Origin of the sequence: Rhodococcus sp. NPDC058505, from assembly GCF_042720095.1 — a bacterium.
Classification (GTDB): Bacteria; Actinomycetota; Actinomycetes; order Mycobacteriales; family Mycobacteriaceae; genus Rhodococcus_G.
This window is the reverse complement of the sequence record NZ_JBHXNB010000006.1, coordinates 22390-78625: the sequence shown is the minus strand read 5'-3', so window position 1 is coordinate 78625 and position 56236 is coordinate 22390. Positions and strand designations below refer to the sequence as shown.

Sequence of the window (56236 nt, the reverse complement as noted above, 5' to 3'; positions counted from 1 at the left end):
CGCGAGCGCGCCGGCGACGGCGTTGATCTTCGCGATCAGCGTCCGGTAGTCGGTTTCCTCGCCGGTGGCGCCGTCGATCAGCGCGACCCGGCCCAGGTCCTGTTCGGTGATCGACCCGAACAGGAAGTCGTAGAGACCGAGGTTCGGGATGTCCACATCGGGGTACGGGCTGGTGAAGCTCACGGAGGCACTCCTCGTCCGGGCGGCGAAACTAAGCGCTCGCTCATGTTCCCCGAACCTACCCCGACGCACCCCGGTCCGCGACGCCAGGCGTGCCCGCACCGGGCCATGGCGCGCCGCCGCCCTCGACGCCGCCACCCTCGACGAGGTGCCGGAACGGCTCCAGATTCTTCAGCGACTCCCCGCGCGAGACCCGCCACTCCCATTCCCGCCGAATCGAACTCGCGAACCCGTGCTCGAGCAGGATGTTGAAGTCGCCATCCGCCGCCTCAAGCACCTGCCCGAGCACCCGATCGAGCTCATCGCCGGTGACCGCGTGGGTGCTGATCCGGCCGACGAGATAGATGTCCCCGATCTTGTCGATCGTGTAGTGCACCCCGTACAGGCGGCGGTTGCGGCGCAGCAGGTACTTGTAGACCCCCTCGAAATTCTCGTCCGGCTTGCGGCACACGAACGCCTCGACCCGCACCCCGTGGTTGCCGACGGTGAGCAGGCAGCTCGTCTTGAGCTTGTGCTCCCCCGGCAGCTCGACGACGAACTGGTGGGGCGCGGGCCGCGAAAACTCGAGGTCGCGGTCGGTCAGGGCCGCCTCGATCAGGGTCGCCGTCTCGTTCACCGCAGTGCTCATGCGCGTACTCCTCCCCGCCGGCGCAGTTTCCACAGGCCGCGGCCGCGCCGCTGGGTGAGGTCGCCGCTGCGCCGATAACCGGCGACCGCCCGGTGATAGCTGTCGAGCAGTCCGTCCGCGGTGTGCTCCCACGAGAAGTTCGCCGCGTGCACCGGCGCGTTCCGCGCGAACGACGCCCGCAGCGCGTCGTCGACCAGCACGGTCCGCAGCGCGTCCGCCCAGTCCCCGGTGTCGTGGCCGGGCACCAGCAGCCCGCTGTGGCCGCTGCGCACGGCGACGCCGAGCCCGCCGACATCGGCCGCGACGACCGGCGTCCCGCTGGCCTGCGCCTCGAGCGCGACCAGGCCGAACGACTCGGAGTAGCTCGGGACCGCGACGACGTCCGACGCCCGGTACACCTGCACCAGGCGGTCCGGCGGCTGCGGCGGCAGGAACGTGACCCGCGCGGAAATGCCGAGCTCGGCGGCCAGGTCGATCAGCGAGTCCGGGCGCTCGAGTCCACTGCCGGACGGCCCACCGACCACCAGCACCCGCACCGGAAGGCCGGGCTCACGCCGGTGCAGTTCCGCTGCGGCCCGCAGCAGCACGTCCGGCGCCTTCAGCGGCTGGATGCGGCCGACGAACGTGACGATCAGCTCGGCGGGGTCGAGGCCGAGTTCGGTGCGGGCGGCGGCGCGGTCCCCCGGCCGGTACCGGCCGAGGTCGGCGCCCGGCGCGACGACGTCGATGCGGTCGCGCTCGGCGCCGTAGATGTCGACGAGCTGCCCCGCCTCCTCGGCGGTGTTGGTGATCAGCCGGTCCGCCTCCGCGACCACCTGCTGCTCACCGATCTGCCGGGCCGCCGGTTCCGGGGTGTCGCCGTCCGCGAGGGACGCGTTCTTCACCGCAGCGAGGGTGTGGGCGGTGTGCACCTGCGGCACCCCCCAGCGGTCCCTGGCCAGCCAGCCGACCTGCCCGGACAGCCAGTAGTGGGAATGGATCAGGTCGTAGTACCCGGGTTCGTGGTGCGCCTCCTCGCGCAGCACGCCAGCGGTGAACGCGCACAGCTGGGTCGGCAGGTCGTGCTTGTCGAGACCCTCGAACGGCCCGGCGACGACATTGCGGACCAGCACGCCGGGCGCCGCCTCCACGACCGGCGCGTCCGCCGACGACGTGGCCCTGGTGAAGATCTCCACCTCGATGCCGCGGCGCGCGAGTTGCAGCGCGCTCTGCAGCACGTAGACGTTCATGCCGCCCGCGTCCCCGGTGCCCGGCTGCGCCAACGGCGAGGTGTGCACCGACAGGACGGCCACCCGTCGAAGTCGATGATTCTGTGCTGGCGTCACGACTCCATCTTGCCCTGTCCCCGCCGACGCCCCGCATCGCACCGCGCGAAGGCTCATCCCCCACGGGTGAAGCACCGTCCCCTTTCCGGTGCCACTGTCGGGTCACGAGGCATCGGCCGTCCAGGCGGTGCCCGGTGTCGCCAAGTAGACCGATCGCTCCGTCCGGTGCAGTCCGCGACGAGCCCGGTCCCGTGGAAGGAGAGCCATGACGGATACCGTGTCGGCAAGCGTGAAGGCCCAGCACGACGACGCACAGCAGCGGTTGCCGTTCGGCGACGAGCAGGACTTCGAGGACGCGAGACGCGGCTTCATTGCGGCGCTCGACCCGGGCGTGGTGAAGAACGACGCCGGCAAGGTTGTCTGGGACAGCGACGCCTTCGGCTTCCTGAACGAGCAGTGCCCGGACACGGTGCACCCGAGCCTGTGGCGGCAGTCGAAACTGTGCGCCATGCAGGGCCTGTTCGAGGTGACCAACGGGATCTATCAGATCCGCGGCCTCGACCTGTCGAACATGACCCTCGTCGAGGGCGACACCGGCGTGATCGTGATCGACCCGTTGATCTCCGCGGAAACCGCCGCCGCCGGGTTGGCGCTGTACCGCGAGCATCGCGGCGATCGACCGGTCACCGGGGTCATCTACACGCACTGCCACATCGACCACTTCGGCGGCGTCAAGGGGGTTACCACCCAGGAGGACGTCGATGCGGGCCGTTGCCCCGTGCTTGCGCCCGCGGGCTTCGTCGAGCACGCGGTCGCCGAGAACGTGTACGCGGGCGCCGCGATGGCGCGCCGATCGGCCTACATGTACGGGGCCGCGCTGCCGCGCGGGCCGCATGGCGCGGTCGGGGCAGGACTCGGACCCACCAACTCGACGGGTACCCCGACGCTGATCGCCCCGACCCTCGACATCACGCACACCGGTCAGACCGAGACCGTCGACGGTGTCCGCATCGAGTTCCAGATGACGCCGGGCACCGAGGCGCCTTCGGAGATGAACTTCCACTTTCCGGATCATCGGGCGCTGTGCATGGCGGAGAACGCCACCCACACGCTGCACAACCTGCTGACGCTGCGCGGCGCGCTGGTGCGTGATCCGCACATTTGGTCGAAGTACCTGACCGAGTCGATCAACAAGTACGCGGCCCGCACCGACGTGGTCTTCGCGTCGCATCACTGGCCGACGTGGGGCACCGAGCGGCTGACCGAGTTCCTTTCCGTGCAGCGCGACCTCTACGGCTATCTGCACGACCAGACGCTGCGTGCAATCAACAAGGGCTCCACGGGGATCGAGTTCGCCGAGGATATCCAGCTGCCGCCCGCGATCGAGCAGTCCTGGCATACGCACGGCTACTACGGGTCGGTCAGCCACAACGTCAAGGCGATCTACCAGCGCTACATGGGTTGGTTCGAGGGCAACCCGGCGACCCTCTGGGAGCACCCCCCGGTCGAGTCCGCGAAGCGCCACGTCGAGTTCATGGGCGGCGCGCAGACGGTCCTGGAGAAGGCACGACAGTCGTTCGCCGAGGGCGACTTCCGCTGGGTCGCGCAGGTGCTCAACTACGTGATCTTCGCCGACCCGACCAACGCCGAGGCCACCGCCCTGCAGGCAGACACCCTTGAGCAGCTCGGCTTCGGCTCGGAAAACGGGACCTGGCGCAACTTCTTCCTGATGGGCGCCTACGAGCTCCGCAACGGCGGAATCGGAACCCCACTCGCCACGAACTCCCCGGACATCGCGGGCGCGCTGACCGTCGAGCAGCTGTTCGACGCCATCGCGCTCCGGCTCGACGGTCCGCGATCCTGGGATGCCGACATCACGATCGACTGGCGGGTCACGGACGCCGACCTCGTGCACCGCAGCCGGCTGCGCAACGGGGTGTTGGTGCACTTCGACGTCGACGGCGAGGTGCCCGCGCCCGACGCCACGTTCACCATCAGCAATGCGGACCTGCATCGCCTCCTGCTCGGCGGGGCGGACCTGAGCGAGCAAATCGCAAGCGGCAGCGTGGCGGTCGAGGGAGACGCCGCGAAGCTGGCCACGTTGGTCGGCTACCTCGACGGACCCGACCCCGATTTCGCCATCGTCACACCGTAATCGCCCGGACCAACTCGGTGAGGCCCTCCCGAAGGAAGGGCCTCACCGCTCGGTCCTGATCGGTTTGCTCACGACGGGAGTGCCTCACATGCGTGTCCTCGTTCTCGGCGGTGACGGGTTCTGCGGCTGGCCGAGTGCCCTGCACCTGTCCGCGCACGGCCACCACGTCACGATCGTCGACAGCGGGGTGCGGCGCCGGATCGATGATGAGCTCGGGGTGCAGTCACTGACCCCGATCCGTCCGCTCGCCGAACGGGTTCGGGCCTGGCACGAGGTCACCGGCAACACCATCGGCACCGTCGCCCTCGATCTGGCCCGCGACTACGACGAGCTGGTCGACCTGCTGACGACCGAACGTCCCGACGCCGTCGTCCATTTCGCCGAGCAGCGGGCCGCCCCGTACTCGATGAAGTCGCCCAGCCACAAGCGGTACACGATCGACAACAATCTGAACGGGACGCACAACCTGCTCGCGGCGGTGGTGCAGACCGGACTCGACGCGCATGTGGTGCACCTGGGCACGATGGGCGTGTACGGCTACGAATCGGTGCCCGTCGACCTGCCGGAGGGCTATTTGACGGTGACCTATCCGGACCGCAACGGCGATCCGCACACCAGGGACATCCTCTATCCCACCCAGCCGGGCAGCGTCTACCACCTGACCAAGTCGTTGGACCAGTTGCTGTTTCAGTTCTATGCCCGCAACGACGGCGTCCGGATCACCGACCTGCACCAGGGCATCGTCTGGGGAACCCAGACCGACGACACCGCCCGCGACGGACGCCTGATCAACCGGTTCGACTACGACGGCGACTACGGCACCGTCCTCAACCGGTTCCTGGTGCAGGCCGCGGTCGGGCATCCGTTGACCGTGCACGGGACCGGCGGCCAGACGCGGGCGTTCATCAACATCCGGGACACCGTCCGCTGCATCCGGTTGGCCGTCGAGTCCGGCTCCGAGGTGTCCGCGTCGCGGGTCCGGGTGATGAACCAGGTCACCGAGACCCATCGGGTAGCGGACCTGGCCGAGCTGGTCGCGGCGACAACCGGGGCGACCGTCGCGTACCTGCCGAATCCGCGGGCGGAGGCCGACGAGAACGACCTCGACGCCCGCAACGATCAGCTGCTCGGCCTTGGCCTGACCCCGACCCGGCTCGCGACCGGACTGCTCACCGAGTCGGTGGACATCGCGCAGAAGTACGCCACCCGGGTCGACACGTCCCGCATCCCGTGCACCTCCGCGTGGAACGACACTCGCAGGGCCGCAACGGGAGAACCCAGCATCGGGCGACGATGACCACCGAGCCTGGCGACGGATCGACGCTGCGGCGGGAAGGACGACGATGAGCAACGACGGCGAGGACACCGGCGGATCGGGCACGTCAGACCACGACAGCAGCGACCGGGACCGGCCGGGCGGGGCGAGCCCCGACGACACCGGACGCTACTTCAAGGGCGAAAAGGGGCGCACCGTCCCGAGATCAGCGTGGTGGGTGCTCGGTGTCGCCCTGGTCCTGCTGGCCGGCTTCATCGTGGTGCGGCCGTCGTGGTTCACCAAGGACGTCGACGACACCAGTCTCGAGGTTCCACCCGAACGCCACTTCGCGAAGACCCTCGCCGGCTCCGGTCACGCCGACGGGGTCTGGCTGACCGACGACTCCCCGTCGACGAGCTATCTGGTGACCCTGCCCGCGGATTCGGGGCGCGACGAGACCCGGCTGCACCTGACCGGGTCCACGCAGGTCGCCGCCGACAGCACCGTCTTCCTGGTGGTGAGCATGGACGGCCAGCAGGTGTCCAAGACGCAACTCGCCACCGGCGACAACCCCCTCGACACCTTCGTCGACGTCCCCGACCAGGCGGCGGGCGACGGCCGGGTCCGCGTTCAGGTGCGGGCCGAGGGCACCCGCCACGACGAGACCTGCACCCCCGATCATTCGGCGGGGATGCAGGTCCACCTCGACCCGGCCAGCGTGCTCGAGGCGGCGCTGGACCAGCCGATCCACACGGTCCGCGATACGGTCGCCTCGTGGGACCGGGCCCTCACCGTCGTCCTCACCGACCGCGGCGATCAATGGCGCACCACGGCAGCATATCTCGGCATGGCATTGACCCGAGCGGGCCACGACGTCAGCTACACGGACAGCCCGCCGGACGGCGACCTGCGCAACACCATCCTGCTCGGCCCGGCCGCCACCCTCACCGAGGCCACCGGATGGCGGCCCGTCGACGGCGACGCGGCCGCCGTCACCGTCGGCCGGATCGACGGCGCACCGGTGCTCGGGCTCGTCGAGCCGCGCGGGGATCTGCTGTCCACCTTCCTCACCGAGCCGACCGTCGCGACGGCCGACTCCGACACCGCCGATCCCCGCGCCGTCACCCCGGCGACGCCCGGCGGCGACCAGGTGCCGCTCGCGTCGCTCGGCGCGGACATGTCGCGGGGCCAGATCACCGAGACCCGGCGCTGGCGGGTCGGATACTCCCTCGCCGACCTCCCCGGTGGCAGGGCGCCGGCATCCGTGCGGGTCGCGGTGCAGCTGCCCGACTCCCCCGACGACCTGACCTGGCTGTTGAATACCGACCTCAACGGCCGCTTCCTCGGCAGTCAGCGGCTCAACGCGACCGGCGGGGTCGCCACGATCGACCTGCCGCCCGCCGACCAACTGCTCGACAACACGCTGACGCTGACCGTGCAGCGCGACCGCGACCTCGGCGGCTGCAACGTGCGGGTGACGAGTTACCCGATCCAGCTGCGCGGCGAATCGGCGCTGCAGTTGGGCGACGATCCGGGTGCCGGGTTCACCGCGCTGCCGCGCCAGTTGGCGCCGGGGTTCGCGGTCTCTCTCCCCGACGCGACCGAGGCGAACGCCGTCGAGCAGCTCAACGCGGTCACTCCCGTCCTCACCGATTTCGTTCCCGCCCAGTACGATCCGGAGTTCCGGTGGGGCGGCCAGCCGGCGCCGGGGCAGCCGTTCATCCTGGTCGGGGACAGTCCCGACGTGGCGCCGCCGGTGCGCCTGGCGGACGGCCGCATCGTCGCGGGCCCGGACCCGACGCCGCTGGACATTTCGGCGTTCGACACCGGCCTGGTCGTCGAGACCGCGACCGGCACCGGCGGCGCCCCCGGACTGGTGGTCCAGTACGCGGGCGACGCCGGGGCCGTCCGGCTGCCCGACTTCGGCCGCGAGTCCGCGCAGATCGTGACCTCGCAGGGCGCCATCGTGGTCAACCCGGACGGCACGATCGCCCCGACCACCCCGGTCCGCCGCGACGCTCCACGATGACCGGGGTGGCACGCCCCAAGGGCGGGGCGATCACCGACCACTTCCGGTCCGTCGACAGCGCCCCGAAGGGCTACGCCGTCGACCGGCCCGCCAGCGCGGCCAACGGATTCCTGATCACGTTCGCGGCGCTCGGCATCCTCGTCATGTGCCTGCGGACCCTGCTGGTCCACACCGTCGACCGGGACCTGCCGCGTGATCTCATCTTCTTCGCGGGCGCCGGGGGGGACGTGGTGTTCCCGCTGCGCATGTTCCTGGTCGTCTTCTTCGTCACCTACGCGGCGTTCGCCTACTCGAACCGCTGGCGGCGGTTGTTCATCGGCGCCGCGCTGCTGGGGAAGTTCGCGGTGTTCTGCACCGTCGTCGACGTCGGCGCCTGGGTGCTGCACGGTTCCGGGATCGTGTCGATCTCCGCGTTCGCGCTGCAGATGCTGTCCGGTCTGGCGGCGCTGGCCCTGTTCCCGCACACCATTCTTCGGCAGGCGCACCTCCCCGATCCGGGTCCGGTGCCGACCAGCCCCGGCACGCCGCGACGGGCGTTCGCGGTGTGGTTCGGCTGCCTGGCGGCGTCGATTCTGGTGACCGCGGTCGCGCTGCACTTCCTGTCCGCGGTCGTGGACGCGTTGAAGGCGTGGGCGATCCTCGGTGGCATCGGCGCAGGCGTCTTCCTGGTCCAGCAGTTGTTCGCGGCCTCGACCGCGTGGTTCGGGGTCCGCGCCCTCGACCGGTCCCGCCGGGCGGGCGCGGGCCATGTCCCACCGGCGGCGATCCTGGTCCCCGCCCACAACGAGGCGCATAGCATCGGCGCCACCATCGCGTCCGTCGACGCGGCCGCCGCGACCTACCCCGGCCGAATCCATCTCTGCGTGGTGAACAACGCCTCCTCCGACGACACCCATGCGGTCGCCCAGCTGGCGATCGACGGATGCGTCAACATCACCGGCGAGGTGCTCGAATGCCCGACCCCCGGCAAGGCGATCGCGCTGAACATGGGCATCGCGCACCTCACCGAGGAGTTCATCGTCCGCATCGACGCCGACACCGTGATCGGCCCTGGCTGCCTGCAGACCGCGATGACCCACTTCGCCGACCCGAATGTCGGGTCCGTCGGCGGCATTCCGATGCCCGCGGAGGAGCGGACGTGGATCGACAAGGTCCGTCTGGTCGAGGTGTACATGCGGCACGGGTTCTTCCAGGTGTCGCTCGACGGCTATCAGGGGGTCCTCGGCGTCCCCGGCATGTTCACCGTGTACCGGCGCAGCACCCTGGTCGAGGTCGGCGGCATGGTCCAGGGGATGAACGGCGAGGACACCGACATCTGCATGCGGTTGACCGCCGCCGGCTATCACAGCATCTCCGACCCGGTTGCGGTGTACCACAGTGAAACTCCGGCGTCGTACGCCCACCTGCGCGAGCAGCGCACCCGCTGGTTCCGCAGCATCTACCACCTCACCGCACGGAATCGCGCGATCCTGTTCGACCGTCGCTCGATGACCGGCACATTCGTCCTGCCGTTTCAGCTGGTGAACGCGGCCCGCCGGGCGATGCTCGGTCCGCTGCTGCTGTTCGCGGTGATCGCGGAGGTCTTCTTCCGCGCGACGTTCACCACGATGCAGTGGCAGCCGGTGGTGGCAACGCTGCTCGGCATGTCGCTGTTCGTGACGCTCGGGGTGTGCCTGTACTGGCAGCCGCGGGCGGTCAAATACATCCCGGGCTACCTGTGCTTCCGGGTGCTGCGCAGCTACTTCACGCTGCTCGCGGCCCTCACCCTCGTCTACCCCCCGATGCGTCCGCGGCTGCCCCGCCTGCCCCGCTCCGGGCGCCGTCCGGCCCGGTAACGGTCCTGGCGCCAACGATTGTGGCGCAGTTCACTGTCACGTCTTCCGCCCGAGCGGTGTCCCAGGTATGAGGATCACTCGAGTCGAGGGAGGACGTGGTGGAGATGAACGGCACGAGGCGGGTCGTGGTCGTCGGGGCGGGGTACGCCGGCGTGATGGCCGCCAACCGGATCGCGGCGGGACGCCCGGAGGCGACCGTGACGGTGGTCAACCCGCGGGACGAGTTCGTCGAGCGGGTGCGACTGCACCAGTACGCCGCCGATTCCGGTGACGCCACCGTGCCGCTGGCGGGGGTGCTGCACCCCGACGTCGTGCTGCGGGTGGGCACGGCTGACCGGATCGAGGATCGCCAATTGCTGCTGACCGACGGCGAGGTGATCGATTTCGACCACCTGATCTACGCGGTCGGCAGCAGCACCGGCGGCGGACCCGACGGCGCCGAGCACGCGTTCGCGGTCGGCGACCTGGAGGACGCGGAGCGGCTGCGCACCCGGCTGCGGGATCTCGACGTGGGGGCGTCGGTGGTGGTGATCGGCGGCGGCCTGACCGGCGTCGAGACGGCGGCGGAGATCGCCGAGCAGCGCCCGGACCTGCGGGTGCGGCTGGTGTCGTCCGGCCCGGTCGCGGCGAGCCTGGCGCCGCGGGGTCGCCGCGCCGTCACCCGCGCCCTGGCCCGGCTCGGGGTCCGGATTGGGGAGGGAGCGCGCGCGACCCGGATCGAGGCCGACCGGGTGCTCCTGGACGACGGCACCGAGTGCGCTTCCGCTGTCGCGGTGTGGGCAGGCGAGTTCCGGGTCCCGGACCTGGCGCGGCGCAGCGGGCTCCCGGTCGACACGCAGGGCCGACTGCGCACCGACGGGGCCCTGGTGGTCCCGGGCCACCCGACGATCGTCGGGGTCGGCGACGCGGTCGCACCGCCGGACAGCGTCGCCGGGCACATCCGGATGAGCTGCCAGGCCGCGATCCCGCTCGGCGCGCACGGCGCCGACACCGTGCTCGCCCTCCTCGACGGCCGCGACCCGGAACCGCTGTCGATGGGCTTTCTGCTGCAATGCGTCAGCCTGGGGCGGCGCGCCGGCGTCGTGCAGTTCGTCCGCACCGACGACAGCCCGCGGCGCTGGGCGCTGCGCGGCCGGACCGGCGCGCGCGTGAAGGAGCAGGTCTGCCGGACCACGCTGCGGTGGATCGGACCCGGCGCGGGCGGGTACCGCTGGCTGCGCGGTCCGCGGCGGGCGCGCGCAGAACAGGGGGCGATGGTGTGAGCGCCGTCGACACGTTCACCGAGTACCGGCCGCTGCTGTTCACGGTCGCGTACGAGATCCTCGGCAGCGCGACCGACGCCGACGACGTGCTGCAGGACAGCTACCTGCGCTGGGCGGAGGTGGACCCGGCGACGGTCGGGAATCCGCGCTCCTACCTCGCGCAGATCGTGACCCGGCAGGCGCTGAACCATCTGCGCACCACCGGGCGCCGCCGGGAGGACTATGTCGGGAGTTGGCTTCCGGAGCCGATCCGCACCGAACCCGATGCGACAGAAGACATTCTGCTCGCCGAGTCGGTGTCGATGGCGATGCTGCTGGTACTCGAGACGCTGAGCCCGGACGAGCGGGCGGTGTTCGTGCTGCGCGAGGTGTTCGGCTTCAGCCACGCCGAGGTCGCGGCGGCGGTGGGCCGCTCCGAGACGGCGGTCCGGCAGACCGCGCACCGCGCCCGGGGTCACGTGCAGGCCCGCCGCCGCCGGTTCGCGCCCACGTCGGCGGACGCGCAGGAGGTGGCCGGGAGGTTCCTCGGCGCAGCGATGTCCGGCGACATTCAGGCGTTGATGGACCTGATGTCGCCGGACGTCGTGGAGATTTCGGACGGCGGCGGCAAGGTCAACGCCGCGCGCAGGCCGGTGCTGGGCCGCGAGCGGGTGGCGCAGTTCATGACCGGGCTCGGCCGGATCGGTGTCCCCGGCATCCGCTTCGAGGCCGGGGTGGTCAACTCGGTGCCGTCGGTGCTGATCTACTCCGGCGACGTGCTCGACACCGTCGCGATGATCGAGGTGTCCGACGGGCTGGTGTCCGCGGTGTACCTGGTGCGCAACCCGGACAAGCTCACCTCGGTGGCACGGTCCCGGGCCCTGTCCCGCTGAGCCGAGGCACCGCGTCGGGTCAGAGCGCGTCGATGAACGCGCTCACCTCGGCGACGAACCGGTCCGGGTCCTCGACGAACGGGCCGTGGTTGCATCCCTCCCAGTAGGAGGCAGTGGCGTTCGGGATCAACTCGGCGGCGTGCCTGCCCGCGGCGACGTCGACGACGGTGTCGTCGGTGCCGTGCAGGATCAGCGCCGGGACGTCGAGCCCCGCGAGCAGGTCGTCGTGGCCGATCTCCCGCCCGAACAGCGCCGCCCGCACCCGCGGCGGGGTGGCGAGGCTGGCCCCGAACAGCGCCTGGGAGGCGACGCCGTGCTCCCCCGGGCCGGTGAGTGCGGTCCCGAAACTGCCGAGCGCCCGGATCGCATCCCGGGGTTCCTCGGACAGTGCCGCGGGCAGCGCGGCGCGCATCGCGGGGCCGACGTGGCCACCCCTCTGGCCCCGTCCGATGCTGGTGATCGCGCCGACCAGGATGATGCCGTCGACGGCGCCGGTGCCGTGCTCGGCGAGGTAGTCGGCGATCACCAGGCCGCCGTAGGACCAGCCGAGGAGAACCGTGTTTCTCTCGATCCCCTCGGCTGCGAGGACGGCGGCGACGTCACCCGCCCAGTTCTTCGGGTCGTCGTACCCGGTGTCGGGGGCACCGGAGTAGCCGTGCCCGCGCAGATCCACCGCGATCACCCGGTACTGCTGTTCCAGCGCGGCCAGCACCGCCGGGCCCCAGCAGGTCATCGACTGCGCCCACCCGTGCAGCAGCACCAGCGGTCGGGCCCCGTCCGGTCCGGTCACCCGATAGGCGAGGGTGGTGCCGTCGATGCCGGTAGCTTCGCGAAGTGCCATGGACGCCATTGTGCGCGAACCCGGCCGGACCGGGTTCGCGCACGTCGGTCAGACCCGGTCCAGCACCCTTGCCGGTGCCCGCTCGGGCAGCGGATCGACGTCCGCGACGACCGGGTTGATCGAGGGGTCCTCGCCGTCGGCGAACGCCTCCTCGTCGAAGGGACGGCGGCCGCCCAGCACCTCGCGGACCTGCCCGCGGTCAACCGTTTTCGTCCAGGTGCCGATCAGCAGGGTGGCGACGGCGTTGCCGGAGAAGTTCGTCACCGCGCGGGCCTCGGACATGAACCGGTCGATGCCGACGATCAGCCCGACGCCGTCGACCAGGTCCGGTCGGTGGCTCTGCAGGCCGCCCGCGAGGGTGGCGAGCCCGGCGCCGGTGACACCGGCGGCGCCCTTCGACGCGACGATCATGAACACCAGCAGCGACAACTGCTCGGTCAGCGCGAGCGGCTGGTTCAACGCGTCGGCGATGAAGATCGCGGCCATGGTCAGGTAGATCGCGGTGCCGTCCAGGTTGAAGGAGTAGCCGGTGGGCACCACCACACCGACGGTGGTCTTCTGCACACCGAGATGCTCCATCTTCGCGATCAGCCGCGGCAGCGCGGACTCCGACGACGACGTCGCGAAGATCAGCAGGTACTCGCGGGCCAGGTAGCGGACGAGCTTGAAGATCGACACGCCGGCGACCGCGCGCAGGACGCTGCCGAGCACACCGAACACGAACACCAGGCAGGTGAGGTAGAAGCCGAGCATCAGCGCGCCCAGTTGGACGACGGCGCCGAGACCGGTCCGGCCGACGACGTTCGCGATCGCACCGAACGCGCCGATCGGCGCGAGCCACAGGATCATCGACAGGACCTTGAACACCAGCTTCTGCACGTGCCCGATGCCGCGCAGGATCGGCTCACCGGCCGCGCCCATCCCCTGCAGGCCGAAGCCGACGAGCAGCGCGATGAACAGTGCCTGCAGCACGCTGCCGTCGGTCAGCGCGGACAGCATCGACGTCGGGATGATCGAGGCGATGAATCCGGCGGTACCGCCCGCGTCGTGCGCCTTGTCCGCGAGCGCCGCGCCGCTGCCCGCCATGTCGGGGGTCAGGCTCAGACCGGAGCCGGGGTCGAGGAGGTTGCCGACGACCAGGCCGATGCCGAGCGCGACCGTCGACATCCCGATGAAGTAGACCAGCGCGAGGCCCCCGATCCGGCCGACGCTCGCCGCCGCCCGCACCGACCCGATGCCCAGCACGATGGTGCAGAAGATGACCGGACCGATCATCATCTTGATCAGGTCGACGAAGGTGGTGCCGAGGATGCCGAGGGACGTGCCCACCTCCGGCGCCTGCCAGCCGACGAGAACCCCGGCGACGACGGCGACGATGACGCCGATGTACAGCCAGTGGGTGCGGTCCCGGCGTGGCGATGCGGTGGAACTGCTCATGGTGGTTGCCTCACTGTGAGTGCGAATCGGAGGAAACCGACGATCCGCGCCCCGCGCGTGTCCGGTGTCACCTCAGCTTCCGACGAACATCCTGGTGCGGGGGCCGCCGCGGGTGAAGGTTGCGTAACTTGTGTTCAGTCGTGAACGTGCTCACCGCCCCGTCCGCACGCGACAATCGACGGGTGGGGCGACGACGTCGGGAACCGATGAGTGTGGCGCGGCAGCTGCTGATCGTGCAGACGGTGGCGCTCGCCGTCGTCGTCCTCGTCGCGGGCGGGCTGTTCGCGGTCGAGGAGCGACGCGACGCGGATGCCGCGACCCGCCTTGCGGTGACGGACGTGGCCGCGACGACCGCACAGATCCCCGCGGTGGCGGCGGACATCGTCGGACCCGACCCGGTCGGAGCGCTGCAGCCGGTCGCCTCCGCGATCCGCGCGGCGACCGGGGTCGACTTCGTCGTCGTGATGGGCCTCGACGAGATCCGGCTCACCCATCCGCGCCCCGACCGGATCGGGCTGCCGTACACGGGGCACACCGAACCGGCGCGGCAGGGCCGGACGTTCACCGAGACGTACACCGGCAGCCTCGGGCCGTCGATCCGGGCGGTCGCGCCGGTGTACGAGGACACCGGCGCCCTCGTCGGGTTCGTGTCGGTGGGGGTGACCCGGCAGAAGAGCTGGGAGCAGTTCCAGAGCAGCCTGCCCGGCCTCCTCGGCATCGTCGCGATCGGCCTCGCCGTGTCGACGGCGGGCGCCGTCCTGGTCAGCAGGCGCTTGCGGACGCAGACCCTCGGGCTGTCCCCCGATCAGCTGCGCCGACTGTACGAGCAGCACGACGCGGTGCTCCGGGCGATCGGCGAGGGCCTGCTGGTGTTCGGCACCTCCGGGGGTGACGGTCCCCGCGTCGACGTGATCAACGACGAGGCCCGGCGGCTGCTCGGCCTGCCCGCGGACGGCCCGGTGTCGATGGACTCGCTGCCGGAGACGGTGCGGGCGCTGGCGGAGGATGGGGACGATGCCCGCGACGAGGTGCATCTGACCGCGGACCGGGTGCTGGTCGTGGGGCGGGACGCGGTGCGCTGGGACGGTCGACGGATCGGGACGGTGGTGACGCTGCGCGATCACACCGAATTGCGGTCCGTGCTCGGCGAACTGGATTCGGTGCGCGGGCTGGCGGAGTCGTTGCAGGCGCAGGCGCACGAGTCGGCGAACCGCCTGCACACCATCATCACGATGGTCGAGCTCGGCAGGCCCGATGAGGCGGTCGCGTTCGCGACCGAGGAGCTCCGGCTCTCCCAGCAGCTGGTGGACCGGGTGACGGCCACCGTCGCCGATCCCGCCCTCGCAGCCCTGCTGATCGGGAAGGTCGATGCCGCGGCCGAGCGCGGTGTCGAGTTGACCGTCACCGACGACACCGCGCTGGCCGCGGTGCCGCTGCGGTCCCGGGACCTGGTGACGGTGGTCGGGAACCTCGTCGACAACGCGATCGACGCGGTGAGCGGGACCGAGGACGCGTGGGTGGAGGTGACGGTGCGGCAGGAGCGGTCGACGGTGGTGATCGAGGTCGCGGACAGCGGACCGGGCATGGATCCGGACACGTTGGCGCGGTCCATGACCCGCGGCTATTCCACCAAATCCGACCACCACGGGTTGGGTCTGGCGCTGGTGGCGCAGACGATCACCCGACGCGGCGGCACCCTCCGCACCGAGCCGTCGCTGGGGTCGCTGGTGGTCGCGGAAATCCCGTTCGGGGGCGCGCCGTGATCCGGGTGCTGATCGTCGAGGACGAACCGCTGATCGCGCAGGCGCACCGCGAGTACCTCGACCGGCTGCCCGGGTTCACGGTGCACGACGTGGTGCACACCGGGAACGCCGCGGTCCGGGTCGCGCAGGCAGCGGCGCGGTCCGCGGAACCGGTGGACCTGGTGCTGCTCGACATCGGGCTGCCCGACGCCAGCGGGCTCGACGTCGCGGCCGCGCTCGGTCTGCTGCGCCCGAACCCCGACATCATCGCCGTCACCTCGGCCCGCGAACTCGATGTGGTGCGGACGGCGGTCGCGCGCGGGGTGGTGCTGTACCTGCTCAAGCCGTTCACGTTCGCCGCGCTGCGCGACAAGCTCGACCACTACGCCGCCTACCGGGCGGCGATCACCGACGCGCGGGGTCCGCTGACCGCGGCGGGCCAACACGACATCGACCGGGCGATGGCCGCACTGCGCGGCACCCCGGCCCCGGTCACCAGCCCGAAAGGCGTTGCGCCCCGGACATTGGACGCGGTCGCGCGGTGTGTCCGCGAGGGCGACGCGCCGCGGACCGCGGCGGAGGTCGGTGCCGCGGTCGGGGTGTCGCGGGTGACGGCCTGGCGCTACCTCGAACGCCTCGCCGATGACGGGGTCCTGGCCCGGCACACCGAGTACGGCCGCACCGGCAGGCCGCAGGTCCGGTATGCGCTCCGCGCCCGCAGCTGACGCCGGATCCGCACAGTCGGGAAGGGTCTGCCCCGCATTGCGGGGCAGATCCTTCCCGACAACGACGCACGGCGGGGCTCAGACCGTCGGCCTGCCGAACCACCTGGCCAGGTGGGCGTCCGCGTCGGCCTGCGCGTTCCCGACCCACGCCACATGACCGTCGGGACGCAGCAGCGCCGCCGGAACGTCCAGTTCGGCGCTGGTGTCGACGACGTGGTCGACCCGGTCGCTCCACCCGGCGACCGACAGTGCGCCGGTCTGGTCGAGCAGCAGTCCTCGACCGGTGCGCATCCGGTCGTAGAGGGGGCCGCCGGACAGCGCGATGTCGCGCAGCCGCCTGCCGAGCAGGTCGTGGCCCGCGCCGAGGTCGTAGCGGACCGAGATGGCGGTGATCTTCTCGATCAGGTGGCGGTTCACATCGTCGAACGCCATCAGCTCGGTGAGCAGGCGGCGCACCGCCTGCGGCCCCGCCTCGGTGGACAGCAACTCGGCCTGGGCCCGCGTGTTGTCCAGCACGTCCGCGGCCACCGGGCGCCGTTCGGATTCGTAGCTGTCGAGCAGGTCGGGCGGCGCCCAGCCGTTGATCGCGGCAGCGAGCTTCCATCCGAGGTTGAACGCATCCTGGACACCGAGGTTCAGACCCTGCCCACCCATCGGTGGATGGATGTGTGCGGCGTCGCCAGCGAGGAACACCCGGCCGCGGCGGTACGCCTCGGCCAGCCGGGTGGCGTCGCCGAAGCGGGACAGCCACCGCGGCGAGTGCACACCGAAGTCGGTGCCCGCGACGGCCCGCAGCCGCGCCTTGATGTCGTCCAGCGTCGGCGGAGCCGTGCGGGCGTCGGCAACCTCGGCCGCCGGCACCACAACGCGGTACGCGCCGGTCCCGGACGGCCCGATGCCGAATCGCTTCTGGGTCTCCCGGATCTCGGCGACCCTGGCGGACAGGTCCTCCTCCGGCATGGTCACCTCCACCTCGCCGATCAGCGTGTCGGACGTCGACGGCTCGCCGGGGAACCCGACGTCGATCAGCTTCCGGACGGTGCTGCGGCCGCCGTCACATCCGACGAGATAACGCGCGTGCAGTGCTGTCCCGTCGGCCAATTCGGCGGTGACCCCGTCGGTGTCCTGGCGCACCGCGACGACGCGGCGACCACGCCGAAGGTCGGCCCCCAGCTCGGTGGCGTGATCGGCGAGGATGCCGTCGATCTCCGGCTGCGGAATGCCGAGCACGTAGCCGTGTGCGGTGTCCAGATGCGCCGGTGCCGGTGCGGCGATGCCCGCGAAGAAGCCGCCGAGCGGATACCTCGTGCCGCGCGCCAGGAAGCGGTCGAGCAGCCCGCGCTGCGCCATGATCTCGATCGTCCGCACGTGGATGCCGAGGGCCCGAACGAACGGGGTCGGTTCCCGCTCCCTGTCCAGCGCCACGACGTCGACGCCCCGGAGTCGGAGCTCACCCGCAAGCATCAACCCCGTCGGTCCGGCACCGACAACGATGACATCGGTCATGCGATCCCCTCCTCCGGCAAGGCGTCCGCTTGCCCGCAGCAGGCGAGTCTGCAGCACCACCGGGGCCTTGCCGCAAGCCCCGGGGTCGGCGATATGGTGAAGGGGGCGGAGCGGAGGCGACGCCTCCATCACCACCTTCGTGCGGGGATCCGCGGCTACCATCCGAGCATGGATCTGGATCAGCTGACCGCGTCGATGCCATTCGCCGTCCACACCGGGGTGACCCTGACCGCGGCCGCTCCCGAGGAAACCGTCGGCACCCTCGACTGGGACTCCCACCGCACCACCGCGGGCGCCGGAATGCACGGCGGCGCCGTGATGACCCTCGCGGACAGCGTCGGTGCGGTGTGCGCGTTCCTGAACCTGCCGCCGGGGGCGGCGACGTCGACGACGAGCTCGAACACCGTCTTCACCCGCGGGGTCCGCAAGGGCACCGTCACCGCGACCGCGCGACCGCTGCACGTCGGGCGATCCACCATCGCCGTCGCGGTCGAGGTGCGCGACGACGAGGGTCGGCTGGTGGCGCAGGTGACGCAGTCGCAGGCCGTGCTCACCGCCTGATCCGGGTCAGCCCGCGGCGGACAGCACCACCGCGCCGTCGCGGCGGAGGCGCTGCGCCACCGGGTCGGGTACCGGGACCGCGTCCAGCAGGCCGCGGGTGTACGCGTCGCGCGGGTTGCCGAACACCTCTGCGGTGCCACCGATCTCGACCAGTTCGCCGTGCCGCAGCACCGCAACCCGGTCCGCGACCCGGTGCACGACGGCGAGGTCGTGACTGATGAACAGGCAGGCGAAGCGGTACTCCTGCCGAAGGTCCTCGAACAGCGCCAGCATCTCGGCCTGCACCGACACGTCGAGCGCGCTGGTCGGCTCGTCCGCGACGAGCAGTCGCGGCGCCAACGCGAGGGCCCTCGCCAATGCGACCCGCTGCCGCTGTCCACCGGACAGTTCGGCCGGGCGCCTGCCCGCGAAATCACGCGGCAGGCGCACCGCGTCGAGCAGGTCCGCCACTCGCGCCCGGAGCAGGGCGCCCGACGCCGCACGGTGCACCACGAGCGGCTCGGCAATCGAATCGCCAACGCTCCGACGCGGATCCAGCGACGCCGCCGGGTCCTGGTGCACGAGGGCCAATCCCCTGCGCAGACCGCGGAGTTCGCGCGGCGTCGCCGAACCCAGGTCCGTCCCGTCCAGGGTCACCGCACCCGCGCTCGGCCGCACCGCACCGACGGCCGTGCGGCCGAGGGTGGTCTTGCCGGACCCGGACTCGCCGACGAGGCCGAGCACCTGCCCGGCCGACACCTCGAGGCTCACCCCGCGCAGCGCGTGGAACGCGGTGTTCCCGTGCCGGGCAGGGTAGACGACGTCGAGGTCGCGGATCCGCAGCACCGGAGCACCCGACGCGACGTCCGCGACCGGGGTGCCGTCACCGGGCTCGGGCAGTCGCGGCACCGCGGCCAACAACTGGGTGGTGTACCGCTCCCGTGGCGCCGAGAACAGGTCATGGACACCGCGTTCCTCAACGAGGACACCGCGCCGCAACACCGCAACCCGATCGGCGATGTCCGCAACGACACCCATGTTGTGCGTGATCACCAGGATCGCGGTCCCCCGCTCGTCGCGCAGCGACCGCAGCAACGCCAGGATCTCGGCCTGCACCGTCACGTCGAGCGCGGTGGTCGGCTCGTCCGCGATCAGCAGATCGGGTCCGCCGGACAGCGCGAGGGCGATCACCACCCGCTGCTTCTGCCCGCCGGACAGCTGATGCGGGAACCAGTCGACGCGCACCTCCGGTTCGGGGATCTCGACCTGCCGCAGCAGGTCGATCGCGCGGGTCCGGGCCGCGGCGCGGGAGATCCTGCCGCGCGCCCGCAGCGCCTGGGCGATCTGCCAGCCGACGGTGCGGACCGGGTTCAGCGCCGTCTGCGGTTCCTGGAACACCATCGCGGCGCGGGTCCCGCGCAGCCGCGTCAGCGCCTCCTCCGGCGCGGCGACGACCTGCTCGCCGCCGAGCCGGATCGAGCCGTCGACCGCCGCGCCGTCCGGCAGCAGACCGAGCACCGCCCGCGCCGTCATGGACTTGCCCGAGCCGGATTCGCCTACCAGCGCAACGATTTCGCCCGCGCGGACAGTGAGGTCGAGATCCGACACGACGGGCCGGTCGTGTGGTCCGAACCGGATGGACAGCTGTGCGATGTCGAGGATCGGGTCGGTCATCGTCGTCTACTCCTACTGCTCTGCCCCGCTCTGCCCTCCCCCGCCGAGCCCTCCCCCGCCCTGCCCTCCCCGCCCTGCCCTCCCCCGCCCTGCCCTCCCTCGCCCTGCCCTCCCCCGCCGACCGAATGTGGGATTCGGTCACTCTGAGTGACCGAATCCCACATTCGCTCAGGGCGGGGTGGGGCGGGTGGGGCGGGTAGGGCGAGTGAGATGGGTGGGACAGGTCGGACGGGTGGGACGGGCGGGGTGGGTGGGATGGGTGGGTGCGGGGTGGGGCGGGTGGGTGCGGGGTGGGGTGGGAGGGGTGGGGGGTGGGTCAGGACCGGCGGGCGGAGCCGAGGGCCTGGGCGATCAGCAGGAATCCGAGCACCAGCGCCGCGACGACGGCCAGCGGACCGACCACGAACGCCGGGTTCGCGTCGAGATTCGGGACGGCATCGGCGACGATCGAGCCCAGCGACGGTGCCGGTGGCCGGACGCCGATCCCGATGAAGCTCATCCCGGATTCGACGAACACCGCCACCGACATCGCCAGCGCCAGTTCGACGGCCAACGGCTCGGCGGCGTTCGGCAGTACGTGCGTGCGCAACGTCCACCAGCGGGACGCCCCGATCACCTCGGACGCCTCGACGAACGGCAGTTCCCGGATCCGGAGTACCTGGGTCCGCACGGTCCTACCGAACGCGGGGATCTCGGCGACCACGATCACGATCCCGACGGTGACCGCGCCGGGGCCGACGATCGCGGCAAGGGCGATCGCGAGGATGAGCGCGGGGAACGCGAGCACGACGTCGAACACCCGCTGCGCGACGACGTCCGCCGCCGGGTGCAGCGTCGAGACGAGGCCGAGCAGCGAACCCAGTACCGCGCCGATCGGCACGGCAATCAGGATGATCTGCAGGTTGATCCGGATTCCGTGCAGCACACGGGAGTACACGTCCCGGTTCACCTCGTCCGTGCCGAACCAGTGCGTCCCGTTCGGCCCAAGCAGGTTGGCCCCGGTGATCTGCTCGGTCGGGTCGAACGGTGCGATCCAGTGCGCCAGCAGGCCCGCCGCCGACACCGCCAGCACTAGGAGCACGCCGGCCAGCCCCTGCCCGCGGGTGAGGGCGGCGAGCGCCGAACCGCGTCGGGCCGGTGCGGCGGGTGGCGTGCGGTCCGCGACCGCGGGGCTCTCGATCTCGGACACGCTCATGACGCTCCCCCGATCCGGACCCGCGGATCCAGGTAGGCGTGCACAACATCGGTAACGAGCTGAACGATCACGAAGACCGACACCGCGATCAGCAGCAGCACCTGCACCACCGGATAGTCGCGGCGGCTGATGCCCTGTTCGATCAACTGTCCGATGCCGGGCCACGCGAAGATCGCCTCGACGAGCACCGCGCCGCCGAGCAGCTGCCCGGTCTGCAGCCCGAGCACGGTCAGCATCGTCGGTAGGGCGTTGCGCAATGCGCTGCGGGTGACCAGGTTCCAGCGCGAGACCCCAAGCGCGCGGGCGGTCAGCACGTACGGCTGCCGCATCTCGGTGCGCAGAGCCTCGGTGAGGAAACGGGTCAGCGCGGCGGCGACGGGCAGACCGAGGCAGATCGTCGGCAGCGCGAGGTACTGCAGCGAGATGTCGGGGCGGGCCAGGAACCCGTCCGGGGGGACGCCGCCCGCCGGCAGCACGGGAGCCAGCACCGCGAAGGCCAGCACCAGCAGGACGCCGGTCACGAAGGTGGGAAGGGCGACGGCGAGGGTGTTGACGCCAGCGACCAACCCGGTGAGCCAGCGCGTCGGCCACACGACGACGGCAACGGACAACGCGAGGCTCACCACCACCGCGAGCAGCAGGGCGGCGACCGCCAGCACGACGGTGTTGACGAGCGCGGCACCGACAAGGTCGGCGATCGGACCGCCGAGAACGAACGAGCTGCCGAGGTCGAAGGTCGCAACGCCCCCGATCCAGGACAGGTACTGCGCGGGAATCGACCGATCCAGGCCGAGCGCATTCTGGACCGCGGCAATGGTTTCCGGTGTCGCATCCGGGCCGGCGAGGGTGCTGGCCGGATCACCGGGGACGAGTCGAAGCACGAAGAAGATCAGCAGCGAGGCCACCACGAGGACCACCACAGCCGAGGGCACCCGACGCGCGAGGTAGCGCATCATGGCAGGCTCCTTTCTCAGGCGAGGTAGGTGTCGGTCAGCTGGAGCTCGGACCGTTTGGTCCACGAGATGCCCTGCACCGCTTCGGCCGCCGCAATCTGGTTGAGGATCACGCCGATCTCGATCAGGAACAGGTTGTCGAGCAGTTCGTCGCTCACCGCCCCGTATGCGGCGATGGCCTCGGCGCTGGCGCCGTCCGGCACCTGCCAGGCCGCGTCGGCGGCCGCGACATACTCGGGACTGTCGAAGCGGGATGCGTTCTTGCGGGCGTTGAACGGGTAGGCGCTGACCGTCAGCGTGGACGGCACGTACTGCGCCCACGAATGGAAGGTGACCCACAACCCGGGGAAGCGTGCACCGATCAGATTCTTGACAAAGGTTGCGTACTCCTGCGGGTCGAGCGTGGTCGCGATACCGATATCGGCGAGGTTCGCCTGCACGATCTGCGCGGTCGCCTCGTAGAACGGATTGCCCGCCCCGTAGGACAGGGTCAGGTTCGGCACGGCACCACCGGATTCCGTCAGCAGGTCCCTCGCCGCGGCGAGGTCACGGGGATAGGTGGAGTTGCGGGCCTCGTCGTATGCGGGCGACGACTTCGGCCACGGCAGGTTCACCGGGTAGCCCGATCCGCGGAACACCTCGGTGACGATCCGGTCGCGGTCCAGCGCATGGGCGATGGCCTTGCGCACCCGGAGATCGGCGAGCGCCGGGTGCGTCACATTGGTGCCGACGTACACCTGGAGTTCGGCCCCCTCCAGCGGGATCGCCTGGTAGCCGGCGGTGCTGCCCAGCGTTTCGACGTCCCGGTAGTTCAGTCCGTTGACCAGCTGCACCTGACCGGAGCGGAGCGAGCTGAGCAACGCCTGCGCGTCCTGAATCACCGACACCTCGACCCGGTCGAGGTAGGGCCGCTCCGGGATCCAGTAGTTCTCGTTGCGTTCGAACGTCAGCGCGGTGTTCGGGGTGCGCGCGGTGAGCCGGAACGGTCCGGTCCCGATGAAGGCCTCGCCTGCGGCGAGCCTGTCGATGGACTCCCGGTCGAGGATCGGGACCGTGTCCAGCAGATCGAAGATGTTGCCAAGAGGGTGCGCGAAGGCGAGCACCAGCCGGTGCGGATCGGAGGTGTCGAAGGCCGTGATCGCGGCGGCCGTGCCGCGCAGCTGCGCCGTCCATTTCGGGTCCGCGTACGTGCGGATCGAGAACTCCGCATCCGCCGACGTGAAGGGGCGACCGCTGTGGAAGGTCACGTCGTCGCGCAGGTCGAGAGACAGCGAGAGCCCGTCCGCGGCGAGCTGCCACCCGGTCGCGAGCCGCGGTCGTGGCTCGACCCGGTCGTGCGGGTAGCTGATCAGGCTGTCGTAGGCCAGCCCGATCACGACGGTCGACCCGGCGGTGTTGGTCAGGAAGGTCGCGGGCAGCACGTCCTCGGAGATCCCCGCCTTGAGGGTTCCGCCGCGGACCGGTTCGGCGGCGCCCGCGGCACCGGCCTGCTGTTCCTCGACGGCCGACGCGCAGGCGCCGAGCAGTCCGGTACCGAAGATCGCGGCGGCGGCGATCCCGGCGCCGCGGAAGAAGGTGCGCCGATCGAGATGTGTTCCGAGAGGTGAAGTGCTCACTGGTGGTTCGTCCTTCTGATGGAGGTGAGGGGGTCTGCGTACAGGGAGCTCAGCGAGACGACGCCCGCCGCAAACTCCTGAACCCGGTTGCCGAAGCCGGTGATCCGAATGTCCGTGCGGGACAGGGTCGATGTCCGCGCAAAGGCCTCGGCGACGTGCGGAACTCCCGCGGGGTGCTCGGTGAAGGCCTGCCCGCCGAGGATCACCCGGTCGGGGTTGAACAGATCGCGCAGCATCGCGACCGTCCGGCCGAGGATCCGGGCCCGCTCGACCAATAGCTCCTGCGCGGCACGGGATCCGGACGCGGCCGCTCGATACACCGCGCCGATGCTCGCGTCGGCGGCGGCGATGCCGGGCACCCCGGCGTCGGCGGCGGCGGTGATCGTCGCGCGGTCGCCCACCGTTGCCTCGAGGCACCCGCGCGCGCCGCACGGGCACGGCGTCGACGAGCCGGTCGGCAGGTGCGCGATCGATCCGGGTCCGTTCGTCGGGGTGTGCACCCGACCGTCGATTGTCACTGCGACTCCCACGGTTTCGCGCGCATAGAAGTACAGTCCGGTGCCGACCGCGGCGTCGTCACCGGGGCGATGCGGCGCAAGCAGCAGCTCGGACGCCGCCATCGCCTCGACGTGCGGCGCCACCGACACCGGGAGGCCCAGTCCCCCGCCGATGGCCGGCCCGACCGGCGCCCCGGACCACCCGAGCCGCGGATGATCGACGAGGCCGGTCACCGGATCGACCCGGCCACCGAGTGCGACGCCAACCCACAGCGGCCGACGCCGATGCCAGCGGCCGACGAACGCCCGCGCGCTGTTGGCGATTCGCGCCAGCGCCAGGTCCTGCGGCCCGGTCGGGGTGGGAACCTCGACACCGCCGAGGATCCGACCCCGGAGGTCGATCGCGACGATCCCGGTGACGACCGCCCCGATGTGCACGCCGACGGTCAGGTAGGGCTCGTGGTCAACCTCGAACGGCACCCGCGGTCTGCCGACCGCACCCGATATGGCGAGGTCGGCGCGCTCCCTGAGCAGGCCGGCGTCGATTAGCGCGGCCACCTGGCGGTTCACGGTCGCGGTACTCAGCCCGGTGGCCCGCGCCGCGGTGTCGCGGGACACCGGCCCCCGCGCGCGGGCGACCCGGAACACGGCAGCGGCAGGCGAATCTCCCACCCGCAGGTCGGGTCGAACGATCGGGGCGGGTGCTGCGGGGCGACGGACGGGGCGGACGGGGCGGCGGACGAACTGGGGCGAGCGGGCAGCGGACGGCAGGGTCGAAGTGGACACACGAGTTCCTTGCGCTTCGTCCTGAACAGAACAGGACACGGCCAACGGTCGGAGCGCGCTGCCGACGGAACCGGCCGCGTCCCTGGGGGTCCCGGGAACGGCCGGTCACGCCCGACGAGTGCGGGCGGTGTCGCAGAGGAAGGCGGCGGCGCGGGGCTAGCGAGAAATACCGCTGGGGGAACAACACAGTTCCCGCGCATGAGGCAGGCGGGAACCCAGAGCGGCGGTCACGTAGGTGACCCGCATCGGGGTACGGCTGCCGGAAGTCATGGGCGAGAACGTAACACCCACCGAATTCTCCTGCAAGCGAGGGGAAATACCCGTGTCGGCCCGCGGTTGGGATCACGGTGACCGGAACCCTTGGCCGCGGCCACCCGCCCCGGTTCCATGGGAACCACGAACCGCCCTTCCGCTCAGCGACGACGAAAGGTCCCTCATGTCCCTCGATTTCGCTTCCCGCCCGGCCAGGCCCGCCACCCCGTCCGTCACCCGACTCGGCGCCCGCATCGGTGCCCGCATCGACGGCATCACCCTCGGCGGCGACCTCGATCCGACCACGATCGACCTGATCCGCACCGCCCTGCTCGAGCACAAGGTGATCTTCTTCCGCGGCCAACAGCATCTCGACGAGAACGGCCAGTACGAGTTCGCTCGGCTGCTCGGCGAGCCGACCACCGCGCACCCGACCGTCACCTCCCGAGGAGAGCGCATCCTGCCGATCGACTCCGAATACGGCCGCGCCAACAGCTGGCACACCGACGTCACGTTCGTCGATCGGATCCCCAAGGCGTCGATCCTGCGTGCCGAGGTGCTGCCGCCGTACGGCGGCTCAACGACCTGGGCATCAACCACCGCCTCCTACGAGGCCCTCCCCGACCCGCTCAAGGCGCTGGTCGAGCATCTGTGGGCGACCCACACCAACGTCTACGACTACGCCGCGAGCACCGCAGAGGACGTGAACGCGACCACCTCCGACTACCTCGACGAGTTCCAGTCCACCTACTACGAGGCCCGGCACCCGGTGGTCCGGGTGCACCCCGAGACCGGCGAACGCTCCCTCCTCCTCGGCCACTTCGTCAAGAGCTTCGTCGGCCTCGGCACCACCGAGTCGCAGGCGCTGTTCCAGCTGCTGCAGGCGCGGATCACCAAGCTGGAGAACACCACCCGGTGGAATTGGGAGGCAGGCGACGTCGCGATCTGGGACAACCGGGCCACCCAGCACTACGCGATCGACGACTACGACGGCCAGCGTCGGCGCCTCACCCGGATCACCCTCGCGGGCGATGTCCCGGTCGACGTGCACGGCGAGCGCAGCCGGATCGTCTCCGGCGACGCCTCGCACTACTCGCCCATCGACGCCCCGGTGCGGGCCGCGGGCTGATGACCGTCCCCCCGCACGCCCGAGGCTACGAGGGCTTCACCGGCCGGATCGGCCGCACCGTCGACGACTCGACCCCCGCATGGCCGGATGCACCGGCGGCAGCGTCGGGGTCCCCGAACATCGTCGTCGTGCTGGTCGACGACATGGGGTTCAGCGACATCGGCCCGTTCGGCTCCGAGATCGACACCCCCCACCTCGACCGGCTCGCCGCCTCGGGTGTGCGGCTGACGAACTACCACACCACCCCGCTGTGCTCGCCGTCCCGGGCGGCGCTGCTGACCGGCCTGAACCCGCACCGCGCCGGCTACGGCTTCGTCGCGAACGCGGACCCCGGATTCCCCGGGCTGCGACTGGAGCTGTCCGACGACACCCAGACCCTGCCGGAGATCCTCCGGGCCGGCGGGTACGCGACCTACGCGGTCGGCAAGTGGCACCTGGTCCGGGACGCAAACCTCCGCCCCGGCGCGACCCGGGACTCGTGGCCAACGCAGCGCGGGTTCGACCGCTACTACGGTTCGCTGGAGGGACTCAACTCGTTCTTCCACCCGAACCAGCTGGTGTCGGACAATTCGGCCGTCGACATCGAGGAGTACCCGGAGGGCTACTACCTGACCGACGACCTAACCGACAAGGCGGTGTCGTACCTCAGGGACCTGCGCGCCCATGACGCGGACAAGCCGTTCTTCCTGTACTTCGCCCACGTCGCGATGCACGGACCGTTGCAGGCCAAGGACTCCGATATCGCCAAGTTTCGGGGCCGGTACGCGCGGGGCTGGGACGCGGTGCGGCAGAGCCGCTTCGCCTCGCAACTCGCGCAGGGCCTGTTCCCGGCGGGGACCGAGCAGGTTCCCCGGAACGTCGAGCCCGGATTCGATGTGCCCGAATGGGATTCCCTCGACGCCAACCGGCGGGCCCGGTTTGCCCGGTACATGGAGGTGTACGCGGCGATGGTCGACTCGGTCGACCAATCCGTCGGGCGGATCCTGGACACCATCGAGGACTTCGGCGAGCTCGACAACACCATCGTCGTGTTCACCTCCGACAACGGCGGCACCGCCGAGGGCGGCACGGAGGGGACGCGCAGCTACTTCGCCGAGTTCGCGCGCGTCCCCGACCCGGAGTGGGCGGGCGACGTCCCCCACGACGAGGCGCTGATCGGGTCGGCGCGGCTGGGCGTGCACTATCCGCGGGGGTGGGGGCAGGCGTCGAACACCCCGTTCCGGTTCTACAAGGGGCAGTCGTTCGCGGGCGGGGTCCGGGTGCCGTTCGTGCTGTCCTGGCCGGCGGGTCTGCGGAAGGGGCACGGGGACAACGGCGTCCGGGACCAGTTCGTGTACGTCACCGACCTCACCCCCACCCTGCTCTCGCTCGCGGGTGTCGGCGTCCCCGGCCACCGGAAGGGGGTGCAGGTCAAGGCGTTCGACGGTGTCGACGCATCGGCGATGCTGCACGACCGGGCAGCGTCGAGCACCCACACCGAGCAGTACACCGAGATGGTCGGGAACCGTGGGTTCTACCGTGATGGCTGGAAGCTGCTGGCCCTGCGGCCGGATGGCGACGTCGACGCCCCGCGGTGGCAGCTGTTCGACGTGCGGGCCGACCCCACCGAGATCCACGACGTCGCGGACCGGTATCCGGAGACGGTGGCCGAGCTGGCCGCCGCGTGGGACGAGTCGGCATGGGCGAACACGGTCTTCCCGCTGCTCACCCCGGCGGGGTTGGCCACCCGCCGTCCTGCCGAGCTGACGCTGGCCCGTCCGGTTCGCATCGTGCCGGGGACACCGACCCTGGAGCGGTACCGGTCGTCTCAGTTGATCGCCTTCCGGGACTTCGATATTCGGGTGGATCTGGCGGCGTACGCAGCCGGCGACGAGGGCGTGCTGGTCGCCCACGGCGACGTGCAGGGCGGGTACCTGCTCTATGTCGAGGACGGTCACCTGGTGTTCGGCGTCAACAGTTACGGTCGCTACGCCTGCGTCGACGCCGGGCCGTTGCCGCCGGGCACCCGGCGGATCGAGGTGTCCGCCGTGGTGGCCCGACGGCTGCGGTGGGACTTCACGATCCGCGTCGACGGCGAGGACGTCGCTCGTCTGCTCGGGCAGGTCCAGCTCGTCGGGATGGCGCCGTGGACCGGCATCTCGGTCGGTGTCGACGCCCGCGGGCCGGTGTCGTGGGAACTGCGAGAACGCCGAGGACCGTTCCGGTACACCGGGAAGCTGACCGCGGTGACGTACTCCCCCGGACCGGTCGGCGTCCCACCCGCCGCGGTGCGGGAGATCGAACGCGAGGCCGAGTACGCGGCCGACTAGAGGCGCCTACGCTGAGGGCCATGACCATTTCGCCGCAGGATCAAGTCGCCGTCGTCACCGGAGCGAGCTCCGGTATCGGGGAGGCCACCGCCCGCACGCTGGCGGCGCAGGGCTTCCACGTGGTGGTCGGGGCCCGTCGCGTTGACCGGCTCGAACGGCTCGCCGAGGACATCGGCGGCACCGCACTCGAACTGGATGTCACCGACGACGACTCGGTGGACGCGTTTGCCGCGGTCGTGCCGCGGGTGGACGTGCTCGTCAACAATGCGGGCGGCGCGAAGGGCCTTGCCGCGGTGACCGACGCCGACCTCGACGACTGGCGCTGGATGTGGGAGACGAACGTCCTCGGCACCCTGCGGATGACGAAGGCGCTGCTGCCGAAGCTGATCGCGTCGGGCGACGGCCTGATCGTCACGATCACCTCGGTTGCCGCGTTCGAGGCGTACGACAACGGGTCCGGCTACACGTCGGCGAAGCATGCGCAGGCGGTCCTGCACCGGACCCTGCGCGGCGAACTGCTCGGTCAGCCGGTGCGGCTGACCGAGATCGCGCCCGGCGCCGTCGAAACCGAGTTCTCCCTGGTGCGGTTCGACGGCGACGAGGAGCGGGCCGCGAAGGTGTACGAGGGCATCACGCCCCTGGTGGCCGCGGACGTCGCCGAGGTGGTCGGGTTCGTCGCGTCCCGGCCCTCGCACGTGAACCTGGACCAGATCATCATGAAGCCGCGGGACCAGGCCGCCCCCGGCCGGTTCGCCAGGAAGTAGCGCGGGTCAGCCTGCCGGCGCCGCGACCGGGGTCGCGGCGGCGGGCAGCGCGGACATCGACTGCCAGGTCGGCCAGTCGATCGCCCAGTCGTAGATGTCGCCGTCGGCGGCCGACAGGTCGATGCGGGTGCCGGTCACCTCGACGGGGTCGCCGTACCGCGCGGTCCCGAAGTACTCGGCCGCGTCGGACATCGACAGGTTGATGCAGCCGTTGGTGACGTTCGCTGCGCCCTGCACCCCGGTGGTCAGCGGGTTCGCGTGGATGAATTCGCCGTTGTTCGAGATCCGCACCGCCCAGCGTTCGCGGACGTTCTCGTAGTACGGCGGGTTCGACATCAGGAAGTCCTCGTACTTCTCGGTGACCACGTGGATTCCGCTGCGGGTGACGTTCCGGTCCTCGTTGCCCTCGCCGTAGCTGACCGGGATGTCCATGATGGTCTCGCCCTCGCGGACGACCTGCATGCGGTGGCTGGTGGCGTCCGCCTTGACGATCTGGCCGCGGCCGATCGTGAAGTCGAGGGTGAAGTCGGATTCGCCGTACGCGCCGTCGCCGTAGTCGACTCCGTACAGGTTCCCGGCGACGTGCACGGCGGTGCCGGGCGTCCAGTACTCGCGGGGGCGCCAGTGCACCCGCGAGCCGCCGTCGTCGGGAAGCCACGCCCACGATCCGATGGTGGGCGGGGTGGTGGTGATCGTCAGCGCCTTCTCGACGGCGGCCTTGTCGGCGACCGGGGCGTCGAACTTGAGGATGACCGGGGCGGCGATGCCGACCTCCTGCCCGTCCGCGATGTAGGTGGTCAGGGAGGTCACCGAGCGCGGGGCGACGGTCGTGAACGCGCCGCGTACGGGCGCCGAGTCGCCGTCGGTGCCGACGGCGGTGCCGGACCAGGTGTAGGTGGCGTCGTAGCCGAGGGGTTCGGTGACCGTGTAGGTCCGCTGGTCCGCCGACAGCGCACCCTGCACGATCTTGCCGGACGGGCTGGTCAGCGCGACCCCCTGCAGGGTGCCGTCGGTGACGCTCAGGGTCACCGGTGCGGTCGGGCTCACCCCGTCCGCGCCGTCGGCCGGCGTCTGGGTGACGACGGCGGCCGGGTCCTTCGCGGGCTGCGCCGAGGGGTCGACGGCACCCGAGGCGCACCCGGCGATCAGCGCGACCACCGCCGTCAGCAGTGCGAGCACCGTCAACCGGCGTGTCCGTTTCGTCCGAATACCCTGTTCAGCCACGCAATCCACGGTACCGACGATCACCGCCGGTACCGGTGCCTACCTGGTCACACCGTGAACCCGACCGTGACCGGCTCCGGTTCCAGGCGTACCCCGAAGGCGTCCTCTACCCCGGCGCGGACGTCCCGCGCCAACCCGAGCAGATCCGCCGCGGACGCCGTGCCGCGGTTCGTCAGCGCGAGGGTGTGCTTCGTCGACAGCCGGGCCGGCGCGTCCGGGCCCGGGTACCCCTTCCCGAATCCGGCCCGCTCGATCAGCCAGCCCGCCGACAGTTTCGTGCCACCGGCGCCGGGGTAGCGGGGCACCGCGACGTCGCCGAGGCGGGAGCGGATCGCGGCAAGGACGCCGGGCAGGTGATCGTCGGCCACGACCGGATTGGTGAAGAAGGAACCGGCGCTCCAGGTGTCGTTGTCGCCGTCGTCAAGGACCATGCCCTTGCCGGACCGCAGCCGCAGGACCGCCTCGCGCACCGTCGCAACCGGCCGCCGTTCGCCCTCCTCCGCCCCGAGCGAGGTCGCCAGTTCCCGGTACCGCAGCGGCGCGCTGAGACCGTCGGCGGCGGCGTCGAACTCGACCGCCAAGACGACCGCGGCGTCGGTGTGCTTGAGAATGCTGGTGCGGTATCCGAGTCCCAGGTCGGCGGGCTCGACCCAGCGCACCTCCCCTGACGTGCGGTCGAGAAGTCGGACCCGACGCAGCAGGGAGCCGACCTCGACGCCGTACGCGCCGACGTTCTGCACCGGGGTCGCGCCCGCGGAGCCGGGGATCCCGGACAGGCACTCGAGCCCGCCGAGACCCGCGGCGACCGCTGCCGCGACCACGTCGTCCCAGCCTGCCCCCGCCTCCGCGGCCACCACCCGGGCATCGAGCCGGATCCCGTCGTTCGCGACGCGGACGACGACGGCGTCGACGCCGGCATCGGAGACAAGGAGGTTCGAGCCCCCGCCGAGGATCAGCACCGGGACCCCGGCCGTGTCCAGCGCCCGCACCACCCCGGCGACGGCCTCGGCGGTGCGGCAGGTGAGCATCGCGCGGGCGGGGCCGCCGACCCGCAACGTCGTCAGCCGCGACATCGGCACGTTCACATCCAGTTCGGCGCCGAACTCGGCCGCCACGTCCTCCGCTACCCGCACGACTGCACACGGTAGCGTGCCCGGCATGGCCCGCCGCATTCCGCATTCGTCCAGTTATCCCCAGCCGGTGGCGCGGGTCCACGCCGCCCTGACCAGCGAGGGGTACTGGCGGGACCGGATCGCCGAGGCGGGCGGGGAGCATGCGCGGGTGGATCGTGTCGACGTCGGCGAGGCCACGATCGCCGTCGAGATGACGCAGACGATTCCCGCCGAACAGCTGCCGTCGATCGTGACGAAGATCCGTCCGGGCGACCTCGAGATCAGCCGCACCGAGGACTGGGGGCCGCTCGCCGGTGACCGCGCGACCGGCACGTTCACGGCGCGGGTCGCGGGGCTGCCCGGCGAGCTGACCGGCACCCTGACACTGGACGGCGACGCCACCGGGGCGACGGTGACCCTGGATGGCCGGGTGCAGGTGTCGCTGCCGCTAATCGGCGGCAAAGTCGAGGCGGTGATTGCGGACCGGATCGAGGAACTGCTCCGGCACGAGGACGAGTTCACGGCCGCCTGGCTGAGTGGAAACAAGTAGTTCGAAGGGCATGTAATCTGCCCGACTATGTCACGCCGAATCGAACTGACCCTGACCTACAACGCGCCCGCAGCGGCCGTCCACCACGCACTGACCAGCCGCGACTTCTGGCTCCCCCGCGTCGAGAAGAACGCCGAGAACGGCGTCACCCTGGACCACCTCAAGGACGGCCCGGGCACGGTCGACTGCCAGATCAGCCAGGTCCTCGACAAGGACTCGCTGCCGTCGCTGGTGTCCAAGGCCGTCAAGGGTGACCTGGTCCTGACCCGCGGCGAGGCCTGGGGCCCGTTCGAGAACGGCCAGGCCAACGGCAAGTTCACCGTCACCACCACCGGGCTGCCGATCACCGCCTCCGGCACCGCCGTCCTCACCGACGCAGGCGCGCAGTCGACGATGACCCTCGAGGGTGACGTCGAGGTCGCGATCAAGCTGATCGGTGGCGCCGTCGAGGGCATGGTCGCCGACCAGGTCGTCGAGATCCTCGGCCGCGACCAGGCCGCCGTCGAGGAATGGGTCGCCGCGAACGCCTGATCCCGCCATCGGACCGGTGTGGTCGATGCGTGCCGAGCCGGTAACCTGCCGGTCATGGCTCGCCGCATCGACTACTCCGCCCGGTACACCCACTCGCCAGAGAAGGTGTACGCCGCGCTGACCGACCGGGACTACTGGGAGGCGCGGATGATCGAACTGCGGAAGTTCTCGGACAACGACGTGGAGTCCTTCGAGGTCACCGACTCCGGCGTCGACCTGGTCTTCCATCACGTGATTCCCCGCAGCTCCCTGCCCGACATCGCGCAGACGGTGATGAAGAAGGACATGATCATCACCCGCAAGGAGCACTACAGCGCGTTCGGGGACCCGGTCACCGGCACCTACGAGGCATCCATCCCGGCGGGACCGGGCAGCCTGTCCGGCACGATGTCGCTGTTCGGCACCGACACCGGGTCGACCCTGCGGACGTCGTCGGAGGCGAAGGTGTTCATCCCGTTCGTCGGCGGCAAGCTCGAGCAGCTGATGCTGGTCAACCTCGTCGACCTGTTCCGGACCGAGGCCCAGGTCACCGCCGACTGGCTCGCCAAGCAGTAGCCGCGGCCCACCATGAACCGCGCCGCCAAACCGGACGGCGTCATCACCCGCGGCACCACCGGCATCAACCGGTTACGGCGCAGCGACCGCTGGCTGATGCACCGCCCCCGCATCGCGGACCTGCTCCGGTCCGCCCCCGACCCGCTGGTCGTCGACCTCGGGTACGGCGCCCGTCCCGACACCACCTTCGAGCTTGCCGCCCGGCTGCGGACCGTCCGGCCGGACCTGCGAGTGGTCGGCCTGGAGATCGATCCGGCGCGGGTGGTGCCCGGCCGGGACGGGGTCAGCTTCGCCCGCGGCGGCTTCGAACTCGCGGGCCTGCGGCCGGTGCTGGTTCGGGCGTTCAACGTGCTCCGGCAGTACCCGGAGGACGCCGTCGCCGGTGCGTGGACGCGGATCCGGTCGTCGTTGGCCCCCGGCGGGCTGCTCGTCGACGGCACCTGCGACGAACTGGGGCGACGCTGCGCGTGGGTGCTGGTTGCCGAGGACGGCCCGGTGTCGCTGACGTTGGCGTGGGATCCGTTCGACGTCACCCGACCCGGTGACGTGGCGGAGCGGCTGCCGAAGGCGTTGATTCACCGCAATGTCCCCGGCGAGGGGGTGCACGAGTTGCTGCGCGCCGCCGATCGCGCGTGGGCGGCGGCGGCCCCGAACGCCCCGTTCGGGCCACGGGTCCGGTGGCGCGCCACCCTGGACATGCTGCGCGCGGAGGGCATACCGGTGGAGGTTCCGCGCAGGCGCCTGCGGGACAACGTGCTCACGGTGCCGTGGTCGGTCGTCGCGCCGTCGGGCAGCTGACCCGCTTGCCCGCGGTCACGCCCACGCCGACAGCGCCCGCCGCACCCGCTGACGCACCCGGGTGGTCCCCACGTCGGAGCCTGCCTCCAGTTCGTCGCGGTCGAGTCGGCCGATCGCGAGGGCGTCGCCGACCACCTCGTCGAGCACCCACTGCGACACCCCGCCGTCCGCGAGGTCGAGCACCGTCCGCAGCGGTGTCGTGATCCGGAAGGCGCCGGTGTGCTCGGTGTCGCCGAGGGCCAGCTCGCTGTGGTGCACCGCGACCCGTTCCAGACGCGGATGCCCGTCGTCGGCCGCGGTCACGTGCAGGAAGCTGGGATGCAGATGGCCGAGCCCGTGCAGCTCGGCGGCGCTCTGGTGGGAGACGACGGCGCCGTCGAGCCGGACGCAGCACCGCGCGACGTCGTCGAGGTCACCGGACCGCCACGGCATCAGCCGGAACACTCCCGGGTCGGGTTGCGACCACACCCCGGCGACCACCGCGTCGGCCATCTCCTCCGCCGAATACCCGCAGGCCCTGGCCTGCGCCGGGGTGAAGTAGCCGTCCTGCGCGCCTGCCCGCTCCCGCAGGATGCCGTCGCGTTCATCCCTTACCGGGGTCTCGTCCATAGTCGACAGACTACGGCCATATTGTGGTGTGCGTCACATCGACGCGCGTGGGTGATTCCACACGAAATCGTCCCGTGTGTTCTCAGAACGGACTCAGGAATCTACGGAAGAATCCGTGCAATGGCTTCCACGACGCAGGCCCCCACCGCGAGCACGCGGACCAAGCGCACCCGGGCGCTGACGATCGCGCTGGTCGTCATCGTCGCTCTCGTCGCCGTCCTGATCGGCGGGGAGTTGTACCTCAGGAACAACGTCAAGCAGTGCCTGGCATCGCAGTTCGAGAGCCAGCTCGGCTCCCAGGTGGATCTCGGGCTCAGTCCCAAGCCGGTGCTGCTGCAGGCGATCGACAAGAAGGTCCCGTACGTCACGATCGCCAGCGACGACTCCAGCTTCGGCCCGGCGAAGGACATGCACGTCGAGGCCAGGGTCAACGACCTCGACCTGACCACCTCCGCCACCTCCGGCGGCACGGTCGGCAGTTCAACCGCGGACATCGACTGGTCCACCGAGGGCATCGCCGCCACCATTCAGGGCGAGTCGTTCGGTTCGCTCGTCAGCGCCGTCACCTCGGACGCGGCCGCGGGCACCCTGCAGTTCCAGGTTCTCGGCAACCTCGCGCAGCTGACCGTCCGGCCGACGGTGTCCGGCGGCGTCGTCCAGGTGGAGACCGTCGGCGCGGAGATCCTCGGCCTCGGACTGCCGACCGACCTGGTCAGCGGCATCGTCGACATGCTGACCAGCAGCCTGCAGTCCTTCCCGCTGGGGATGACCGCGCAGTCCCTCACCGTCACCGACAGCGGCCTGCAGTTGTCGCTCGCGGGTGGCGCGTACACGATGCCCGCGCCGCAGCCCGGCGCGCAGACCCAGGCGGTGCCGGATAGCTGCTCGATCCTGATGTGACTAGGGCGGGAACCCGTCCAGCACGGCACGGGTCCCCGACAGGCCGAGCCGGGTTGCGCCGGCCTCGATCATCGCGCGGGCGGCGTCCGCGGTCCGGATGCCGCCGCTGGCCTTGACCCCGAGCCGGTCACTGACCGTCGCCGCCATCAGGCGCACGGCGTCGACGGTCGCGCCGCCCGCCGGATGGAAGCCGGTGGACGTCTTGACGAAGTCGGCGCCCGCCCGCTCCGCGGCCAGGCAGCATTCGACGATCGCCGCGTCGGGCAGTGCCGCGGTCTCGAGGATGACCTTGAGAATCGTGACATCGGCGATGCCCTCGCGGACGGTGAGGATGTCGGCGAGCACCGCGTTGTAGTCGCCGGCGACGGCGGCGCCGATGTCGATGACCATGTCCACCTCGTCGGCCCCCTGCTCGACCGCGAGCCGGGCCTCCGCTCCCTTGACGAGGGAGTGATGCTTCCCGGACGGGAACCCGACGACCACCGCCACCTTCGGGCCGTCGGCACGCACCGGCAGCATCGAGGGTGACACGCACACCGCGTACGCGCCGAGCTCGCCCGCCTCCGCGACGAGGGACGCGACGTCGACTGCGGTGGCCTCCGGCTTGAGCAGGGTGTGGTCAACCATCGCGGCGACCCGGGCGCGGGTGAGGTTCTCGGTCACCGGACGAGCTTCGCATGCGGCGCGCCGGGATCGGGGCAGCCCCGTCGTCAGGGTCGCAGCGCGTCGAGCATGCGCCGCAGCAGCGGCCACGCCTGCTCGATTCCCTCGGTGGCGCTGCCGAGGGACGCCGCCCACAACGCCGCCTCGTTCATCGCACCGGACAGCAACGCTTGGCAGGCCTGCACGTTCCCGACCTCGATCAGGCCCGCGGCCTCGAGGTCGGCGAGCACCCCGGCAAGCAGCCGACCGGAGTGGCGCAGGTCCTGCTCGCGCCAGTCGTTCCAGCCGAGCACCGCGGGCGCGTCGACGAGCAGGATCCGCCGGACGTCGTCGCGAACCGAGGCCTCGAGGAACGCGCGGCACCCCGTCCCCAGCGCCTCCCACGGGTCGGTCATCCCGTCGGTTGCCTCCGTGATCGCGGCCGCGACCTGCGCCTGGGCGTCGGAATGGACGGCGAGGAAGACTCCCCGCTTGCTGCCGAAATGGTGGTAGACCGCACCGCGGGTGACGCCCGCGCCCGCGGCGATCTCGTCGAGTCCGACGTCGGCGACCCCGCGCCGACCGAACTGGTCGCGGGCCGCGTCGAGGATCGCCGCGGCCGTCGCCTCACTCTGCTGCCTGCTGGCGCGCGCCATGCCGTCACCCCTTTCCTGCTTGCCCAGTTTACATACAGCGTGTATGTATGGATTTATACATACACACTGTATGTAAACCTCCGAGAGGAACCCCGCCATGTCCGTGACCAGCGTGTACCCCGTCCTGATGACCCGCGACGTCGAGTCCACCGCCCGGTTCTACCGGGAGCACTTCGGCTTCCTCCCGGCGTTCGAGGCCGACTGGTACGTCAGCCTGATCCGCGACGGCCACGAACTCGCCGTCCTCGACGCCGATCACGAGACGGTTCCCGCCGCGCTGCGCGGCACCTGCACCAGCGGCCTGATCCTCAACATCGAGGTCGACGACGTCGACGACGTGCATCGCCGACTGGTGACGAACGGCGACCTCGAGGCGGTGCTGCCGCTCCGCTCGGAGGCCTTCGGGCAGCGGCACTTCATCGTCGCCGGCCCCGGCGGGGTGTTGATCGACGTGATCACGCCGATCGCGCCGGACGCCTCGTTCGCCGCCGGGTTCACCGACGCGGCCACCGACGCGGCCACCGACGCCCTGTCCTGAGGGCCAGCCGCGCCCGAAATTCCGTTGCGGCCCGCGCCTCGAGAGGCCAGACTCGACCGGTGCTGATCCGCCGTGAACGAGCAACCGATATCGACGCCATCGCCGCCGTGCACCGCTCGGCGTTCGCCAACGAAACCCCGCCGGGCGCCACCGAACCGGTCGAGGTCGCCCTGGTGGCCGCGCTGCGGGCGTCGGATGCCTGGATTCCCGCCCTGTCGCTGGTGGCCGAGGGCGCCGACGGACGCGTGGTCGGGCACGTCTGCCTGACCCGCGGCACCGTCGGCGAACGCCCGGCGCTCGCGCTCGGGCCGATCGGGGTCGCGGCGGACACGCAGGGTGGCGGTGTCGGATCAGCGCTGATGCACGCCGGACTCGGCGGCGCCGACGCACTCGGTGAGCCCCTCGTCGCACTGCTCGGCCACCTCGACTACTATCCGCGATTCGGTTTCGTGCCCGCCGCCGACCTGTCGATCGATCCCGGGGTTCCGGACTGGGTGAGCCACTTCCAGGTGCGGGCCCTCGACGCGTGGACGCCCGAGCTGCGCGGCGAGTTCCGTTATCCGCGAGCGTTCTACGCTCTCTGACGGTTCTGCCCGCGAGGGCCGAGGACTACCGTGACTGCATGGGTGCCGACGATCTCACCGCCGTGCGCAATGCGGGCGCGACCGAGTTCAGCAGGCTGACACCGACGGTGTGGGGTCCGGCGGGTGCGGCCCTGGCATTCCAGTTGCGGCTGCGGCCCGGCGAGTCGGTGCTCGACGTGTGCTGCGGCGCAGGCGCCGCCGCGCTGCCCGCCGCGGCCGCGGTCGGACCGACGGGGCTGGTGCACGCGGTCGACCGGGCCGACGACCTGCTCGAGCTGGGGCGCCTCGCCGCCTCCGACCGGGCACTGCACAACATCGATTTCGTGCGGGCCGACGCCGCCGCGTGGGAGCCACCGAGCAGCGTGCCGCGCGGTCGCTACGACGTGCTCTCCTGTTCGCACGGCGTCCACCTCCTGCCCCATCCGACGGCGGCCGTCGCCCGGCTGGTGCGGCTGCTGCGTCCGGTCGCGAAGGTCGGGGTCACGGTGTGGCGGCGGGGCGCGCTCGACCAGGTCGGCTCCGCGTTCGCGGACGCGCTGGCCCGGCTGGCGCCGGGGTCCCGGCCGCCGGACCCCCCGACGGCGTCGGCGCGGCTCGACACCCCGGACGCTCTTCGCTCCTGGCTGACCGCCTATGGCGCGGGATCCGTCGAGGTCACCGAGCTATCGAATCTTCTGCCCACAACCCCGGAGCTGGCGTGGGATCTGGTGCTCGGGACCGCGTTGCGGGCACCGCTGCTCGCCCTGGCCGCCGACACCGTTGCTGCGGTTCGGGTCGAGTTCCTCGCGCTGCTGACCGAGCGTGATGTCGAGGTCGTCGACGCGGGGACACTCGTCGCGACCGCGGTGGTGGTGCACTGACGGCGATCGCCGGGTTGGGGGCCGGACCGGTCAGACACCTGCCAGACTGTGCGCATGAGTAGGCCCTCCGAAACCGACGACCGCCGCTACGTCCTGACCCTCGGCACCCCCGACCGGACCGGCATCGTCGCCCGCATCTCCACGTTCCTCGCCGACGTCGGCGGGTCGATCGTCGAGGCCGCGTATCACGCCGACCCGGACTCCGGCTGGTTCTTCACCCGGCAGGCCGTTCGCGCGTCGTCGATCGCGCTCGGACTGGACGAGCTGCGGGAACGGTTCGCGGCGGTGGCCACCGAGCTGGGTCCGGACACCGAGTGGACCCTGCACGATTCGGGTCAGCGCAAGCGGATCGTGCTGCTGGTCAGCAAGGAGGGCCACTGCCTGCACGATCTGCTCGGCCGCGCCGCGGGCGGCGAGCTCCCCGCCGACATCGCCGCGGTGATCGGCAACCATCCGGACCTCGAGGAGGTCACCCGCAGGCACGGCATCGACTTCCACTACGTGTCGTTCCCGAAGGACCCGGCCGACCGGGGCCCGGCGTTCGAGCAGGTCCGCAAGCTCGTCGACGTCCACGCCCCGGACGCCGTCGTCCTTGCCCGGTTCATGCAGGTGCTGCCCGCCGAGCTATGCGAGCACTGGGCCGGCCGCGCGATCAACATCCACCACAGCTTCCTGCCGTCGTTCGTCGGCGCCCGCCCCTATCACCAGGCCTTCACGCGGGGCGTGAAGCTGATCGGCGCCACCTGCCACTACGTCACCGCGGAGTTGGATGCAGGCCCAATCATCGAGCAGGACGTGATCCGGGTGGACCATTCCGACGAGGTCCGCGACATGGTCCGACAGGGACGCGACATCGAGAAGCTGGTGCTCGCCCGCGGACTGCGCTGGCACCTCGAGGACCGGGTACTGGTGCACGGCCGCCGGACCGTCGTCTTCAGCTGACGCGGCTCCGCCGCCCGTGCGTGATTTTCACCCCGGTCGGGGTGAAAATCACGCACAGTTGCGGGGTGCCGCGGCGCTCTCACAATTGCCGCAGGCGGCGAATCTCCGCATTCACCTCGGCAGGTGCCTCGACGGTGCTCATGTGCCCGATGCCGGGCAATCGGATCAGCCGGGACAGGTGCTCGTCGGCGTCGAGGCGTTCGCTCATCCGCACCGAGTGGATCTGCGGGGTGAGCCGGTCCGCGGTCCCGACGAGGACGGTGGTGGGCACCGTCAGGTGATCGAGTGACGCGCCGATGTCCAGCGTGCTCAACGCGCGTCCCCAGCCGCCGCGGGTGGCCGGGCTGCACTCGCGGACGATCCGCACGCAGAAGTCCACCTCCTGCCGGGTCGACCCGGGCGCGAGCGCGACGTACTGGACCCCCTTGCGGGTGAGCGGGCTCGCGATGAGCGGCGCCTTGGAGCCGAGGATCGCGGTGCCGACCGGGACCGGGATCGCCGGGCCGCGCTTCGGCCGCGGAATGATCGTCGTCTCGGCGACCAGGTGATCGGATCCGGTGCTCGCCAGCATCACCGCGGACGCCATGGCCTCGACGTGGTCGGGGTACTTCAGCGCCCACGACATGATCGACATGCCACCCATGCTGTGGCCGACGACGACCGCCTTCCGCCCGTCGGTGACGGTGGCGGCGAGGACGGCGTCGAGGTCATCCCCGAGCAGTTCCGGGGTCAGCGGCGTCGGCCCGATGCCCGTCCTGCCGTGGCCCCGCTGGTCGTAGACGACGACGCGGTAGTCGTCGGCGAGCGCGTTGATCTGCGGGTGCCAGAAGGTGGTCGAGCAGGTCCAGCCGTGGGAGAGCACGATCGCGGGGGCGCTCGGGTCGCCGTAGGCGAGCACGTGGATCGGATGCCCGTCCGCGGAGACCACCGGCACCGTCTCCGGATGCAGGATCGGGTCGGACAGTGCCGGGTTCGGCGCGTCGGTCGGTGCGGACGCGGCGCCCCGCCGCGAGCGGACGGCAGCGCCGACTCCGGCGACCGCGGCGAGGGCGGCGGCTCCGACGAACCATCGTCGCGCCGAGGCGCGTGAACTGACCGACACTGGAACTCCTTCACGGCGAGTTGCTGCCGGAAGGGCTTCCGGCAGCAGGTTTCTTGCGGGACTCAGAGGATGTGGGCGCGGCGCATCAGCAGGGTCGACGGACCGCCGATCAGCCCGATCTCGTCGAGGAACTCGATCGTCTTCGCGCTGCCGGAACGAATCCTGTCCTGGTAGTGCGTGTTCGACCGGGCCGCCGCGCGGGCCCGCGCCGGGTCAAGGCCCGCGGCCTCGTAGACCTTCGGATTCACCAGGCTGGTCACCACGAAGTAGGCGGTGACGCCGAGCATGAACCGGATCCGGGCGCGGGTGAATCGGGAGAGGCCGACGACGCGACGCGCGGCCTCCTCGCGGGCGAACTTGATGTGCCGGGCCTCCTCGAGGACGTGGATCCTGCTGACCGTGCGGGTGATCGGCTGGACCCGGTCGTCCTTCATGAAGTCCCGCTGCATCATGTCGAGGATCTCCTCGGCGAACAGCGTTCCACCGTAGGCGAGCGAGCCGCTTGCGGTGGCCTTGAACGGGCGAGCGGACTGCCGGATCCAGGCCCGCGGCTGGTACGACGGAACCCCGAATCGGGTGGCGGCCTTCGCGAACATCGTCGAGTGCCGGCATTCGTCGGCGATCTCGGTGAGCGCGAACTGGAAATGCGGCGTCGCGGGGTCGTGCGAGTAGACGTCCCGGAGCAGCATCTGCATCAGGATCATCTCGAACCAGATGCCGGTGCCCGCGATGCTCGCCGCCTCGTGCTTGGTCAGGGTGACGCGCTGCTCCTCGGTCATCGACTCCCACAGGTCGGTGCCATAGAGGCTGCACCACTCCGGTGTCATGCCGTACAGGTCGTCGGGGATGGGCGCATCCCAGTCGATCTCGACGAGCGGGTCGAACGATTTGCGGGCGGCCGACGCGAGCAACCGCGACGCGGTCTCCTGGCGGTTGCCCACCCGCATCGCGGTGGAGGGACTGTCGTGGACGATCGGCATGGCGACCTCCTCGTCGAGTGCCTCGGCCGACTGTGCCAGCCGCCGTCGGCGCCTTCCCGGTACGCCGACCTACACCTCAACCATGCGTCGTCGAGATACCCGTTGTCAACGGTATCTGTGACTTACATTCTCAGAAAGTTGGTCACCAGCGGGGGCCGCGCTGAACCTCGTCGACCCGCGGCCGCACATCGACCAGATAGACGCAGATCGCGACGACCGCGACGAGCCCGAACAGGGACACGACACCGAACAGGAACACCATGAGCATGGCGGCGGCGAGAATGCCGATCCAGATGGGCTTGCTGAGCTTGTCGACCGCGGTGAACGCGTCCGTGCGCTGCCGGACGGCATGAAACAGCGCGAAGGCACCCGCACCCAGGGCGAGGAGTCGGAGAGCGATCATGATCAGCGCGGTCAGGTTGTAGGCCGTGGTCACGAATCCATCCTAGTCGGCGACGGCTCCCCCGCCGCGGGTGCAGCGAGGGAGCCGTGCGTTCGTCCGTCGAGACGGGTCAGGCGTCGGTCGCCTTCGGCGCGGCCTTCTTGGCGGGCGCCTTGGTCGCGGTCGGCTTGGCGGCGGTCTTCGCCGGTGCCGGCTTGGCTGCGGTCTTCGCCGGGGCGGGCTTCGCGGCCGCGGTCTTGGGCTGCGCGGCCTTCGCCGGGGTCGCCTTGGCCGGGGCAGGCTTGGCCGCGGGAGCCGGGGCGGGCTTCGCGGCCTGCTTCGGTGCGGCGGAGGCCACCTTGCTGGCGGCCGACTCCGTGGTCGCCTCGGCCTTCTCGCCCGCCCCGACGAACCGGCTGGCCACCTGCTCGCCCGCGTCGGCGACGGCATCGGACACCTCGTCGGCCACGTCGCTGATCTTCTCCGCGGCGCGGCCCGCGAGCTTCGCGGCCTGCTCACCAACGGCACGGGTCTGCCGAGCCACGGTGCCCAGCGCCTCCTCGGTCAGCGTCGCGGCATCTTCGAACGCCGATTCCGCGCGCTCGAGCCCCTCCTCGACGGCCGCCTGCTTGCGCAGCCGCTCGACCGTTTCCTCACCGCGCTCGGCCAGCGAGGTGTAGATGTCCGATGCCACCTTGAGGTAGGCCTCGGCGACCTTGCGCAGCTCGTCGGCGGTGAACTTCTCGCGCAGCTCGGCGAGCTCCTCGGGCAGCTCGGACGGCAGCCCGGCGAGCCGCTCCCGCAGCGATTCGACGCCCTCGGTCAGGTCGCCGGTCAGCTTGTCGAAACGCTCCTTGGCGCCGTCGACGGTGAGGTCGTCACCGGCGGTGGCGGCGCGTTCGCGGACCTGCGCGACGACGTCGGCGACGGCCTGCACGACGACGTCGCCCGCGCCGACCGCGGCGTAGAGCGGGGTGATCACGGTGTCGAGACCCTTGATGTCAGTCATCTTCGTTCTCCTGTTGATCGGGCTGGGTTTCCGTTCGCGGCTCGTTCTCACGCCGGAACGATTCGTAGATTTCGAGGAGCACCTGCTTCTGCCGCTCGGTGATGGAGATGTCGGACAGCAGTGCGTCCCGCACCGGACTGGCTGGGCGTTGCTCGAGCAGTCCAGCCCGCATATACAGCACCTCGGACGACATCCGAAGGCCCTTCGCGATCTGGCCGAGGACCTCGGCGGACGGCTTGCGCAGCCCGCGCTCGATCTGGCTCAGATACGGATTGCTGACCCCCGCCAACTGCGACAGTTGGCGCAGCGACACCTGCGCGGCTTCGCGTTGCGACCTGATGAAGCCGCCGATGTCCTGCGCTGCAGAGCTGACCACCCGGGCCGCGACGTCGCCGGCACTGTCACCGGTCGATCGGGTGTCGTCGGTCATGCTCTGCCTCCCTCCCCTGTGTGCGCCGTCCACGGTACGGGAGGGTGCTAGCTCTTGCAAGCACTCGTGCTAGCAGGCGCGCTCACGTCACCCGAACAGCAGCTGCGACACCGTGTAGATCGCGAGACCCGCGAGCGCACCGACCACGGTGCCGTTGATCCGAATGAACTGCAGATCCCGCCCCACCTGCAGTTCGATCTTCCGGCTCGCCTCCTCGGCGTCCCATCGGGCGACGGTGTCGGTGATGATCGCGGTGATCTCGGTGGTGTAGTTCGCGGCGACGTAGCGCACGGCGGTGTCCAGCCAGCCGTCCACCTTCGCCCGCAGTTCCGGCTCGTCCCGCAGCCGCTCACCGAGACGGATCACCGTGTCCCTGGTCTTCCCGCGCAGCGCACTGTCGGGATCGTCGACCGATTCGAGGATCATCCGCTTGGCCACCTTCCACGCGGCCTCGGCCGCCCCGGTGACCTCCTTGCGGCCCATCAGTTCGGTCTTGATCTTCTCCGCCTTCGCCATCGTCGCGGGATCGTGCTGCAGGTCCTGCGCGAAATCGATCAGGAACCGGTTCGCGGCCACCCGCACCTCGTGGTCCGGGTTTGATCGCACCTTCCAGGTGAACTCGACGAGCTCGCGGTGGATCTTCTCGCCGAGCAGCAGGTCGACGAACTTCGGCGACCACGACGGGCTGTCGCGGTCGATGATCCGGTCGATCGTCGGCTGGCTGGCAAGGGCCCACTGGTGGGCCCGCTCCGCGAGCATGTCCAGCAGCGGCAGCTGCCGGTTGTCGGCGAGCAACTCCTCGAGGACCTTCCCGATCGGCGGTCCCCACGCGGGCTCCGCGATCCGGCGCACGATGGTGCTGTCGATGATCTGCTGCACGTCCTCGTCGCGCAGCACCCCGACGAAGGCGCGCAGCAGCGTCGCGGTCTCGGCAGCCACCCGCTCGGCATGGGTCGGCTCGGCCAGCCACGTGCCGACCCGCAACGGCACCTCCGCCGACCGCACCTTCTGCGACACCACGTCGGGCGCGAGGAAGTTCTCGCCGACGAAACTGCCGAGGCTCGACCCCAGCTGGTCCTTCTTCTTCTTGATGATCGCGGTGTGCGGGATCCGCAATCCGAGCGGATGCCGGAACAGCGCGGTCACCGCGAACCAATCCGCGAGCGCACCGACCATGCCCGCCTCGGACGCGGCCCGCACGTACCCCACCCACTCCCCCGCGCCCCGGGACTCCTGCCACCGGCAGAACAGGTACACCACGGTCGCGAACAGGAGAAAGCCCGTCGCCACCGCCTTCATTCGCCGCAGATCACGCCGCTTGGCCGCGTCGTCGACGCTCAACAACTGCATCACCTCGACAATTGTGCCGAAATTCGGCGAGTCACCGGGGAGGACCGGCTCCGCGCGGGGCGTGCGCCGTAAGCTGAACCGAAGATCGATCTGAACGGATGTGGCATACACCAGTGTCGAACAAGACAGCCCCCGACGCCGCCGAGGCCGCCGGCTCCGCACCCGAGGCGAAGGCGGAGAAGCCCGACGGGCGCAAGCGCCGCTGGCGCGAGCACAAGATCGCGCGCCGGGAGGAGCTGGTCGACGGCACCCTCGCCGCGATCCGGGCCCGTGGCCGCGAGGTCGGGATGGACGAGATCGCCTCTGAGATCGGCGTCTCGAAGACCGTCCTCTACCGCTACTTCAACGACAAGAACGATCTCACCAGCGCGACGATGACCCGCTGGGTGGAGACGGTCCTCGCCCCCCGCATGTACGCGGCGATCGGCGCCGACATGGACGAGTACGCGCTCGTCCGGGTCGCGATCACCGCCTACGTGGAGACGGTCGCCGAGGACACCGAGGTGTACCTCTACGTGATGGCGAACAGTTCCGGAGCCAGCCGTGACGTGGTCGCCGAGTCGGAGCGGATGATCGCCGAGGCGCTGTCCGCCGTCCTCGGGCTGAAGCTGCGGCAGATGGAGATGGATTCCGGTGGCGCGCTGCCGTGGGCGTACGGCATCGTCGGCGCCGTCCAGCTGGCCACCCACTGGTGGATCTCGAACCGGTCGATGACCGCGGAGGATCTGATCGACTACCTGGCGATGATGACGTGGGGTGGGGTGACCGGGATCGCCGCGGTCGCCGGCTCGCCGGCACGCTTCAAGTCCGTTCCGCACCCGCTGCTCGAGGAGCGGGACGGCCTCTAGATCCGCGCCGTTCCCGCCGAATGCGCGCGCCGAATGGCAGAGTCGCGGCATGGGCACGAGCGAGGGCTGGCAGGTTCCGGCAACCGAGGCGCTGCGCGTCACGTCCGACACCCGGGTCGCCGACCTGGACACGAACGGCATGCCCGGCTTCGCGGGCAACAAGACGCTGGGTGAGCGTCTCCTCGAGGAGCGTGGGGCCGTCCTGTCCGGCCTGCAGGAGAAGCTCTTCGCGAACGGCCGCAGCTCCGACGAGCACCGGTCGGTGCTGCTGATCCTGCAGGGCATGGACACCGCGGGCAAGGGCGGGATGATGCGCCACGTGATCGGGCACGTGGACCCGCAGGGCGTCGATCACGCCTCGTTCGGGGTACCGACCGCCGAGGAGAAGCGGCACCACTACCTGTGGCGGGTCAGGAAGGAACTGCCCCGCAGGGGGCAGATCGGCGTCTTCGACCGCTCCCACTACGAGGACGTGCTGGTGGTGCGGGTCCACGACCTGGTTCCGCCGGGCGAGTGGGAGCCCCGCTACGACGAGATCAATCAGTTCGAACGGGACCTGGTCGAGTCCGGAACCACGCTGGTGAAGGTCGCGATGTTCGTCTCGCTCGACGAGCAGAAGAAGCGGCTCTCCGAGCGGCTGGAACGTCCGGACAAGCACTGGAAGTACAACCCGGGCGACGTCACCGAACGCGGCTTCTGGCCCGAGTACCGGGAGGCGTACCAGGCGATGCTGGACCGCACCTCGACCGAGCATGCCCCGTGGTACGCGGTGCCGTGCGACCGGAAGTGGTACAGCCGCCTCGCCGTCACCGAACTGTTGATCGACGCGCTGGAACGGCTGGACCTCGACTGGCCCGCCGCCAACTTCGACGTCGAGACCGAGAAGCGTCGCCTGGCGCGGTCCTGACCTGCGCCCGGCAGACCGGTCAGGGGAAGTGCGGCACGTCCAGGCCCAGCTTGCGGTCGTGCCGGACGGTCCCGCCGACGACGGTGACCGCAGTCGCGACCGTGAGCAGGAATACCCCGCCCGCGAGCGCCGCCCAGCCGCCGTACCCGCTGCCCGCCGCGACGAGGAACGTCCCCATCGAGATGACGGCCAACAGGGCGCACGCGAACCCCACCCAGCCAGCAACGATGTTCAGGCTCATACGGATCACTCCTTGACCGGCCACGCGGTTCCGCCCGGCAGCGGGAACCGCGGCGTATGCCGACGCTGTCTGTGGTCGTGGCGCACCGCGCCTCCGACCAGTCCGAGGCCGACCGCGACGGCGATCATGAACACCACCGCGGCGATCACCGCCCAGCCGGCGTAGCCCGATGCCGCCGCGACGACGGCCATCGCGAGGCTGATGACGGCGATGAGTCCGAGCGCGTAGCCAGCCCATTCGGAGAACAGATGCAGCTTCATCGTTCCTACCTCCTCGTCGCGAGGTTCGGCTGGTGTGACCGACGCTACGCCCGGTTGCCCGCCCGCGACAGGGCCCGCCGCCGCGGGCGGAACCTCACGCCCGGCCGATGAGCTCGGGGTGCTGGGTGAACTTGCCGACCAGCGCGTTGCAGAAGCAGCCGAGGTCGAGCAGGCCGCGGCTGGTGACCAGGTTCCGGTCGACGACGACCTTCTCGTTCACGTGCGTGCCCCCCGCGTTGACGATGTCGGTGCGCAGGCTGGGCCAGCTGGTGAGGGTCCGGCCGTCGACGACCCTCGCTTCGATGAGCAGCCAGGGTCCGTGCCCGATCGCGGCGACCGGTTTGCCGATGTGCATGAAGTGCCGCACGAACGCCACCGCGTGGTCGTCGGTGCGCAGTCGGTCCGGACCGAGCGTTCCGCCCGGCAGGATCAGCGCGTCGTAGTCGTCGACGTCGGCCCGGCCGACGAGCAGATCCACCGGGAACCGGTCGCCGAGCATCACGTCGGCGCGGTACGCCTGGATCTCGCCCGGCGCGATCGAGAGCAGCGCGGTGCGGCCGCCCGCCTCCTCGACTGCGCGGCGGGTCTCGGTCAGTTCGTCCTGTTCGACCCCGTCCGCGGCAAGCACCGCCACCCGGCGTCCGTGAAGTTGCTGGCCCATCGCCCCGACCCTTCATGCTGTGACCTACATCACGAGTATGACCCCTCGGCGGGCGATGCGGCTACGCCGCCCGTGCGCGATTCTCACCCCAATAGGGGTACGAATCACGCACGGTTCGCCCGGGTCAGAACGTCGCCGCGTCGATGACGAAGCGGTAGCGGACGTCGCTGCGCAGCACCCGGTCGTACGCCTCGTTGATCCGGTCCGCGGCGATGACCTCGATCTCTGCGGCGATGCCGTGCTCGGCGCAGAAGTCCAGCATCTCCTGGGTCTCGCGGATGCCGCCGACGTTGGAGCCTGCGAGGCTGCGCCGGTTGCCGGCGAGGGAGAAGCCGCGCAGGGTCAGTGGCTGCTCGGGCAGCCCGAGCATGACGAGGGTGCCGTCGAGCGCGAGCGTCCCGAGGTAGGCGTCGAGGTCGAGGTTGACCGACACGGTGTTGAGAATCAGGTCGAAGCTGGCGCGCAACTCCTTGAAGACCGCCGGGTCGGCGGTCGCGCGGTAGTGATCGGCGCCGAACCGCAGCCCGTCCTCCCGCTTCGACAGCGACTGACTGAGCACGGTGACCTCGGCGCCCATCGCGTGCGCGATCTTGACACCGACGTGCCCGAGCCCGCCCATCCCGACGATCGCGACCCGCGTGCCGGGCCCGGCGTTCCAGTGCCGCAACGGCGAATACAGGGTGATCCCGGCGCACAGCAGCGGCGCCGCGACATCGAGGGCGAGACCGTCCGGCACGGACACCACGAAACGTTCGGTGACGACGATGTGCGTCGAGTAGCCGCCCTGCGTGACCAGCCCGTCCTCCCGGCCGACGGAGTTATAGGTCGCGGTGACCCGGTTGGCGCAGTACTGCTCCTCGCCCGCCGCGCAGGGCGCGCAGGTGCCGCACGAGTCCACGAAACAGCCGACCCCGACGCGGTCGCCGACCCGGTGCCGGGTCACGTCGACGCCGACGCCCGTGACGATCCCGGTGATCTCGTGTCCCGGCACGACGGGATAGCGGGTGCCGCCCCACTCGTTGCGGGCGGTGTGGATATCGGAGTGGCAGATGCCCGCGTACTTGATCTCGATGAGGACGTCGAGCGGACCGAGGTCGCGGCGCTCGATGGAGGTCTTCTCGAGCGGGGCGTCGGGGGCGGTCGCGGCGAATGCGGAGACGGTGAGCATGCCCCTATGTCTATCCCCGCACCGGAGCCGTGCGCAACGCGGACCCCATGGGTGATTCGTCCGATTTCCCAACGAAACGCCGCCGCGGTGAGTAGCCTCGCCTGAACTGAACGAACGTCCAACTACAGAGTCGGGTCAAGGAGTCTGATGCGCAGGCCATCCTCCCTCGGGGCAGCGGCGATCGCGGTCGCGGCGCTGTTCACCACCACCGCCCCCGCGACCGCAGCGGAGCCACCCCCGCCCTCCACCCGGATCCACGTCGAGGGTCGCGACTTCGTCGACGAGTTCGGGCGGACCATGCTGCTGCACGGCGTCAACAACGTCGACAAGGATCCGCCGTACGTGATCCCCGGCGACGGCCTCACCCTCACCGCGGCGGACGCGGACCTGCTGGCCGGGTACGGCTTCAACACCGTGCGACTCGGCGTCGAGTTCGAGGCGCTGATGCCCGAGCGGGGGGTGCTCGACACCGACTACCTCGATCGCCTGGTCGGCGTCGCGGATGTGCTCGCCGAGCGCGGCCTGCACGTGCTGTTCGACAACCACCAGGACTCGCTCGGAAAACCATGGGGCGGGAACGGCTTTCCCGCCTGGTCGATCGAGTCCCGGCCGCGACCCGGCGAACCGAACCCCGGATTCCCGATGAACTACCTGATGCCGAGCATGCTGGCCGGGTGGGACGAGGTGTGGAACAACCGGGGCGGCGTCCTCGACCATCTGGGCACCGCGCTGGCGGCGCTCGCCGACCGGGTCGACGGCAAGCCCGGCGTGCTCGGGATCGAGGTGCTGAACGAGCCGTGGCCGGGCACCCCCTTCCTGACCTGCTTCCCTCGCGGCTGCCCCGACTTCGACCGCAAGTACCAGGCGGCCATGCAGCGGGTCACCGACCACATCCGCGCGGTCAGCCCGACGATCCCGGTGTTCTGGGAGCCGAACGTGACCTGGAACCAGGCGATGCCGAGCTTCCTCGGCGACCCCCCGATCGCGGACCCGAACATCGCGATGTCGGTGCACGACTACTGCATCCCCAGTCAACTGAGCATCTACGGCGGCGTGCTCGGCGGCGCGACGGCGGCCTGCCCGGTCCAGTACGACACGACCTGGCGGAACATCGATGCGCTGCGCGACCGGACCGACCGGCCGCTGCTGGTGACCGAGTTCGGGGACGTGGATCCGGAAATGTTGTCGGCAACGACATCCCGCGCCGACGATCGCTTCGTCGGGTGGCACTACTGGCACTACTCGTCCCGGTTCGGTCCCACCCCGAGGCCCGACCCGTTCACCGGTGAGACCGGACGGCAACTGGTGCGCACCTATCCTCGTGCGACGGCGGGAACCCCAGGCAGGCTTCAGTTCAACCCCGACGGCGGCGACTTCCGGTACACCTATACCGCGGCGGCGTCCGCGGCCCCCACCGAGATCTACACCTCCCCCCTGCACTACCCCGACGGGTACCTGGCGACCGTCGAGGGCGGCGAAATCACCTCCGCACCCGACGCCCGCCTCGTCACGGTGCGGGCGACTCCCGGTGCAACGGTGACGGTGTCGATCCACCGGCCGGACTCCGACGGCACCGATCTGCCCGGCACGACGAGCAGCACCGACGGTCTGTTCGCAGGCAGCCTGTCGGGATCCGCGGGCAGCTGACCGGTCTCGACACAGAAAGGCCCCGAACCGACATCGGTTCGGGGCCTTTCCATCCCAGACGACGGTGCAGTCTGGGCCCCTCGAAGCGCTCCGTCCGTGGCCGCGACCACTCACGGGCCACGGACGGCAGCGCACGACTTGTCGCGGCGTCACCCCTGCTCGGCCGCCCGGCGCCGCAATCGGCGCGCCGCGGCGACGAGGTTCCGCAGGGACGGCTCGAGCTGCCAGTAGTGGCGGGTCTTGAGGCCACCGTCCGGGTTCGCCCACAACCGGTCCAGGTCCACCGACTCCGCGGCCTCGGTGAGCAGGTCATCGAGTTCGTCGATGTCCGGGATGCGGGCGGAACGGGACTCGTACACGCCCGGGCCGACGCCGTGGGTCAGCTTGCGCTCCTTGATCGCGTCGAGCACCCACCCGATCGACCGGGTCGCCACGATCGCGGTGACGTCGCAGTCCATCCGCTCGATCGCGTCCACCACCTCGGCGCGGCTGGTGTACGTCAGGTGCGTGTGGATCTGCGTCTCCGGCTTCGCACCACCGGTCGCGAGTCGGAACGCGTCGACCGCCCACCCGAGGTATTCGGATCGGCCACCGGCCCGCAGCGGCAACAGTTCCCGGACCGCGGGCTCGTCGACCTGGATGATTGCGATGCCCGCCGCCTCCAGGTCGGCGACCTCGTCGCGGATCGCCAACGCCAGCTGGTCGGCGGTCTCGTGCAGCGGCTGATCCTGCCGAACGAACGAGCGCGCCAGCATCGTCACCGGACCGGTCAGCATGCCCTTGACCGGGCGATCGGTCAGCGACTGCGCGTACCCGATCCACTCGACCGTCATCGGCCCGCGACGCCGGACGTCGCCGTAGAGGATCGGCGGACGCACACAGCGCGACCCGTACGCCTGCACCCAGCCGTTGTGGGTGAACGCAAAGCCGTCCATCAGCTCCGCGAAGTACTGGATCATGTCGTTGCGCTCGTGCTCACCGTGCACGAGGACGTCGAGACCGATGTCCTCCTGCAGGCGGATGGTGCGCTCGATCTCTTCCTGGATGCGCTTGACGTAGTCCGGGTATTCGAGACGGTCCTGCCCGAGGTCGTACCGCACCTTGCGGATCTCGTCGGTCTGCGGGAACGATCCCAGCGTGGTCGCGGGCACCAGTGGCAGGTTCAGCCGGGCCTGCTGCGCGACCCGCCGCTCCTCGTAGGGTGCCCGAACCCGGTGTTCGGGCCGGATCGCGTTGACCCGGGACCGGACCTCGTGCTTCTGCTTGAAGTGCACCGACGTCGGCTTCTTCCGCCACCGCTCGGACGGCCCCTCGGTCAGCGCCTTCGCGAGCGACACCACCTCGCCGACCTTCTGCTTCGCGAACGCCATCCGATCCGCGACGTCGCCGTCGAGATCCCATTCGGCGAGCACGTCGTACGGCACGTGCATCAGCGAACACGAGGTCGAGACGACGAGGTCGGGGATCACATCCTTGAGCTGCGACAGGTAGGTCAGCGTCACGAAATTGTCTGCGCGCCAGACGTTCCGGCCGTTGACAACGCCTGCGTAGAGCCGCTTACGCTTGAGGCCGGGGATTGTCGCGAGCTCGTCCGCCTTCATCTTGCCGTACACCAGGTCGAGACCGATGGCCTCGATCGAGGTGCCTGCGAGGATCGTCAGCGCCTCCCCGAGATTGCCGTACGGACCGGTGACCAGGATCCGCGGTCGCAGCGGCGCGTGGGCGAGCGTCGTGTACGCACGCTCGAGTGCGGCCAGTTCCGCGGCGCTGCGGTCCTGGGTGAACATCGGTTCGTCCAGCTGGACGCAGGTGGCGCCCGCCTTCGCAAGGAGCTCGAACAGCGCCTCGTACTGTGGGAGCAGCGAGTCGAGCAGGTCGAGGGGCGAGAACCCTTCCCCCGCACCCGGCCCCACCTTGGACAGCAGCAGCAGCGAGACCGGGCCGAGCACCACCGGGCGCAGCTCGATGCCGCGCTCCTTGGCGCGCTCGAACTCGTCCATCAGCGCGTCCGCGTGCAACGAGAAGACGGTGTCCGCATCGAGTTCGGGCTGACGGTAGTAGTAGTTGGTGTCCACGAACCGGACCAGCTCGAGCGGCGGGAAGTCCGGCCTGCCGCGCGCCATCGTGAAGTAGAAGTCCAGCTCGTCGAGCTCACCCTGCAGCGGCGCGAACCGCGCGGGGACCGCACCGAACAGCAGTGCATTGTCGAGGACGTGGTCGTAGTAGGAGAAGGTGTTGCCGGGGACCTGCGTCAGACCGGTCGCGGCCAGTTCACTCCAGGTCTGCTCCTGGAGTTCCCGCCCGACCTCGATCAGCTCGGCCTGGCTGGACCGGCCGTGCCAGTACGCCTCCAGGGCCCGCTTGAGTTCACGGCGGGGTCCGATCCGGGGGTAGCCCAGGACGCTGGAACCGTAGGTAGCTGCGCTGCGTGACATTCGTGTCGACCCTTCCGTGATGCGCTTCGCGCCCGTGCGTGATTTTCACCCCGACTGGGGTAAAAATCACTCACGGGCGCCGAAGGTGCTGGGGTGGCTAGCTGGCCTTCTTGGCGACGCGCCCGTTCTCGCCGTACTCGTAGAAGCCGCGGCCTGCCTTCTTGCCGACCAGGCCTGCCTCGACCATCCGCTGCAGCAACGGCGGGGCCGAGTACAGCGGCTCCTTGAACTCCTCGTACATGGAGTCGGCAATCGACTTGACGGTGTCGAGGCCGACCAGGTCGGTCAGCGCGAGCGGCCCCATCGGGTGTGCGCAGCCGAGGACCATCGTCTTGTCGATGTCCTCCTTGGTGGCGAACCCGGATTCGACCATGCGGACCGCCGAGAGCAGGTACGGCACCAGCAGCGCGTTCGCGATGAAGCCTGCGCGGTCACTGGACCGCACGACCTGCTTGCCGAGGATCTCGCTCGCGAATGCCTCCGCCCGCTCGGAGACGGCGGCGCCGGTCTTGAGCGTGGTGACCAGCTCGACGAGCGGAAGCACCGGGACCGGGTTGAAGAAGTGCATTCCGATGACCCGCTCGGGGTGGTTGGTGGTGATGCCGAGCTTCATGATCGGGATGGAGGAGGTGTTGGACGCGAGGACCGCGTTCGGATCGGTGACGATCTGGTCGAGCTCGGTGAAGATCGCGCTCTTGACCTTCTCGTCCTCGACGACGGCCTCCACGACGAGCTGCCGGTCGGCGAAGTCGCCGAGGTCGGAGGTGAATCGCAGCCGCCAGGCGGCCTGTTCGCGCTCCCGCTCGGTGATCTTCCCGCTGCTCACGCCGCGGTCGAGCGAGCGCAGAATGCGCGCGCGTCCGGCGGCAGCGAGTTCGCGGGTCTGCTCGTACACCAGGACGTCGACATGTGCGCGGGCGCACACCTCGGCGATTCCGGCGCCCATCTGTCCGGCGCCGATCACGCCGACGCGCTGAATCTTTTCGCTGGTCACGTCAGCTCCTCATCGTGTGGTGGATCGTCATCGTCATGAAGCAGGTCGTGCTGGATGTCTCGCGGTTGTCCAGCCCCGCCGCGGGGCCCGGGCTGTGGGCCCCGCGGCGGGGTGAACGGTGAGTCGGTCAACCGTTGCGAGGGCGCCGGGGGAAGCGCCATCGCGGTGACACGGGAGGTTCCCTGGGGAACCAGCCGGTTCCTAGTGGAACTGGCCCTCCTCGGTGGAGCCCTTCAGGGCCGCCGTGGAGGTGTTCGGGTCGACAGTGGTGGCGATGCTGTCGAAGTAGCCGGCGCCAACCTCACGCTGGTGCTTGACGGCGGTGAAGCCACGCTCGGCAGCGGCCTTGAACTCGCGCTCCTGCAGGTCGACGAACGCGGTCATGCCCTCGCGGGCGTAGCCGTGCGCCAGGTCGAACATGCCGTAGTTGAGCGAGTGGAAGCCGGCGAGGGTGATGAACTGGAACTTGAAGCCCATCGCACCGAGCTCACGCTGGAACTTCGCGATGGTCGCGTCGTCCAGGTGCGCCTTCCAGTTGAAGGACGGCGAGCAGTTGTAGGCCAGCAGCTGGTCCGGGAACTCACTGCGGACGGCCTCGGCGAACTGCTTCGCGACCTCGAGGTCCGGCACGCCGGTCTCCATCCAGATCAGGTCGGAGTACGGCGCGTACGCCTTGGCGCGGGCGATGCAGGGCTCGATGCCGTTCTTGATGCCGTAGAAGCCCTCGGCGGTGCGGGTGCCGTCGAGGAACGGGCGGTCGCGCTCGTCCACGTCGGAGGTGATCAGCGTTGCGGCCTCGGCGTCGGTGCGGGCGATGACGACCGTCGGGACGTCGGCAACGTCGGCCGCGAGGCGGGCGGAGGTCAGGGTGCGGATGTGCTGCTGGGTGGGGATGAGCACCTTGCCACCGAGGTGGCCGCACTTCTTCTCCGACGCGAGCTGGTCCTCCCAGTGCGAACCGGCGACGCCGGCCGCGATCATGGCCTTCTGCAGCTCGTAGACGTTGAGGGCACCGCCGAAGCCTGCCTCGCCGTCGGCGACGATCGGGGCGAGCCAGTTGTCGACGGAGGTGTCGCCCTCGACCTTGGCGATCTCGTCGGCGCGCAGCAGCGCGTTGTTGATGCGGCGAACCACCTGCGGCACCGAGTTGGCCGGGTAGAGGCTCTGGTCCGGGTAGGTGTGGCCGGACAGGTTCGCGTCACCGGCGACCTGCCAACCGGACAGGTAGATGGCCTTGAGGCCCGCGCGGACCTGCTGCACGGCCTGGTTGCCGGTGAGGGCGCCGAGGGAGTTGATGTAGTCCTCGTTGTTGACAAGGTCCCAGAGGATCTCGGAGCCGCGCCGGGCGAGGGTGGCTTCCTCGACAACGGAGCCCTGGAGCTTCACAACCTGCTCGGCGGTGTAGTTGCGGGTGACGCCCTTCCAGCGAGGGTTGGTGTCCCAATCCTTCTGGATCTCAGCTGCGGTCTTCGGGGTGCCGGTGGTCGACATCAAGACTCCACTCTCTCTGCTGCCTTTCGGGGACTGCGCTTCCAGTACGTCTGTACGGCTTCGCATCCTTGCCAGGCCCTTCCTGTGTACGTATCGAGAGTGGCACACGCGGAAACCCCCGTCTACCTGTTGCAAATGCCAACCTTCGCTAGCTTTTCAAATCCACTTGCCAACTTTGCAAAGAACGCCACGCCGATTGACACAGGTTCTAGCGCGGGGAAAGTTACCGCCAAGTAGCAAATCCGCAGGCCGCGGCGCCGCCGGACCCGGGGTGCCGCGCGGCACCCCCGGGCCCCCCCCCCCCCCCCCTGCGCCACCACACACCCCCCCCCCCGAGGCCAACAAGTAGTGCAGTAAACCAACGGGCGCCGATTCAAGGCGGC

Annotated in this window: 53 protein-coding genes (1 of these 53 cut by a window edge); 24 read left to right on the top strand and 29 right to left on the bottom strand. The window is 70.4% G+C overall.

The window, feature by feature from the left end:
- The 3 genes in view from ACFWPA_RS06915 to mshA are tightly spaced (at most 55 nt apart) and all read right to left on the bottom strand, a layout consistent with a single transcriptional unit that may run on beyond the window.
- Positions 1-183: the beginning of an AMP-binding protein gene (locus ACFWPA_RS06915; RefSeq protein ID WP_378569899.1), read on the bottom strand. The gene continues 1407 nt to the left of window position 1, outside the view; the window shows 183 of its 1590 coding nt (coding positions 1-183); it begins with the start codon at positions 181-183; the stop codon falls past the left edge of the window.
- A 55-nt stretch (positions 184-238) separates the two neighbouring features.
- A complete protein-coding gene (locus tag ACFWPA_RS06910; RefSeq protein WP_378506192.1) occupies positions 239-808 on the bottom strand; it encodes a YbjN domain-containing protein in 570 nt (189 codons plus the stop codon).
- A complete protein-coding gene (gene mshA / locus ACFWPA_RS06905) occupies positions 805-2190 on the bottom strand; it encodes a D-inositol-3-phosphate glycosyltransferase (RefSeq protein ID WP_378506191.1) in 1386 nt (461 codons plus the stop codon). Before mshA ends, ACFWPA_RS06910 begins: the two co-directional genes overlap by 4 nt.
- A 148-nt stretch (positions 2191-2338) precedes the next feature.
- Here mshA and ACFWPA_RS06900 point away from each other — a divergent pair, with 148 nt between their 5' ends.
- The 6 genes from ACFWPA_RS06900 to ACFWPA_RS06875 all read left to right on the top strand — a co-directional run bounded on the left by ACFWPA_RS06900 (position 2339) and on the right by ACFWPA_RS06875 (position 11481).
- Entirely contained in the window at positions 2339-4228 is a 1890-nt protein-coding gene (locus ACFWPA_RS06900) for an alkyl/aryl-sulfatase (RefSeq protein WP_378506190.1), read from the top strand.
- An 88-nt stretch (positions 4229-4316) separates the two neighbouring features.
- Positions 4317-5525 carry an NAD-dependent epimerase/dehydratase family protein gene (locus ACFWPA_RS06895; protein ID WP_378569898.1) on the top strand — a complete coding sequence of 403 codons (1209 nt, stop codon included), beginning with the start codon at positions 4317-4319 and terminating at the stop codon, positions 5523-5525.
- Positions 5526-5571: 46 nt separating this feature from the next.
- On the top strand, positions 5572-7512 hold the full coding sequence (locus ACFWPA_RS06890) for a hypothetical protein (protein WP_378506188.1): 1941 nt from the start codon (positions 5572-5574) through the stop codon (positions 7510-7512).
- Entirely contained in the window at positions 7509-9347 is a 1839-nt protein-coding gene (locus tag ACFWPA_RS06885) for a glycosyltransferase (protein WP_378506187.1), read from the top strand. Before ACFWPA_RS06890 ends, ACFWPA_RS06885 begins: the two co-directional genes overlap by 4 nt.
- A gap of 104 nt (positions 9348-9451) precedes the next feature.
- The gene (locus tag ACFWPA_RS06880; RefSeq protein ID WP_378569897.1) at positions 9452-10609 is read left to right on the top strand and encodes an NAD(P)/FAD-dependent oxidoreductase; all 1158 of its coding nucleotides are present in this window, start codon (positions 9452-9454) and stop codon (positions 10607-10609) included.
- On the top strand, positions 10606-11481 hold the full coding sequence (locus ACFWPA_RS06875; protein WP_378506185.1) for an RNA polymerase sigma-70 factor: 876 nt from the start codon (positions 10606-10608) through the stop codon (positions 11479-11481). Before ACFWPA_RS06880 ends, ACFWPA_RS06875 begins: the two co-directional genes overlap by 4 nt.
- A gap of 19 nt (positions 11482-11500) precedes the next feature.
- Here the strand turns inward: ACFWPA_RS06875 and ACFWPA_RS06870 are convergent, their stop codons facing one another.
- Positions 11501-12322, bottom strand: coding sequence for an alpha/beta fold hydrolase (locus tag ACFWPA_RS06870; protein WP_378569896.1), 822 nt, complete (start codon positions 12320-12322; stop codon positions 11501-11503).
- A gap of 48 nt (positions 12323-12370) precedes the next feature.
- Positions 12371-13759: a cation:dicarboxylate symporter family transporter gene (locus tag ACFWPA_RS06865; protein ID WP_378506183.1), complete on the bottom strand. Its 1389-nt coding sequence runs from the start codon at positions 13757-13759 to the stop codon at positions 12371-12373.
- Between the two features lie 206 nt (positions 13760-13965).
- On the opposite strand from ACFWPA_RS06865, the gene ACFWPA_RS06860 reads away from it, so the two are divergent.
- Together ACFWPA_RS06860 and ACFWPA_RS06855 are read left to right on the top strand one after the other, a co-directional pair.
- Positions 13966-15522, top strand: coding sequence for an ATP-binding protein (locus ACFWPA_RS06860; RefSeq protein WP_378569895.1), 1557 nt, complete (start codon positions 13966-13968; stop codon positions 15520-15522).
- Positions 15519-16226: a response regulator gene (locus tag ACFWPA_RS06855; RefSeq protein WP_378569894.1), complete on the top strand. Its 708-nt coding sequence runs from the start codon at positions 15519-15521 to the stop codon at positions 16224-16226. The genes ACFWPA_RS06860 and ACFWPA_RS06855 overlap by 4 nt, the downstream gene beginning before the upstream one ends.
- A 78-nt stretch (positions 16227-16304) precedes the next feature.
- Here ACFWPA_RS06855 and rox read toward each other — a convergent pair whose 3' ends face one another.
- On the bottom strand, positions 16305-17732 hold the full coding sequence (gene rox / locus ACFWPA_RS06850; RefSeq protein WP_378569893.1) for a rifampin monooxygenase: 1428 nt from the start codon (positions 17730-17732) through the stop codon (positions 16305-16307).
- A gap of 168 nt (positions 17733-17900) precedes the next feature.
- Here rox and ACFWPA_RS06845 point away from each other — a divergent pair, with 168 nt between their 5' ends.
- Positions 17901-18293, top strand: coding sequence for a PaaI family thioesterase (locus tag ACFWPA_RS06845; protein WP_378506179.1), 393 nt, complete (start codon positions 17901-17903; stop codon positions 18291-18293).
- Positions 18294-18299: 6 nt separating this feature from the next.
- Here the strand turns inward: ACFWPA_RS06845 and ACFWPA_RS06840 are convergent, their stop codons facing one another.
- From ACFWPA_RS06840 to ACFWPA_RS06820, 5 genes are all read right to left on the bottom strand, one after another.
- Positions 18300-19946, bottom strand: coding sequence for a dipeptide ABC transporter ATP-binding protein (locus ACFWPA_RS06840; protein ID WP_378569892.1), 1647 nt, complete (start codon positions 19944-19946; stop codon positions 18300-18302).
- Positions 19947-20262: 316 nt separating this feature from the next.
- Positions 20263-21141 carry an ABC transporter permease gene (locus ACFWPA_RS06835; RefSeq protein WP_378569891.1) on the bottom strand — a complete coding sequence of 293 codons (879 nt, stop codon included), beginning with the start codon at positions 21139-21141 and terminating at the stop codon, positions 20263-20265.
- Entirely contained in the window at positions 21138-22097 is a 960-nt protein-coding gene (locus tag ACFWPA_RS06830) for an ABC transporter permease (RefSeq protein WP_378569890.1), read from the bottom strand. Before ACFWPA_RS06830 ends, ACFWPA_RS06835 begins: the two co-directional genes overlap by 4 nt.
- A gap of 14 nt (positions 22098-22111) precedes the next feature.
- Complete coding sequence (locus ACFWPA_RS06825; RefSeq protein ID WP_378569889.1) at positions 22112-23710, bottom strand: ABC transporter substrate-binding protein; 1599 nt, start codon at positions 23708-23710, stop codon at positions 22112-22114.
- Positions 23707-24993, bottom strand: a complete 1287-nt coding sequence (locus ACFWPA_RS06820) for an ROK family protein (protein ID WP_378569888.1) — start codon at positions 24991-24993, stop codon at positions 23707-23709. Before ACFWPA_RS06820 ends, ACFWPA_RS06825 begins: the two co-directional genes overlap by 4 nt.
- Positions 24994-25429: 436 nt before the next feature.
- Between ACFWPA_RS06820 and ACFWPA_RS06815 the strand changes: the two genes are divergently transcribed.
- From ACFWPA_RS06815 to ACFWPA_RS06805, 3 genes are read left to right on the top strand one after another with little or no spacing between them, the layout of a single operon-like run.
- Positions 25430-26374 (top strand): TauD/TfdA dioxygenase family protein, encoded by a 945-nt coding sequence (locus ACFWPA_RS06815; RefSeq protein ID WP_378569887.1) that lies wholly within the window; start codon positions 25430-25432, stop codon positions 26372-26374.
- Positions 26374-28683, top strand: a complete 2310-nt coding sequence (locus ACFWPA_RS06810) for an arylsulfatase (protein WP_378569886.1) — start codon at positions 26374-26376, stop codon at positions 28681-28683. The genes ACFWPA_RS06815 and ACFWPA_RS06810 overlap by 1 nt, the downstream gene beginning before the upstream one ends.
- A 20-nt stretch (positions 28684-28703) precedes the next feature.
- A complete protein-coding gene (locus ACFWPA_RS06805; protein ID WP_378506171.1) occupies positions 28704-29447 on the top strand; it encodes an SDR family oxidoreductase in 744 nt (247 codons plus the stop codon).
- A gap of 6 nt (positions 29448-29453) precedes the next feature.
- Here ACFWPA_RS06805 and ACFWPA_RS06800 read toward each other — a convergent pair whose 3' ends face one another.
- Positions 29454-30671, bottom strand: coding sequence for an Ig-like domain-containing protein (locus ACFWPA_RS06800; RefSeq protein WP_378506170.1), 1218 nt, complete (start codon positions 30669-30671; stop codon positions 29454-29456).
- A 47-nt stretch (positions 30672-30718) separates the two neighbouring features.
- Positions 30719-31831, bottom strand: a complete 1113-nt coding sequence (locus ACFWPA_RS06795) for a UDP-N-acetylmuramate dehydrogenase (RefSeq protein ID WP_378569885.1) — start codon at positions 31829-31831, stop codon at positions 30719-30721.
- Between ACFWPA_RS06795 and ACFWPA_RS06790 the strand changes: the two genes are divergently transcribed.
- The 4 genes from ACFWPA_RS06790 to ACFWPA_RS06775 are packed head-to-tail and all read left to right on the top strand — an operon-like array spanning position 31830 to position 34217.
- Entirely contained in the window at positions 31830-32333 is a 504-nt protein-coding gene (locus tag ACFWPA_RS06790) for a DUF2505 domain-containing protein (RefSeq protein WP_378506168.1), read from the top strand. The genes ACFWPA_RS06795 and ACFWPA_RS06790 overlap by 2 nt on opposite strands.
- Positions 32334-32360: 27 nt before the next feature.
- Positions 32361-32864 (top strand): DUF2505 domain-containing protein, encoded by a 504-nt coding sequence (locus tag ACFWPA_RS06785; RefSeq protein ID WP_378506167.1) that lies wholly within the window; start codon positions 32361-32363, stop codon positions 32862-32864.
- A gap of 54 nt (positions 32865-32918) precedes the next feature.
- Positions 32919-33419 (top strand): DUF2505 domain-containing protein, encoded by a 501-nt coding sequence (locus ACFWPA_RS06780; protein ID WP_378569884.1) that lies wholly within the window; start codon positions 32919-32921, stop codon positions 33417-33419.
- 12 nt (positions 33420-33431) lie between these two features.
- On the top strand, positions 33432-34217 hold the full coding sequence (locus ACFWPA_RS06775) for a class I SAM-dependent methyltransferase (protein ID WP_378506165.1): 786 nt from the start codon (positions 33432-33434) through the stop codon (positions 34215-34217).
- Positions 34218-34232: 15 nt separating this feature from the next.
- Here the strand turns inward: ACFWPA_RS06775 and ACFWPA_RS06770 are convergent, their stop codons facing one another.
- The gene (locus ACFWPA_RS06770; RefSeq protein ID WP_378506164.1) at positions 34233-34826 is read right to left on the bottom strand and encodes a hypothetical protein; all 594 of its coding nucleotides are present in this window, start codon (positions 34824-34826) and stop codon (positions 34233-34235) included.
- A 120-nt stretch (positions 34827-34946) separates the two neighbouring features.
- On the opposite strand from ACFWPA_RS06770, the gene ACFWPA_RS06765 reads away from it, so the two are divergent.
- Positions 34947-35726, top strand: coding sequence for a DUF2993 domain-containing protein (locus ACFWPA_RS06765; protein WP_378506163.1), 780 nt, complete (start codon positions 34947-34949; stop codon positions 35724-35726).
- Here ACFWPA_RS06765 and deoC read toward each other — a convergent pair whose 3' ends face one another.
- Positions 35727-36353 carry a deoxyribose-phosphate aldolase gene (gene deoC / locus ACFWPA_RS06760; RefSeq protein WP_378569925.1) on the bottom strand — a complete coding sequence of 209 codons (627 nt, stop codon included), beginning with the start codon at positions 36351-36353 and terminating at the stop codon, positions 35727-35729.
- Positions 36354-36436: 83 nt separating this feature from the next.
- Positions 36437-37024, bottom strand: coding sequence for a TetR/AcrR family transcriptional regulator (locus ACFWPA_RS06755; protein WP_378569883.1), 588 nt, complete (start codon positions 37022-37024; stop codon positions 36437-36439).
- A gap of 97 nt (positions 37025-37121) precedes the next feature.
- Between ACFWPA_RS06755 and ACFWPA_RS06750 the strand changes: the two genes are divergently transcribed.
- The 4 genes from ACFWPA_RS06750 to purU are packed head-to-tail and all read left to right on the top strand — an operon-like array spanning position 37122 to position 39948.
- Positions 37122-37562: a VOC family protein gene (locus tag ACFWPA_RS06750; protein WP_378506161.1), complete on the top strand. Its 441-nt coding sequence runs from the start codon at positions 37122-37124 to the stop codon at positions 37560-37562.
- Positions 37563-37621: 59 nt separating this feature from the next.
- Entirely contained in the window at positions 37622-38146 is a 525-nt protein-coding gene (locus tag ACFWPA_RS06745) for a GNAT family N-acetyltransferase (protein ID WP_378506160.1), read from the top strand.
- A 38-nt stretch (positions 38147-38184) separates the two neighbouring features.
- Positions 38185-39006, top strand: a complete 822-nt coding sequence (locus ACFWPA_RS06740) for a class I SAM-dependent methyltransferase (RefSeq protein WP_378569882.1) — start codon at positions 38185-38187, stop codon at positions 39004-39006.
- Positions 39007-39060: 54 nt separating this feature from the next.
- On the top strand, positions 39061-39948 hold the full coding sequence (purU, locus tag ACFWPA_RS06735; RefSeq protein WP_378506158.1) for a formyltetrahydrofolate deformylase: 888 nt from the start codon (positions 39061-39063) through the stop codon (positions 39946-39948).
- Between the two features lie 79 nt (positions 39949-40027).
- On the opposite strand, the gene ACFWPA_RS06730 is transcribed toward purU, so the two are convergent.
- From ACFWPA_RS06730 to ACFWPA_RS06705, 6 genes are all read right to left on the bottom strand, one after another.
- The gene (locus ACFWPA_RS06730; RefSeq protein ID WP_378506157.1) at positions 40028-41050 is read right to left on the bottom strand and encodes an alpha/beta fold hydrolase; all 1023 of its coding nucleotides are present in this window, start codon (positions 41048-41050) and stop codon (positions 40028-40030) included.
- Positions 41051-41112: 62 nt separating this feature from the next.
- Positions 41113-42030, bottom strand: a complete 918-nt coding sequence (locus ACFWPA_RS06725; protein WP_378506156.1) for a diiron oxygenase — start codon at positions 42028-42030, stop codon at positions 41113-41115.
- 142 nt (positions 42031-42172) lie between these two features.
- Positions 42173-42466 carry a DUF2516 family protein gene (locus tag ACFWPA_RS06720; protein ID WP_378506155.1) on the bottom strand — a complete coding sequence of 98 codons (294 nt, stop codon included), beginning with the start codon at positions 42464-42466 and terminating at the stop codon, positions 42173-42175.
- Between the two features lie 76 nt (positions 42467-42542).
- Positions 42543-43421, bottom strand: coding sequence for a heparin-binding hemagglutinin (locus tag ACFWPA_RS06715; RefSeq protein WP_378506154.1), 879 nt, complete (start codon positions 43419-43421; stop codon positions 42543-42545).
- Positions 43414-43851: a helix-turn-helix domain-containing protein gene (locus ACFWPA_RS06710; protein WP_378506153.1), complete on the bottom strand. Its 438-nt coding sequence runs from the start codon at positions 43849-43851 to the stop codon at positions 43414-43416. The genes ACFWPA_RS06715 and ACFWPA_RS06710 overlap by 8 nt, the downstream gene beginning before the upstream one ends.
- An 87-nt stretch (positions 43852-43938) precedes the next feature.
- Positions 43939-45201, bottom strand: coding sequence for a DUF445 domain-containing protein (locus tag ACFWPA_RS06705; RefSeq protein ID WP_378506395.1), 1263 nt, complete (start codon positions 45199-45201; stop codon positions 43939-43941).
- Positions 45202-45299: 98 nt separating this feature from the next.
- Here ACFWPA_RS06705 and ACFWPA_RS06700 point away from each other — a divergent pair, with 98 nt between their 5' ends.
- Positions 45300-46049, top strand: a complete 750-nt coding sequence (locus tag ACFWPA_RS06700) for a TetR/AcrR family transcriptional regulator (RefSeq protein ID WP_378506152.1) — start codon at positions 45300-45302, stop codon at positions 46047-46049.
- A 49-nt stretch (positions 46050-46098) separates the two neighbouring features.
- Entirely contained in the window at positions 46099-46956 is an 858-nt protein-coding gene (locus ACFWPA_RS06695; protein WP_378506151.1) for a polyphosphate kinase 2 family protein, read from the top strand.
- A gap of 19 nt (positions 46957-46975) precedes the next feature.
- Here ACFWPA_RS06695 and ACFWPA_RS06690 read toward each other — a convergent pair whose 3' ends face one another.
- From ACFWPA_RS06690 to ACFWPA_RS06675, 4 genes are all read right to left on the bottom strand, one after another.
- Positions 46976-47197 (bottom strand): hypothetical protein, encoded by a 222-nt coding sequence (locus ACFWPA_RS06690; RefSeq protein WP_378506150.1) that lies wholly within the window; start codon positions 47195-47197, stop codon positions 46976-46978.
- A gap of 5 nt (positions 47198-47202) precedes the next feature.
- Complete coding sequence (locus tag ACFWPA_RS06685) at positions 47203-47457, bottom strand: hypothetical protein (protein ID WP_378506149.1); 255 nt, start codon at positions 47455-47457, stop codon at positions 47203-47205.
- A 94-nt stretch (positions 47458-47551) separates the two neighbouring features.
- A complete protein-coding gene (locus ACFWPA_RS06680; RefSeq protein WP_378506148.1) occupies positions 47552-48118 on the bottom strand; it encodes a type 1 glutamine amidotransferase domain-containing protein in 567 nt (188 codons plus the stop codon).
- A gap of 124 nt (positions 48119-48242) precedes the next feature.
- Positions 48243-49286, bottom strand: a complete 1044-nt coding sequence (locus ACFWPA_RS06675) for an NAD(P)-dependent alcohol dehydrogenase (RefSeq protein ID WP_378506147.1) — start codon at positions 49284-49286, stop codon at positions 48243-48245.
- Positions 49287-49433: 147 nt separating this feature from the next.
- On the opposite strand from ACFWPA_RS06675, the gene ACFWPA_RS06670 reads away from it, so the two are divergent.
- Positions 49434-50933 carry a cellulase family glycosylhydrolase gene (locus ACFWPA_RS06670; RefSeq protein ID WP_378506146.1) on the top strand — a complete coding sequence of 500 codons (1500 nt, stop codon included), beginning with the start codon at positions 49434-49436 and terminating at the stop codon, positions 50931-50933.
- A gap of 149 nt (positions 50934-51082) precedes the next feature.
- Here the strand turns inward: ACFWPA_RS06670 and metE are convergent, their stop codons facing one another.
- The 3 genes from metE to aceA form a co-directional block, all read right to left on the bottom strand.
- A complete protein-coding gene (metE, locus tag ACFWPA_RS06665; protein ID WP_378569881.1) occupies positions 51083-53368 on the bottom strand; it encodes a 5-methyltetrahydropteroyltriglutamate--homocysteine S-methyltransferase in 2286 nt (761 codons plus the stop codon).
- Positions 53369-53465: 97 nt separating this feature from the next.
- Entirely contained in the window at positions 53466-54362 is an 897-nt protein-coding gene (locus ACFWPA_RS06660) for a 3-hydroxybutyryl-CoA dehydrogenase (protein ID WP_378506144.1), read from the bottom strand.
- A 201-nt stretch (positions 54363-54563) separates the two neighbouring features.
- Positions 54564-55853 (bottom strand): isocitrate lyase, encoded by a 1290-nt coding sequence (aceA, locus tag ACFWPA_RS06655; protein ID WP_378506143.1) that lies wholly within the window; start codon positions 55851-55853, stop codon positions 54564-54566.
- Positions 55854-56236: the final 383 nt, after the last annotated feature.

Bases quoted from the DNA above. Each gene is read 5' to 3' on its own strand.
- ACFWPA_RS06910 (WP_378506192.1), bottom strand. From the start codon at position 808: ATGAGCACTGCGGTGAACGAGACGGCGACCCTGATCGAGGCGGCCCTG.
- mshA (WP_378506191.1), bottom strand. From the start codon at position 2,190: ATGAGCCTTCGCGCGGTGCGATGCGGGGCGTCGGCGGGGACAGGGCAA.
- ACFWPA_RS06900 (WP_378506190.1), top strand. From the start codon at position 2,339: ATGACGGATACCGTGTCGGCAAGCGTGAAGGCCCAGCACGACGACGCA.
- ACFWPA_RS06895 (WP_378569898.1), top strand. From the start codon at position 4,317: ATGCGTGTCCTCGTTCTCGGCGGTGACGGGTTCTGCGGCTGGCCGAGT.
- ACFWPA_RS06890 (WP_378506188.1), top strand. From the start codon at position 5,572: ATGAGCAACGACGGCGAGGACACCGGCGGATCGGGCACGTCAGACCAC.
- ACFWPA_RS06885 (WP_378506187.1), top strand. From the start codon at position 7,509: ATGACCGGGGTGGCACGCCCCAAGGGCGGGGCGATCACCGACCACTTC.
- ACFWPA_RS06880 (WP_378569897.1), top strand. From the start codon at position 9,452: ATGAACGGCACGAGGCGGGTCGTGGTCGTCGGGGCGGGGTACGCCGGC.
- ACFWPA_RS06870 (WP_378569896.1), bottom strand. From the start codon at position 12,322: ATGGCACTTCGCGAAGCTACCGGCATCGACGGCACCACCCTCGCCTAT.
- ACFWPA_RS06865 (WP_378506183.1), bottom strand. From the start codon at position 13,759: ATGAGCAGTTCCACCGCATCGCCACGCCGGGACCGCACCCACTGGCTG.
- ACFWPA_RS06860 (WP_378569895.1), top strand. From the start codon at position 13,966: ATGAGTGTGGCGCGGCAGCTGCTGATCGTGCAGACGGTGGCGCTCGCC.
- rox (WP_378569893.1), bottom strand. From the start codon at position 17,732: ATGACCGATGTCATCGTTGTCGGTGCCGGACCGACGGGGTTGATGCTT.
- ACFWPA_RS06845 (WP_378506179.1), top strand. From the start codon at position 17,901: ATGGATCTGGATCAGCTGACCGCGTCGATGCCATTCGCCGTCCACACC.
- ACFWPA_RS06840 (WP_378569892.1), bottom strand. From the start codon at position 19,946: ATGACCGACCCGATCCTCGACATCGCACAGCTGTCCATCCGGTTCGGA.
- ACFWPA_RS06835 (WP_378569891.1), bottom strand. From the start codon at position 21,141: ATGAGCGTGTCCGAGATCGAGAGCCCCGCGGTCGCGGACCGCACGCCA.
- ACFWPA_RS06830 (WP_378569890.1), bottom strand. From the start codon at position 22,097: ATGATGCGCTACCTCGCGCGTCGGGTGCCCTCGGCTGTGGTGGTCCTC.
- ACFWPA_RS06815 (WP_378569887.1), top strand. From the start codon at position 25,430: ATGTCCCTCGATTTCGCTTCCCGCCCGGCCAGGCCCGCCACCCCGTCC.
- ACFWPA_RS06810 (WP_378569886.1), top strand. From the start codon at position 26,374: ATGACCGTCCCCCCGCACGCCCGAGGCTACGAGGGCTTCACCGGCCGG.
- ACFWPA_RS06805 (WP_378506171.1), top strand. From the start codon at position 28,704: ATGACCATTTCGCCGCAGGATCAAGTCGCCGTCGTCACCGGAGCGAGC.
- ACFWPA_RS06790 (WP_378506168.1), top strand. From the start codon at position 31,830: ATGGCCCGCCGCATTCCGCATTCGTCCAGTTATCCCCAGCCGGTGGCG.
- ACFWPA_RS06795 (WP_378569885.1), bottom strand. From the start codon at position 31,831: ATGCCGGGCACGCTACCGTGTGCAGTCGTGCGGGTAGCGGAGGACGTG.
- ACFWPA_RS06785 (WP_378506167.1), top strand. From the start codon at position 32,361: ATGTCACGCCGAATCGAACTGACCCTGACCTACAACGCGCCCGCAGCG.
- ACFWPA_RS06780 (WP_378569884.1), top strand. From the start codon at position 32,919: ATGGCTCGCCGCATCGACTACTCCGCCCGGTACACCCACTCGCCAGAG.
- ACFWPA_RS06775 (WP_378506165.1), top strand. From the start codon at position 33,432: ATGAACCGCGCCGCCAAACCGGACGGCGTCATCACCCGCGGCACCACC.
- ACFWPA_RS06770 (WP_378506164.1), bottom strand. From the start codon at position 34,826: ATGGACGAGACCCCGGTAAGGGATGAACGCGACGGCATCCTGCGGGAG.
- ACFWPA_RS06765 (WP_378506163.1), top strand. From the start codon at position 34,947: ATGGCTTCCACGACGCAGGCCCCCACCGCGAGCACGCGGACCAAGCGC.
- deoC (WP_378569925.1), bottom strand. From the start codon at position 36,353: ATGGTTGACCACACCCTGCTCAAGCCGGAGGCCACCGCAGTCGACGTC.
- ACFWPA_RS06755 (WP_378569883.1), bottom strand. From the start codon at position 37,024: ATGGCGCGCGCCAGCAGGCAGCAGAGTGAGGCGACGGCCGCGGCGATC.
- ACFWPA_RS06750 (WP_378506161.1), top strand. From the start codon at position 37,122: ATGTCCGTGACCAGCGTGTACCCCGTCCTGATGACCCGCGACGTCGAG.
- ACFWPA_RS06740 (WP_378569882.1), top strand. From the start codon at position 38,185: ATGGGTGCCGACGATCTCACCGCCGTGCGCAATGCGGGCGCGACCGAG.
- purU (WP_378506158.1), top strand. From the start codon at position 39,061: ATGAGTAGGCCCTCCGAAACCGACGACCGCCGCTACGTCCTGACCCTC.
- ACFWPA_RS06725 (WP_378506156.1), bottom strand. From the start codon at position 42,030: ATGCCGATCGTCCACGACAGTCCCTCCACCGCGATGCGGGTGGGCAAC.
- ACFWPA_RS06715 (WP_378506154.1), bottom strand. From the start codon at position 43,421: ATGACTGACATCAAGGGTCTCGACACCGTGATCACCCCGCTCTACGCC.
- ACFWPA_RS06710 (WP_378506153.1), bottom strand. From the start codon at position 43,851: ATGACCGACGACACCCGATCGACCGGTGACAGTGCCGGCGACGTCGCG.
- ACFWPA_RS06705 (WP_378506395.1), bottom strand. From the start codon at position 45,201: ATGCAGTTGTTGAGCGTCGACGACGCGGCCAAGCGGCGTGATCTGCGG.
- ACFWPA_RS06700 (WP_378506152.1), top strand. From the start codon at position 45,300: ATGTGGCATACACCAGTGTCGAACAAGACAGCCCCCGACGCCGCCGAG.
- ACFWPA_RS06695 (WP_378506151.1), top strand. From the start codon at position 46,099: ATGGGCACGAGCGAGGGCTGGCAGGTTCCGGCAACCGAGGCGCTGCGC.
- ACFWPA_RS06690 (WP_378506150.1), bottom strand. From the start codon at position 47,197: ATGAGCCTGAACATCGTTGCTGGCTGGGTGGGGTTCGCGTGCGCCCTG.
- ACFWPA_RS06685 (WP_378506149.1), bottom strand. From the start codon at position 47,457: ATGAAGCTGCATCTGTTCTCCGAATGGGCTGGCTACGCGCTCGGACTC.
- ACFWPA_RS06680 (WP_378506148.1), bottom strand. From the start codon at position 48,118: ATGGGCCAGCAACTTCACGGACGCCGGGTGGCGGTGCTTGCCGCGGAC.
- ACFWPA_RS06675 (WP_378506147.1), bottom strand. From the start codon at position 49,286: ATGCTCACCGTCTCCGCATTCGCCGCGACCGCCCCCGACGCCCCGCTC.
- ACFWPA_RS06670 (WP_378506146.1), top strand. From the start codon at position 49,434: ATGCGCAGGCCATCCTCCCTCGGGGCAGCGGCGATCGCGGTCGCGGCG.
- metE (WP_378569881.1), bottom strand. From the start codon at position 53,368: ATGTCACGCAGCGCAGCTACCTACGGTTCCAGCGTCCTGGGCTACCCC.
- aceA (WP_378506143.1), bottom strand. From the start codon at position 55,853: ATGTCGACCACCGGCACCCCGAAGACCGCAGCTGAGATCCAGAAGGAT.